The following is a 57,671-nucleotide window of genomic DNA, read 5'->3' as shown; positions in this document are numbered from 1 at the left end:
ATTTTCGGGGTCTTGTAGAAGCCGGTGCTCGACAGCGAAACCTGAGCGAAGTACGCCTGTTGCACCAAGGCGTCGAAGGTCAGGATTTCATCGCGTACGCGCACATGGCCGTTGCGGAATACGACGTCTTCTTCGCTGACCTTGTACTGCCGCGCGGCAAATTCGATCAGGCGTTGTTTCAGGGTTTCAGCAGCGTTCTGCGCGGCCTTGCCATTCAGGTCGGCGCCGCTGGACGCGGCGGTCGGCGAGGTGTTGGGCACCTTGTCGGTGTTGGTTGCGGTGATCTGGATGCGTGAGATATCGACCTGGAACACCTCGGCCACCACCTGGGCAACCTTGGTGTTCAAGCCCTGGCCCATCTCGGTGCCGCCGTGGTTCAAGTGGATACTGCCGTCGGTGTAGAGATGGATCAGCGCACCGGCCTGGTTGAGGAAGCTTGCGGTGAACGAAATACCGAACTTCACCGGCGTCAGGGCCAGGCCTTTCTTCAATATCGGGCTGTTGGCGTTGTAGCGGCGAATCGACTCGCGGCGCTCGGCGTAGTCGCTGCTGGCTTCCAGTTCTGCCGTGATCTCTTCGAGCATGTTGTGCTCGACGGTCTGGTGGTAGTGGGTGACGTTGCGTTCGGTCTTGCCGTAATAGTTGACCTTGCGCACCGCCAAGGGGTCGAGCACCAGATGGCGGGCGATACGGTCCATCACTTCCTCGATGGCGACCATCCCCTGTGGGCCGCCGAAGCCGCGGTAGGCGGTGTTCGAGGCGGTGTTGGTCTTGCAGCGGTGGCCGTTGATCGTGGCATCGCCCAGGTAGTAGGCGTTATCGGCGTGGAACATGGCGCGGTCGACGATGGACGCCGACAAGTCCGGCGAGCAGCCGCAGTTACCGGCCAGCTCGAAATGGATGCCCTGCAGCCGGCCACGGTCATCGAAGCCGACATCGTATTCCACATAAAACGGGTGGCGCTTGCCGGTCATGGTCATGTCTTCCATGCGTGGCAGGCGCATCTTGGTCGGCTGGCCGGTCAAGTGTGCGATCACCGCGCACAGGCAGGCCGGGCTCGCCGCCTGGGTTTCCTTGCCGCCAAAGCCACCGCCCATCCGGCGCATGTCGACCACTACCTTGTTCATCGGTACGTCGAGCACTTCGGCGACCAGCTTCTGTACCTCGGTTGGGTTCTGGGTCGAACAGTAGACGATCATGCCGCCGTCTTCGGTGGGCATGACCGAAGAGATCTGGGTTTCCAGGTAGAAATGCTCCTGGCCACCAATGTGCAGGGTGCCTTGCAGGCGATGGGGTGCATGGCTCAGGGCACTGGCCGAGTCCCCGCGCCGATGGGTGTGGCTGTCGAGGACAAAGTGCTTTTTGCGCAGCGCTTCGACCACGTCCAGTACCGGCTCCAGGTCTTCATAGGTGATGATCGCCGCCAGCGCGGCGCGGCGCGCGGTGTCGAGGTCGCGTGCGGCCACGGCCACCACCGGTTGGCCGACGAACTGCACGGTGTCGATAGCCAGCAAGGGATCGCCCGGCAGCAACGGGCCGATGTCTTTCAAGCCCGGTATGTCTTCATGGGTGATGGCAATGCGCACTCCCTCGAAGGCATAGCAGGGTGTCGTGTCGATACTGACAATGCGTGCATGGGCGCGGTCGGACAAGCGGGCATACACGTGCAACTGATTCGGGAATTCCAGACGATCATCGATATACACCGCTTCGCCGGACACATGCTTGTCGGCACTGTCATGCTTGACGCTGCGGCCGACACCGCTGGTCATGTCCTGGCTGAACAGGTCGGCCAGTTCTGCCTGGCTCTTGGCGACGTGAGGATGGTTAGACATAAGCGGTCACCCGGGTCTCGATGTGCGGTGTTTGCAGTTCGATGAAGTATTTGCGCAGCAGGTTCTGCGCACTGAGCAAGCGGTACTCCTTGCTCGCGCGAAAATCCGAAAGCGGCGTGAAGTCTTCCCCCAACGCCTGGCAGGCCTGTTCAATCAATGCCTGGCTCCAGGGTTTGCCCGTCAGCAGGGTTTCGCAGGCGTGGGCGCGTTTCGGGATGGCCGCCATGCCGCCGAAGGCGATGCGCGCTTCATGGATGACGCCGCCTTCTATGCGCAGGTTGATTGCGGCGCAGACTGCCGAGATATCGTCGTCCAGGCGCTTGGACAGCTTGTAGGCGCGGAACGCCCAGCCGGCCGAGGCCTTCGGCACGATGATCTTCTCGATGAACTCGCTCTCCTGGCGGGCCGTGATGCGGTAATCGATGAAGTAGTCTTCCAGGGCCAGGGTGCGCTGGCTGTCGCCTTTGCGCAGGACGATCTGTGCGCCGAGGGCGATCAGCAGGGGCGGGCCGTCGCCAATCGGTGATGCGTTGCCGATATTGCCGCCCAGGGTGCCCTGGTTACGGATCTGCAGCGAGGCGAAGCGGTGCAGCAGTTCACCAAAATCGGGGTACTCAGCGCTCAGCGCGTCATAGCAGTCGGTCAGCGGCGTGGCGGCACCGATCTCGATGCGGTCGTCGAAATGGTCGATGCGTTTCATCTCGGCAACGTTGCCGACGTAGATCATCACCGGCAGGGTCTTGTGGAACTGGGTCACCTCAAGCGCCAGGTCCGTACCACCGGCCAGCAGGCGCGCCTCCGGGTGCGAGCCATAGAGCTCGGCCAGGTCGGCCACGGTCAGTGGAACCAGGCAGCGTTTATCGCCGCTGTTGAGCTCGCCGGTCTCGTTGGGTGCAATCGCCTTGAGCCGGGCGAGGGTTTGCGCTTCGGCGGCCTCGAACGCGTCGGCCGCAGGCTGGCGGCAGGCGTGTTCGGCAGCCGCCAGGATCGGACGGTAGCCGGTGCAGCGACAGAGGTTGCCTGCCAGGGCTTCCTGAGCCTTGTGCAGGTCCGGGGCGTCACTGTTTTTCTGCAGGGCGAACAGCGACATCACCACGCCCGGCGTGCAGAAGCCGCATTGTGAGCCGTGGCAGTCGACCATCGCCTGCTGAACGCTGTGCAACTGCCCTTGGTGCTTGAGCCCTTCAACGCTGATCAATTGCTTGCCATGCAGCGCCGACACAAAGGTCAGGCACGCATTGAGGCTGCGATAGCGCAGGTGTTCGTGACCGTCCTGATCCACATGGCGCTCTGCAACCACGACGGTGCAGGCGCCGCAGTCGCCGCTGGCGCAGCCTTCCTTGGTACCGGGCTTGCCCAGATGTTCGCGCAGGTATTCAAGCACCGTCAGGTTGGGGTCCAGGGCGTGCTCACTGCGCAGCTCCTGGTTAAAGAGAAACTGGATCACGGAAGGCCTCACAAGCGAATTATTGTTGTTGAGCGGGGTTGTGCTGACTCTAAGCAGACCTGACTTCTCGGTCAATATCTTTCTGACCTTCGGGTCAAGAAAAGTGCAGTAATGATGCGTGGCGCGCTCTACAACTGACTTTTTAAGCATAGAACGGGCCGAGAGGCCCTGCGCGAGTGGGGGGCAAGTGCGCTACAATCCCGCCTTTGTGCATCGTTGAAAGAGTTTGAAGGAAAACCATGACGTTCAAGGCGCCGGACAGTCTCTCCGAGCAAATTGCCCATTACCTGGCCGAGCGGATCATTCGCGGCGAGCTCAAGCCCGCCGAACGCATCCAGGAGCTGAAGGTCACTCAGGCGCTGAATGTCAGCCGCGGCTCCGTGCGTGAGGCGCTGCTGATCCTCGAGCGCCGGCACCTGGTCACGATCCTGCCGCGTCGCGGGGCGCATGTGACCGAGCTTAACGAGCACAATGTACGCAGCCTCTGCATGCTGATGAGCGAGCTGTATATTCTGTTGGGCAATGCCGTTGCCACACATCTGCGCAGCGATGCCGAGCTTGCCCCTTTTCTGGCCATTCAGCAGCGTTTGCGCGTTGCCTGCGAGCGCAAGGACATCAAGGCATTCGTTGAAGACAGCTTCGCGGTGATGCGCGCGGCCTATCCGTTTGCCAACAACCCTTACCTGCAGGAAACCGTCGAGAACCTGCAGCCGGCCATGAGTCGCACGTATTACCTGGCGCTGGATCAGCGCAAGGCCGAAATGGATGACTTCCTGGTGTTGTTCGCGCAACTGCTCGACGCTGTGGTCGCACGTGACCTGCCGCGCATCCGCGCCGTACTGGTCGAATATTGTCAGCGCAGCTGCGACCTTGTGCTGATGGCGCTGGTGCCTGCCTGAGCATGCGCCTCAAGTGCATTCGCCTGGCCGGGTTCAAGTCCTTCGTCGACCCGACCACCGTCAACTTCCCCAGTAACATGGCGGCGGTTGTCGGGCCCAATGGCTGCGGCAAGTCCAACATCATCGACGCGGTGCGTTGGGTGATGGGCGAAAGCTCGGCCAAGAACCTGCGTGGCGAGTCGATGACCGATGTCATCTTCAATGGCTCGACCAGCCGCAAGCCGGTCAGCCAGGCGAGCATCGAGCTGGTCTTCGACAACAGCGACAACACCCTGGTGGGCGAATACGCTGCCTATGCGGAAATCTCCATTCGCCGCAAGGTGACCCGAGACGCACAGAACACCTATTTCCTCAATGGCACCAAATGCCGGCGCCGTGACATTACCGACATCTTTCTCGGCACCGGCCTGGGGCCGCGCAGCTACTCGATCATCGAGCAGGGCATGATCTCCAAGCTGATCGAAGCCAAGCCCGAAGAGCTGCGCAACTTCATCGAGGAAGCCGCTGGCATCTCCAAGTACAAGGAGCGTCGCCGCGAAACCGAGAACCGCATTCGTCGCACCCATGAAAACCTCGAGCGCCTGACCGACCTGCGCGAAGAGCTGGAACGCCAGCTCGAACGCTTGCACCGTCAGGCCCAGGCTGCCGAGAAGTACAAGGAATACAAAGCCGAGGAACGTCAGCTCAAGGCGCAGCTGGCAGCCTTGCGCTGGCGTGCGCTGAACGATCAGGTGGGCCAGCGTGAGGCGATCATCGGCGACCAGGAAGTGGCGTTCGAGGCATTGGTTGCCGAGCAGCGCAATGCCGATGCCAGCATCGAGCGCCTGCGCGACGGTCACCATGAACTGTCCGAGCGGTTCAACCTTGTTCAGGGGCGGTTCTACTCGGTGGGCGGTGATATCGCCCGGATCGAACAAAGCATTCAGCACGGCCAGCAGCGCCTGCGCCAATTGCAGGATGACCTCAAGGAGGCCGAGCGTTCGCGTCAGGAAACCGAGTCGCATCTTGGGCATGACCGCACCTTGCTGGCGACGCTGGCTGAAGAACTGGACATGCTCGAGCCCGAACAGGAAATGACCCTGGCCGCTGCCGAAGAGTCCGCAGCAACACTGGAAGAAGCCGAAGGCACCATGCACGGCTGGCAGGAACAATGGGACAGTTTCAATACCCGTTCTGCCGAGCCGCGACGTCAGGCAGAAGTGCAGCAGTCACGCATTCAGCAGCTGGAGCACAGCCTGGAACGCCTGTCGGAGCGTCAGCGCAAGCTGGGCGAAGAGCGCGACCAGCTCAGTGCCGACCCTGAAGATGCCGCAATACTGGAGTTGGGCGAGCAGTTGGCCAGCAGTGAGCTGCTGCTTGAAGACCTGCAGCAGGAAGAACAGCAGGTCGTCGAACAGCTTGAGGCCCTGCGCGAACAGTTGCAGCAGGCCGGCTCGGCTCAGCAGCAAGCCCAGGGCGAGTTGCAACGCCTGGGCGGTCGTCTGGCTTCGTTGGAGGCCTTGCAGCAGGCCGCGCTAGACCCGGGCAGTGGCACCGCCCGTTGGCTGCAGGCGCAGGGCCTGGCGCAACGTCCACGGCTGGCCGAGGGTTTGCGCGTCGAGCCGGGCTGGGAGTTGGCGGTCGAGACCGTGCTGGGCGCGGACCTGCAGGCGGTGCTGGTCGATGACTTTGCCGGCCTGGACCTGGCCCGCTTCGATCAGGGCGCACTGCGCCTGCTCGATGTCCGCGGTACTGCGGCGAGCCTGCCGGGCAGTGTGCTCGACAAGGTTCAAGGCCGGGTCGATCTGGCGCCTTGGCTGGGGCAGGTTCGCCCGGTGGAAAGCCTCGACGCAGCCTTGGCGTTGCGTGGCCAACTGGCCGAAGGGCAAAGCCTGGTCAGCCGTGACGGTTACTGGGTCGGGCGGCACTTCTTGCGGGTGTCGCGTGCCAGCGACGCTGAGGGTGGGGTGCTGGCCCGAGGGCAGGAGCTTGAGCAACTGCGCCTTGAGCGCGAAACCTTGCAGGGCGAGCTGGAATTGCTGGACGAGCAGTTGCTCAGCCTGCGGGAGCGGCAGCGCAGCCTGGAGGACGGTCGCGAGCAGGTGCGTCGTCGGGCGCAGGACGAAGCGCGTCAGCAGGGCGAACTCAAGGCGCAGTTGTCGGCGGGCAAGGCGCGTGCCGAGCAGTTGGCGCTTCGTCGCCGTCGCCTTGACGAAGAGCTGGGCGAGTTGCTCGAGCAGCGTGCCATCGAGCACGAAAGCCTCGGTGAGTCGCGCTTGCAGCTGCAGGACGCACTTGACCTGATGGCGCAGGATACCGAGCAACGTGAGTTGCTGCTGGCGCAGCGCGACCACCTGCGTGAGCGGCTTGATCGGGTGCGCCAGGAGGCGCGGCAGCACAAGGACCACGCCCACCAGTTGGCGGTGCGTTTGGGCTCGCTGCGTGCCCAGCATGACTCCACCCGTCAGGCGCTGGAGCGGCTTGAATTGCAGTCGGAGCGGCTGACCGAAAAACGTGAGCAGTTGACGCTGAACCTGGAGGAGGGCGAGGCGCCGCTGGAAGAACTGCGGCTCAAGCTTGAAGAGCTGCTGGAAAAACGCATGAGCGTCGATGACGAAATGCGTCAGGCGCGCTTGCACATGGACGAAGCCGACCGCGAGCTGCGCGAGGCCGAGAAGCGTCGCAGCCAGGCAGAGCAGCAGTCCCAGTTGCTGCGGGGGCAGCTTGAGCAACACCGGATGGAATGGCAAGGGCTGAGCGTTCAGCGCAAGGCCTTGCAGGAGCAGTTGCACACCGATGGCTATGACCTGCATGGCGTGCTCGAAACCCTGACCGAGCAGGCCAGTGAGCAGGAGGCAGCGCTTGAGCTGGAACGCATCGACGGGCGTATTCAACGCCTGGGTGCAATCAACCTGGCGGCCATCGATGAGTACCAGCAGCAGTCCGAACGCAAGCGTTATCTGGATGCCCAGAACGATGACCTGGTCGAGGCGCTGGAGACGTTGGAAAACGTCATCCGCAAAATCGACAAGGAAACCCGTAACCGCTTCAAGGATACCTTTGATCAGATAAATGCCGGTTTACAGGCGCTTTTCCCAAAAGTTTTCGGTGGCGGCAGCGCGTATCTGGAACTGACGGGCGAAGATTTACTCGATACAGGGGTGACGATCATGGCGCGCCCGCCCGGGAAGAAAAACAGCACCATCCACCTGTTGTCCGGTGGAGAAAAAGCGTTGACTGCCCTGGCGTTGGTGTTCGCGATCTTCAAGTTGAACCCGGCACCGTTCTGCATGCTCGACGAAGTCGATGCGCCACTGGACGATGCCAACGTGGGACGATATGCCCGGCTGGTAAAGGAAATGAGCCAGACGGTGCAATTCATCTATATCACCCACAACAAGATCGCCATGGAAATGGCCGATCAATTGATGGGGGTGACCATGCACGAGCCCGGTTGCTCGCGCCTGGTGGCGGTTGATGTGGAGGAGGCGATGGCCATGGTCGACGCCTGATCGGGAGCCCTGAAGCGTGAACTTGCGCTTAATGGTCCTGTCAGTTGCGACAGACGGTGTAAAGTTATCTTTGGTCGTGCTAGCTTAATGGCAATTTTTCTTACGCGTGGGCAAAACGCCTGTCAGAACATAGAGTTGGCGCCACGTTTTAAAGGGCTTTAAGCCCTTTATTTATCAGCATTTTTTACAGAGGCACGGGATTACATGGAAATCGGTCTGCGCGAGTGGCTGATCGTCATCGGCATTATTGTCATCGCCGGTATTCTTTTTGACGGCTGGCGTCGTATGCGTGGTGGCAAGGGCAAGCTGAAATTCCGTCTGGATCGCAGTTTCTCCAACCTGCCTGATGAGGAAAGCAGTCCTGATGTGTTGGGGCCTTCCCGCGTACTGGACAATCACAAGGAACCGGAGCTGGACGAGCATGACCTGCCGTCGATGAGTGCGCCGTTGCGTGAGCGTGAACGTGAGAGCAAGCCGAAGTCCTCCAAGCGCAAGCGCAACAGCGAGCCGCAACAGGGCGACCTGAACCTGGCCGCTGAGCCACGTGAGCCTGACTTGTTTGCCGATGCGTCCGATGATTTCCCGGACGAAACGCGCACCAAGAGCACCGGCTTTGGCGCCGCCAATGAAGGCAAGGAGCTGCCACCGGTAGAAGAAGTGCTGGTGATCAGCGTGATCTCCCGTGATGACGGCGGCTTCAAGGGCCCGGCACTGCTGCAGAACATTCTGGAAAGCGGTTTGCGTTTCGGCGAAATGGACATTTTCCACCGCCATGAAAGCATGGCCGGTAATGGCGAGGTGCTGTTCTCCATGGCCAACGCCGTCAAGCCGGGTGTATTTGACCTGGACGACATCGACCATTTCAGTACCCGTGCGGTGAGCTTCTTCCTGGGCCTGCCAGGCCCGCGTCATCCGAAACAGGCGTTCGACGTGATGGTGGCGGCTGCGCGCAAACTGGCCCACGAGCTCAATGGCGAGCTGAAGGATGACCAGCGTAGCGTCATGACCGCGCAGACCATCGAGCACTACCGCCAGCGTATCGTCGAGTTCGAGCGCCGGGCGCTGACTCAGAAGCGTTGATCCCCAAGCACCCTAAACACTCAAAGAGCAGCCTCGGCTGCTCAGGTTGTTGACAACCCCCTGTGTGATCTTCGTGGGAGCAGGCTTGCCTGCGAAGCTATCGATGGGGTGTCCGTGAATTCGCGGCGCCTGCATCGCAGGCAAGCCTGCTCCCACCGTGAGGAAGCCGTTGAACGGCGCGGGTGTGTCAGCAGTCTGGGCAATCAAGGCTGCTCTTTTGCATGGCAAGAGAACACGAACATGACCGTCGAAACCCGAATCCTCGCCCTGCGCGCCGAACTCCAGCAGCACAACCGGCGCTATTACGAGGAGGATGCCCCCAGTATCCCGGATGTCGAGTATGACCGCCTGTTCCGCGAGCTGCAGGCCCTGGAGGCAGAGCACCCCGAACTGGTGACGCCAGACTCGCCGACCCAGCGCGTCGGTGGTGCTGCCCTGTCGGCCTTCAGCCAGGTGCGCCATGAAGTGCCGATGCTGAGCCTGGGTAACGCCTTCGAGGAAGGCGACCTGCGTGATTTCGACCGGCGTGTGGTCGACGGGCTGGAATTGCCGGCGGGCGACCTGTTCGGCGGCGGTGCGGCCGTAGAGTACAGCTGCGAGCCGAAGCTCGATGGCCTGGCGGTCAGCCTGCTCTATCGCGACGGCCTGCTGGTGCAGGGGGCTACCCGTGGCGATGGCACCACCGGTGAAGACATCAGCGTCAACGTGCGTACCGTGCGCAACATCCCGCTCCGGCTGGAGGGCACGGGTTGGCCGGCTGTGCTCGAAGTGCGCGGTGAAGTGTTCATGTCCAAGGCCGGTTTCGACCGCCTGAACGCCAGCCAGATCGAAAGCGGCGGCAAGCCCTTCGCCAACCCACGTAACGCCGCCGCAGGCAGCCTGCGTCAGCTTGACTCGAAGGTCACCGCGAGTCGACCGCTGGAATTCTGCTGCTATGGCCTGGGGCAGGTGTCGGCAGACATCGCCGATACCCATGTCGGCATTTTGCAGCAACTCAAGGCCTGGGGCTTGCCGATCAGCCCTGAACTGAAGCTCGCCGTGGGCGTGGCGCAGTGCCTGGATTACTACCGTGACATTGGCAATCGCCGCAACGACCTGCCTTATGAAATCGATGGCGTGGTGTTCAAGGTCAACAGCCTGGCCTATCAGCGTGAGCTGGGCTTTCGCGCGCGTGAGCCGCGTTGGGCGATTGCACACAAATTTCCGGCCATGGAAGAGCTGACCGAAGTGCTCGACGTGGAGTTCCAGGTGGGCCGTACCGGTGCGGTGACGCCTGTGGCGCGCCTGAAACCGGTGAAGGTTGCCGGGGTCACGGTGGCCAACGCCACCTTGCACAACATGGACGAAGTGGACCGGCTGGGCTTGCGCATTGGTGACACGGTGATCATCCGCCGCGCTGGCGACGTGATCCCTCAGGTCATGCAGGTGGTGCTGGAGCGGCGCCCGGAGGATGCGCGCCCGGTTCATATTCCACAAACCTGCCCGGTGTGCGGTTCCCACGTGGAGCGTACGCAACTGGTCAAGCGCAGCAAGGGCAAGGAGACCGTCAGCGAGGGCGCCGTCTACCGCTGTGTGGGGCGTCTGGCCTGTGCGGCACAGGTCAAGCAGGCGATCATCCATTACGTCTCGCGCCGGGCCATGGACATTGATGGGCTGGGCGAGAAAAGCGTCGAGCTGTTGGTCGACGTGGGCCTGATCCGTTCGCCTGCCGATCTCTACAGCCTGACCTTCGAGCAGATCGTCGACCTGGAAGGGTTCGCCGAGTTGTCCAGCAAGAACCTGCTGGCGGCCATCGAGCACAGCAAGCGGCCAGCGTTGGCGCGGTTCATCTATGCCTTGGGTATTCCCGATGTGGGCGAAGAAACGGCCAAGGTGCTGGCGCGCTCCCTGGGCTCGCTGGCGCGGGTGAGCGTGGCGTTGCCTCAAGTGTTGACCTACCTGCCGGATATCGGCCTGGAAGTGGCCCATGAGATCCACAGCTTCTTTGGCGACAGCCACAACCAGGCGGTCATCAAGCAATTGCTGGGCGCGGGCATCGTCTTGCAGGATGAGGGCGAGGTGCATCCCGAGTTCGCAGCCAGCACCACCCTGGCAGGCCTCATCGAAAAACTGAACATCCCGGGCATCGCCGCGACCGGGGCCAGGAACCTGGCTGAAAAGGCCGGTGGCCTGGAGCAGGTGATCGCGCTGAGCCGCGACTGGCTCGAACTGAGCGTCATGAAAGGCCTTAATGAAAAGGCCAAGCAGGGCTTGCGTGAGTTTTTCGCCGTGCCGGACAACGTAGCGCAGGCGCTTGCCATTGAGGCTCAGTTGTCCGACTTCGGCATGCACTGGGCCAGTGAGAAGAAGGTCGCCGAAGGCTTGCCGCTGGCCGGTCAGACCTGGGTCCTCACCGGCACCCTGGAGCGCATGAGCCGCGACGTGGCCAAGGTCAAACTGGAAGGGCTGGGCGCCAAGGTGGCCGGCTCGGTCTCGGCCAAGACCCACTGCGTGGTCGCCGGCCCAGGTGCAGGTTCCAAGCTGGCCAAGGCCAATGAACTGGGCCTTCAGGTGATGGATGAGGACGCCTTTGTCGTCTTCCTCGCCACGCACGGCATCGAGGCATGAACCCAAGTCCTTGAGAAACGTTGGTTTTTTCTTGAGGCAGAGGTTGTAACTTGGCGCAAGACCGGTACAATGGCGCGGCTCGTCGCTTGATGAGCCGCGTAGTGGTGGCCCCATCGGTCCCCCCGCAACGATTACCCGTCAACCTGGTCAGGCCCGGAAGGGAGCAGCCATAGCGGGAACATCGTGTGCCGGGGTGTGGCTGGTGGGGCCGCCTCCATTTTGAAAGTCCCCCTCCCGTTATTTCCCCTCTCAGACAGCGTTTTTGCTGTGTGAGCCGTCGTCTATTTGACGATTGAGCCGCACCGCTGCCTGTCCTCTTGCACAGCGTAGACGACACCGGATGCAATTTTGCCCCCGCTCCGCTAGCATTAGCCCTCTTCAGCTTCTGGATCGCGACGGTTTTCGATGAGTTATCAGGTTCTTGCACGTAAATGGCGTCCGCGCTCGTTCCGCGAAATGGTCGGCCAGACCCATGTGCTCAAGGCCCTCATCAACGCGCTGGACAATCAGCGCCTGCACCACGCCTACCTGTTTACCGGTACCCGGGGTGTCGGCAAGACCACCATTGCGCGCATTATTGCCAAGTGCGTTAACTGCGAAACCGGTATCACCTCGACCCCGTGCGGCACCTGTTCGGTCTGCCGGGAAATCGACGAAGGCCGTTTTGTCGACCTGATCGAAATCGACGCCGCCAGCCGGACCAAGGTCGAGGACACCCGCGAACTGCTCGATAACGTGCAGTACGCGCCGAGCCGTGGGCGCTTCAAGGTCTACCTGATCGACGAAGTCCACATGCTTTCCAGCCACTCGTTCAACGCCTTGCTCAAGACGCTGGAAGAGCCGCCGCCCTACGTCAAATTCATTCTCGCCACCACCGATCCGCAGAAGCTGCCGGCCACGATTCTGTCGCGCTGCCTGCAGTTCTCGCTGAAAAACATGACCCCGGAGCGCGTCGTCGAGCACTTGAGCCATGTGCTGAGTGTCGAGAACGTACCGTTTGAAGACGATGCCCTGTGGTTGCTTGGGCGCGCCGCCGACGGTTCGATGCGCGATGCCATGAGCCTGACCGACCAGGCCATCGCCTTTGGCGAAGGCAAGGTGTTGGCTGCGGATGTCCGGGCGATGCTCGGTACCCTTGATCACGGCCAGGTCTATGGCGTGCTTCAGGCCCTGCTGGAGGGCGATGCCCGGGCATTGCTCGAGGCGGTTCGACAGCTGGCCGAACAAGGCCCGGACTGGAGTGGTGTGCTCGCAGAGATGCTCAATGTGCTGCACCGCGTGGCCATTGCCCAGGCGTTGCCCGAAGCGGTCGATAACGGCCAGGGTGACCGCGAACGCGTGCTGGCACTGGCCCAGGCGCTGCCAGCCGAAGATGTGCAGTTCTATTACCAGATGGGCCTGATCGGTCGTCGTGACCTGCCGCTGGCCCCCGATCCGCGCAGCGGCTTCGAAATGGTCCTGTTGCGGATGCTGGCCTTCCGTCCGGCCGATACCCCGGATGCACCCAGGTCGACACTAAAGCCAGTGGGGATCAGCCCGGCCACAGCTGATTCCACACGAGCAGTGGCTGCGGCCACCGCTATGCCGCCCGTGCAGGCGCCGGTGCAGGTGCCTGTAGTCGAAGCCCCCGCGCCCGTGGCTGAGCTGCCTGTTGCGCCCGCGCTTGAGCCGCAGCCCGAACCCGTCGTTGAACCCGCCCCCGTGGTCGTTGCCGAGGCCGAGATCGATCTGCCCTGGAACGATCCGCCGATGGCGCAGGCTGTAGTAGAGCCAAAACCAGAACCAGAACCAGTAGTTGAAGCCGAGCTGGTTGAGGCCGTGCAGCCTGAGGTGCCGGCGCCGGTTGCGGCTCCGGTGGTGGAGGCGCCACCGCTCGATGATGACGCCAGCTACAGCCCGGCCGGCATGGAGCGGGACGACGAGCCGCCGCTGGACGAGGATTACTACGAGCCCGAGCTGGACCCAATGGGCTACAGCTACCTGGATGAGTTGGCCAGCGAAACCGCCCCCATGGCCGCCGAACCTGAGCCTGTGCTCTTGCCGGCAGCCCAGCCGGCCACCGGGCTTGCGCTGCAATGGTTGGAAATGTTCCCTGCGTTGCCGGTTTCCGGCATGACCGGCAATATCGCCGCCAACTGCACCTTGATGGCCGCCGAGGGCGATAACTGGCTGCTGCACCTCGACCCGGGGCAGGGCGCCTTGTTCAACGCTACCCAGCAACGGCGCCTTAACGACGCGCTGAACCAGCACCTGGGGCGCAGCATCAACCTGGTCATCGAACTGATCCAGCCCGAACAGGAAACCCCGGCCCAGGCCGCCGCGCGTCGCCGTGCAGAGCGCCAGCGAGATGCAGAAGCATCGATTCATGCTGATCCGTTCATCCAGCAGATGATCCAGCAGTTCGGTGCCGTGGTGCGTGACGATACTATTGAACCTGTGGACGCTTTGGTTGGCCAAAGCGAGTAACTGAATGACACTGGCGGCCAGGAGCGTGCTCCCGGTCGTATTCCGTAATGTGATACTTGAGGTGATCCCCATGATGAAAGGTGGCATGGCCGGCCTGATGAAGCAGGCCCAGCAGATGCAGGAAAAAATGGCCAAGATGCAGGAAGAACTGGCCAATGCTGAAGTGACCGGTCAATCCGGTGCAGGCCTGGTCAGCGTGGTGATGACCGGGCGTCACGACGTCAAGCGCATCAGCATTGACGACAGCCTGATGCAGGAAGACAAGGAAGTGCTCGAAGACCTCATCGCCGCTGCCGTCAACGACGCCGTGCGCAAGGTCGAGCAGAACAGCCAGGACAAAATGGGCAGCATGACCGCCGGCATGCAATTGCCGCCGGGCTTCAAAATGCCGTTCTAAGGCATCAGTCGCTAAAAATGCCAGGCCAGTGCCTGGTGCTGGTCAGGTAAGCCTCTGCGCTTTACCTTCTGGCACACGTAACCGAAATCCGATGCCCGAACAGGCATCGGATTTTTTTTGTGCCCAGCATGACGGCCATCTTGCAGGTGAAAGCACCGTTATATGCTGATCCAGTGATCTGACCGCTATGCGTCAGGCTTGTTACTCCTGAAAGCATCAGCATTTGGGGCGGAGTATGGCTGTCAATACGTGGCGCATGGCGTGTGCTGTAGTATTTTTCCTACACAATCCTAGGGTTAGTCCGCTTTGCCCCGTTAGCACCTGAACCTAAAGTGTGCTCATTCGCTGCACGGCAAGATCAAGTGGTCAGTCCGTAATGCAGGAATGGGTAGAGATTTAAACTTCTCATCAACTTTACTGGGTGTACTTAAAATGACTTTCTTGAAAAAAACCGTCTTCATGCCTTTCGCTTTCGTCGCTGCAGCGTTCTCTGTGCAGGCTGTGGCCAGCCCTATCAATCACACTATTCAGTTGGAGGCCGTTGTGCCAACCGCTGATTTTTATGTGATTCCAAATGATTCAAGCTGGATCGGTAATACTCAGGTTCTTAGCTATAACCCGGTCAATGGGGAGCTTTCTTCGCTGGTAAAACAGTTTGATGTGCTGCATACCGCTGGCTCTATCGAAGGTGCATTGCTTGCGCCAGCGGTGCTTACAAGTGCCACCGACAATATTCAACTGACTGTTAAATTTAATAACAAGACGCTCACGACCACCGCGCAGGAAGTGGTCAGCGAAACGCAGGCTGCAGCCCCGAGCGTTGTTAATTTTGAAATTGCCCCGGTCAAACCAGCTGCGGGGGGCTATAAGCCAGGTGTCTACACCGGCAACGTACAGTTGACCTTTGATGCAAAAATTTAATGTTTAACGCTAGCTGTTTACTTGCTTGCTGAACCTTCGGTTGTAGTAAGCGTAGGATGGCGTAGTCAAAGTTCCAGAGCTTACTCGATCTTCCGATGGATACTTCGGTATCTGTCGGAAGAATCCTTTCGCCTGACATTCGGCGCCTTGTCATGTTTCGGCTTGCCTGCTTGCCCGTTGCGACTGCCTTGGCTGCCTGCATGGGGGTATCTGCTCCGTCAGGCGCAGCACCTTCAACGCATCCGAGTTTGCTGGCCCAGGCAGAAGGGCGACCCAAAGAATTCCATGAGCATTTCTTCGGCGTGCCATTGCCGTACGAGCAAGGCTAGATCGTCTTACGCCTGAAAAACCCAGCATGTGGGGTAGGGCATGGTGGCGAATATGTGGCGCATGGCGTAGCTGTAGTACTTTTCCTACAGGATCCTAGGGTTAGTCTGCTTTAACCATTTAGCGCCTGAACCTAAAGTGTGCTCATTCGCTGCACGGCACGATCAAGTGGTCAGCCCGTAATGCAGGAATATGTGGAGATTTAAACGTCTCATCAACTTTACTGGATGTCCTTAAAATGACTTTCTTGAAAAAATCTGTATTCATGCCTTTCGCATTCGTTGCTGCAGCGTTCTCTGTGCAGGCTGTGGCCAGCCCTATCAATCACATTGTTCAGTTGGAAGCCGTTGTACCAACCGCTGATTTTTATGTGCTGCCAAATGATTCAAGCTGGATCGGTAACACTCAAATTCTTAGCTATAACCCGGTCACTGGGGATCTTTCTTCGCTGCTCAAGCAGTTTGATGTGGTGCATTCCGCCGGTTCTATCAAGGGTGCATTGCTTGCGCCAGCGGTGCTTACAAGTGCTACTGACAGCATTCCGCTGACCGTTAAGTTCAATAACAAGACGCTCACGACCACGTCGCAGGAAGTGGTCGCTGCAGCACAAGCTGCAACCCCGAGCGTTGTTAATTTTGAAATTGCCGCGGTAAAACCAACAACGGGTGGCTATAAACCCGGTAACTACACCGGCAACGTTCAGTTGACCTTCGATGCAGTGACTCCATAACGTCATCTGTTTACGTGCTTGCTAACGTTTCAGCTGCAGTAAGCACGTTGTAGTTTGATCTAGGTTCTAGAACTTACTCACTCTTCCGATGGGTGCCCCGGTATCTATCGGAAGAATCCTTTCGCCTAAAATTCGGTGCCTTGTCATGTTTCGGTTTGCCTGCTTGCCCGTTGCGATTGCTTTAGCTGCCTGCATGGGAGCATCTGCCCAGTCCGTCGCAGCACCTTCAACGCATCTGAGTTTGCTGGCCCAGGCAGAAGGGCTACCCAAAGAATTCCATGAGCATTTCTTCGACGTGCCGTTGGCCGTACGAGTCATGCTTGATCGTCAAGTGCTGGGCGAGGCCATGGTTGTCCTCTCCCGGGACGAACGCGTTACGCTGCTTGAGTTCAGCGATACTCGCGACAGTGATATCGGGGCTGTGGAGCGTGAAGCCTGGCAAGCGCTGCTGCAAAAAGGTATTGCCCTGGGGCCGTGTGAACGTCAATGCGCCAACGGGTTGGTGGCGGTGCATTACAGCCTGGAAAACTCCGAACTGTCGTTGCTGAGTAACAACGCCGAACGCGATATCAATGCGACCGAACACTATGAGCAACCTGAGGGCGGAAGCACGGGGCTCATGTTGAAGAATCAATTGAACCTTTCGGGTGGGCAGGCGCAAGACCTTTCCGGTCGCTATGGTTTGCAAGCCATCGCCAGTCTGGGTAATTGGACTCAAACATTCAGTGGCCAGTTAACCAAAAGCGGCGGGCCGGGAGACGAGGTTCAGCATTCGGTCTACGAGCTGCACACACAGAAAGAATTGCAGAACAATTTTCTGCGCATCGGTTACTTCACCCCGGACTCCATTGGCTTAAGTCGCCAACCGCGCTCGTTCGGCAACAGTCCCGATACCGCCTTGGGTCTTATGCTGGGCAGTTCCGACAGTTTGGCCAAGGACGGGGCGAAGCCGTCTGTATACCCGATCTATGTCACTGCCAATCGTGACGCGACAGTAGAAATCTACCGTAACGGCACGCTGATCAACACCCAGCAGGTAAAGCCTGGGTTGCAGGCTCTGGATACCCGACCTTTGCCAGGGGGGATTTACGACATCGAAGTGCGGCTGATCGAGGATGGCACTGTCACCTCGCGTACCGACGAACTGGTGTACAAGCCCAACAATTGGAGCAATCCGAATCAGCGCTGGCGCTACAACGCGTTCCTTGGCCGTGAAAGCGCACTGTTGAGCAGTGTGGAAAATCCGGACGATGGCGCGCTCACGGCAGGTGCGGCTGTTAACTACTTGCTGCATCCGCGTGCGGTGGTGGGGCTGTCGGCGCGCCAGGTCAGGGACCAAAGCCAACTGGGCGCCTCGATGGATATTGGTCTCAGCAGTCAGTCGAGCCTGTATACCAGCGTTTATCAAGCGCAGGACCGTGGTGTTGGCATGGATGTGCAGGCCGTGCATAACTATGGTTCGGGAAGTGTGATCCTGAGCCATAACCGCAGCTGGCTGGATAACCGCGACACCTGGGAAACCCTGTCCGATGGTAGTCGTGTACGTCAACGCAGCCCTTACAACGGCAACATCAGTAATTCTTCGCTGGGCGTGTCTCATCGCTTGAGCACGCAAAACAGCCTTAATGCCCGCCTCTCTCATAGTGAAGGGCAAGTCGCAGGTGTGGGCCTGGATCTGGGTTGGATGCGTAACGCCAAGCTGTTTGGGCATGACACAAGCTGGCGTTTGTCCGTGTTCGACCGCCCGGGTTCTGCCAGCAGTGGAAATCAGCGCAATCGCGGTGTTGATTTGAGTCTGACCATGGCCCTGGGCAGCGAAGGCAAACGACTGACTGGCAGCGTTGGCTCTCGTGCCTCGCGTGACGGGCGGACAGATCGCAATGCCAGCCTGGGTTACCAGCAAGATATCAAATCCGGACCTGTACGCAGTGTAAACGCCGCGGTCCAGACCGATACCTATGGTGTAGGCCTCACCGGTTCTGCCCAATTTGAGACCGATCTGGCTACAGGGGATGTGCAGATGCAGCGTTCGTCCTACAACCAGGCACTGTCTGGCAGCTTGAATTTGAGCAGCAACCTGATGGTGGGCGGCAAAAAGATGGTACTGACAGGCCAGGATATGGGCAGCAACGCCGGAATGATCATCGACGTTGAGTCGGACCTCGATGAAATTGAATTGCGCGCGGATGATTTGAGCGGCAGCGGAGCAATACTCAGGCCAGGGCGAAATGTAGTACCTGTGGCTGCGTATAAAGGTGGCACCGTGCAGTTCGATTTTCAGGGCAACGACGCCCCGGCCGCAACGATTCAACCTGCACGCGCGCTCTATCATTTGAACAAGGGCGGTGTGGCCTACCAAAAAATACGCGTGATGAAGACATTGACCGTGCTCGGACGCTTGGTTGATGCGCAAGGCAACCCCATGAAGGGCCACCATGTGGTTAACCATGCCAGCCGTGGTGTGACTGAGGTGGATGGCTTCTTCTCTATGGAACTCAGTGCCAGCACTCCGACGCTGGAAGTTGTCCGCGATGAGAAGGTCATGTGCCGATTTGCCTTGGATACGAACATCCTGCCAACCGACGGCGATGTACTGATGGCCGGTGATTTGCGCTGTATCGAAGGTCGTGTCGCCGGGCAACTGGCTCAAGGATAAGGCACTAAAGCATGTTGAAACCGTGCGGTATGTCCTTGTACAGCACGGTATGAATCAGGTTCGTTCTGTAGCCGTATATCAAGCGTGCGATTACACCTACAGAAGTACCAGTGGCGGGTTAGGTTTTCCTACTGGCAGTTCTGATATGAAACGCCGCTTGCACGTGCGGCATTCTTTCCAACGAGGCCCCTTCTCATGAATAGATGGTTATCGGCACTGGTATTGGGCGTATGCTCAAGTCTTGCCCACGCTGGCCCCAGCATTAATATTGGCTCCGTTTATGATTATATGGACGGCGATAAAAGTACCTATCTCAAGCGTGTTTTCAATGGCGGTGATAGTACAGCCTTTGTTCGGGTCAGTATCTTTGAAATGACCTTTGACGAGAAAGGGGAAGCCACAGAAACCCCCTTGGATACTCAAGGCGCTGGTGCTTCAGAGCGCAAGGGGCTGGTGGCCAGCCCCGCGCGGCTGATTGTGCCCGCCAAGGGGATGCAGGCCACCCGCCTACTGTATATCGGAGACCGGGATCGGGAGCGTTACTACCGTGTGCGGTTTGTTCCTGTGGTGCCGGAAAAGGCCGATCAGTTCAACGTCTCCGACGCAGAGCGTGATGCGTACAAGCAGTCGATGTCTGCCGGTGTAAACATTTTGACCGGTTATGGCGCGATCTTTTTTGTACGGCCCGAAAACACCCGTTTCGATACAAAAATTCAGAATGGCCCCACTGAGTATCGTGTGGAAAATGCGGGGAACAGCACTGTTGTGCTGGATGACTTCAAGGATTGTTCGATTAAAAAAGAAAGTGATTGCCACGCTACCAAAAAGCACCATGTGAGACCCGGTGAGAGTTTTAGTTTTACCAAAGAAGCAGGGCGGGTTTATCGATTCCATTTGGTAGAAGCAAACGCCAAGAAACGTATTGAAGTGAAAAAATGAAGCCTGAACATAGAGCGGGGTGGCAGCTCCCTAAAAAAATCAAGCTGTATTTAAAATGTATAGTGGGGGGCTTGTCTGTCGTGGCCTCGGGTTTGGGGTTGGCGGCAAGTATTGATATTACGGCCAGTTTTTCGCCGGACCCTACAAATCCTTATAATAATATTTTTACAAATACAACGCCCGACGTAGGGTTTTGTATCAGGCAGCCTGCGTATTGCAAAGCTAATGACTTGCACAGTGTGTCTTTGGGGCACTTTAGCGCTACTGGGCAACGTCTGATTCTTCCAAATCATGTCGACGAACGGGAAGGTGTAATGCTCAAAGTACCGGTGCAGCCTAGAGTTGTATCGGTTACGTCGCCGAGCGGTGCTACACAAAATGTAACTTTCAAGTTTATTGGTATGGGCCTGTCGATGGAGACTTCAGATGTTACCATAAAGGCTGGCATACCTAACGTATATGAAGCTCATAATGCGCTATGGGCTGGCGGTAGTCTCGATAATGCACCTGACAACTGCTTCAGTACAACGCCAATTGGAGGGTATAGCGCCCGTGTATTCAGGTTTTTTTGGCTGTCTCGCAATGGCCAGGCCTGTGCTAAACAAGCGCTATTTGCTTTTGGTCGTATGTACTTTTATGGAATTATTGGGGCCTATCAGTTAACCACACCCAACCCCCTTGGCATGGAGCCGGGTACGTATACGGGTAGCGTAGTGTATACGCTTGGGCCTGGAATGGATTTTGATTTTGGCGACGTCATTATTCCGAGTGCGAGCACGTTGACTATAAATTTCACTCTTGAGGTTAACCATGTATTCGCGGTTCAATTTCCTCCGAATTCAGATCGCGTGGCCTTGATTCCGGAGGGCGGGTGGCAACAATGGCTGAACCGTGGTCGACGCCCCGAAAAATTATTTGCGAATCAGCATTTCAGGCTTTCGACTTCGGCTATGTTCAAGATGCAGATACAATGCCAATATCCGGTGGGGGATATGTGTGGCATCAGGAATGGAAGCGGTCACGTAGTCCCAGTGGATACGCTGGTGACATTACCCCATGGCATAACGTCAATGACGGGTAATGCAGTAAATCGCTATCGACTTAGCAATAGTGCTCCCAGCATTTTTTATCCCTCAAAATACGTGGTTAATGACCGCGCCATACTGAATTTTGAGGTGAACCGAGATGGCGTTGAGCAAATGATCGGCTATGCGGGGGAGCGTTATTTGGGAGATGTTACAGTGGTATGGGACAGTGAAATATGAAAATCCTTAGGGAAACGCCGGGCACGTTGTTCAGAAGCCGGCAATGACTGACCGAGCGAGCGACCGACCGTTGTAGCCCCGATGTCTCACGTCAATGACCATGATAACCAGCGCTGAGCGCTGGTTATCATGCCTTACAGATGCACGTCACCTGCAGCGTTCAACAAATGCTGCGCAGCCTTCACACATTCGACAGGGCAAACCGTGTGGTCGATTGTGCCGTGTTCCTGGCCACGCCACGGAAGCGAGTTTTCAGGTATCCAAACCGCCATGCAGTAGCTGAGTGACCTCTGTCACGTCAGCCACATTCGCAGCCGGGCGGGTCCCATACGTGAGTCCTTGGGCGTTGACCGCGAGCGCCATTTGGCCACGGCTTTTACGTTCAATCGGTAGTGGGCAGCACGCTTGCGATTCGATGCGTGGAGCTCGGCTCGAGTTCATGACGTTGCTCGGGCTGAGCCATGAAGACGTTCCTCCATGAGGCATCCTCTTGCTCGATAGTTAAGGGTGCAGCATGACGCTCCGAGGCTGAATACCTAGCAGAAATACCAGTGGCAGATCAGGTTTTTCCTACTAGCATTTCTGACATGAAACGCCGCTCGCATTTGCGGCATTCTTGTCGGAGAGGCCCCTGCTCATGAATAGATGGTTACTGGTATTGGGCCTGTGCTCAAGTTTCGCCCAGGCTGGCCCCAGCATTAATATTGGCGCCGTTTATGATTACATGGACGGTGATAAAAGTACGTATCTCAAGCGTGTCTTCAATGGTGGTGATGGTACCGCCTTTGTTCGAGTCAGTATCTTTGAAATGGCTTTTGACGCGAAAGGGAAAGCCACAGAAACCCCCTTGGATACTCAAGGCGCTGCTGCTTCGGAGCGCAAGGGGCTGGTGGCCAGCCCCGCGCGGCTGATTGTCCCCGCCAATGGGATGCAGGCCACCCGCCTGCTGTATATCGGAGACCGGGATCGGGAGCGTTACTACCGTGTGCGGTTTGTTCCTGTCGTGCCGGAGAAGGCCGATCAGTTCAACGTCTCCGACGCAGAGCGTGAAGCGTACAAACAGTCGATGTCTGCCGGTGTGAACATTTTGACTGGTTATGGCGCGATCTTTTTTGTACGGCCCAAAAATACCCGTTTCGATACGAAAATCCAGGATGGTCCCACTGAGTATCGTGTGGGCAATGCGGGTAACAGCACCATCGTGCTGGATGATTTCAAGGACTGTTCGATAAAAAAAGAAAGTGATTGCCAGGCTACCAAAAAGCACCACGTGAGGCCTGGGGAGAGTTTTAGCTTTACCAAGGAAGCAGGGCGGGTTTATCGATTCTATTTGGTAGAAGCAAACGCCAAGAAAAGTATCGAAGTGAAAAAATGAAACGTGAAAATAGAGCTGGGGGCCAGCGCCATAAAAAAATCAAGCGGCATTTGAAATATATGATAGGAGGCTTGTCGGCAATGGCCTCGAGTCTGGCGTTAGCGGTAAGTATTGATATTGCCGCCAGTTTTTCACCAGACCCTACAACCCCATATGGCAATACTTTTAAAAATACAACGCCCGACGTAGGGTTTTGTTTCAGGCAGCCTGAGTATTGCAAGACTAATAATTTGCATAGTATATCTTTGGGGCACTTTAGCGCTACTGGGCAACGTTTGATTCATCCAAATCATGCCGACGAACGTGAAGGTGTAATGCTAAAAGTGCCGGTACAATCTAAAGTTGTATCGGTTACGTCTTCGAGTGGTGTTACAAAAAATGTAGTTTTCAAGTTTATTGGTATGGGTCTGTCGATGGAAACTTCAGATGTTACCATAAAGGCCGGCATACCTAACGTATATAAGGCTCATGATGCACTATGGGCTGGCGGTAGTCTCGATAATGCGCCTAGCAACTGCTTCAGTACAACGCCAATTGGAGCTTATACCGCCCGTGTATTCAGGTTTTTTTGGCTGTCTCGTAATGGCCAGGCCTGTGCTAAACAAGCGCTATTTGCTTTTGATCGTATGTATTTTTATGGGATTACTGGGGCCTATCAGTTAACCACACCCAACCCCCTTGACATGGAGGCTGGCACGTATACGGGTAGTGTAGTGTATACCCTTGGGCCTGGAATGGATTTTGATTTTGGCGACGTCATTATTCCGAGTGAGAGCACGTTGACTGTAAACTTCATTCTTGAGGTCAACCATGTGCTCGGGGTTCGATTTCCTCCGAATTCAGATCGCTTGGCTTTGATTCCTGAGGGCGGCTGGCAACAATGGCTGAACCGTGGTCGACGCCCCGAAAAATTATTCGCAAATCAGTCCTTTCAGCTCTGGAACTCTGGTGTGTTCAAAATGCAGATACAATGCGAATACCCGGTGGGTGATAGGTGTGGCATCAGAAATGGGAGCGGTCACGTAGTGCCAGTTAATACGCTGGTGACATTACCCTCTGGTGTAACGTCAATGACGGGTAATGCAGTCAACCGCTATCAGCTCAGTAATAGTGTCCCCAGCTTTTTTTATCCCTCAATGTACGTGAATAATGGCCGTGCCATGCTGAGCTTTGAGGTGAGCCGAGATAGCGTTGAGCAAATGATCGGCTATGCGGGGAACCGTTATTTGGGAAATGTTACAGTGGTGTGGGACAGTGAAATATGAAAGCCCTTACGTGGGGGCTGGATTCTGAATGATTCAACGTAATGCGGGTTGTTCAGGGTATCTTTGGGTAGGTCTCATTTAAGGTGAAGAGGTATCGACGAAACCGGAGGCGATTCAGTATTGCCTTGGCGGGTTGGGGGTGAGGGTGTCGAATTTGACGCCACCCCCACAGCCGGGTATAAACCGCGTTTAGTCGCAGTCAGGCCTTTTTCCCATGAGCTTCAGCCCACTCATCCGACAGTTGATCGATGCCTTGCGTACGTTGCCAGGTGTCGGCCAGAAAACGGCGCAGCGCATGGCGCTGCACCTGCTGGAGCGTGACCGCAGTGGCGGCGCCCGCTTGGCCCAGGCGCTGAGCCAGGCCATGGATGGGGTTGGGCACTGTCGCCAATGCCGTACCTTGACCGAACAAGACCTGTGCCCACAGTGTGCAGACCCGCGCCGCGACGACAGCCTGTTGTGCGTGGTCGAAGGGCCGATGGATGTGTATGCCGTGGAGCAGACCGGTTACCGTGGTCGCTATTTCGTGCTCAAGGGGCACCTGTCGCCACTTGATGGCCTTGGGCCTGACGCCATTGGTATCCCGCAGTTGATGGCGCGTATTGCCGAGCAGAACAGCGTGCGTGAAGTGATCCTGGCCACCAACCCGACGGTGGAAGGGGAGGCGACGGCCCATTACATTGCCCAATTGCTGGCCGATAAGGGTGTGGTTGCGTCACGCATCGCCCATGGTGTGCCGCTGGGTGGCGAGTTGGAACTGGTCGACGGCGGTACCTTGGCGCATTCGTTCGCGGGGCGTAAACCTATCTCGCTTTAGTCGTATGACGAAGAGCATCGCAGGCAAGCCTGCTCCCACCCCTCTGGACTGCCCAAAGGGTTGGATTTGTGTCCAACTTCCTGGGGGCAGCCCTGAGCCAGCGCGGGCCCCTGTGGGAGCAGGCTTGCCTGCGATGGGGCCGGTACTATTGTTCGCTCAGGGAGAAGGTGGTCAGGCAGAACGTCGGGATGCCGGCAGCCTGCAGGCGCTGTGAGCCTCCCAGTTCGGGCAGGTCAATGATTGCCGCCGCTTCGAACACCTGGGCACCGGTGCGGCGTATCAGGTTGGCCGCAGCCAGCAGCGTACCGCCCGTGGCGATCAGGTCATCGAAGATCAGTACCGAATCACCTTCGCACAGGCTGTCGGCATGTACTTCCAGGAAGGCTTCGCCGTATTCAGTCTGGTAGCCTTCGGTCAGTACGTCGGCAGGCAGTTTGCCTTGTTTGCGGAACAGGATCAGCGGCTTGTTCAGTTCGTGGGCGATGATCGCGCCGATCAGAAAGCCACGTGCATCCATGGCGCCGATATGGCTGAATTCAGCTTCGACGTAGCGTTCGATAAAACTGTCGGTGACATGGCGCAAGCCCCGTGGCGACTGGAACAGCGGGGTAATGTCACGAAAGACGACGCCGGGCTTGGGAAAGTCCATTACCGGGCGGATCAAGGCCTTGAGGTTGAAAGTGTCGCTGGGCATGGTGCGGGTATCCTGAGGAACGAATGCTCGTCAGTATACCCGCTAATCCGCAGGGTTTAGCCTTCGAGGGCTCCGCCCGCGAGGGCGCACAGCTGGATCGGGTCAATGATGCGCACTTCCTTGCCTTCAGCCTCGATCAGGCCGTTTTGCTGGAAGCGGGTAAACACCCGTGACACGGTTTCCACGGCCAGGCCCAGGTAGTTGCCGATTTCGTTGCGCGACATGCTCAGGCGGAACTGGTTGGCCGAGTAGCCACGCGCACGGAAACGCGCTGACAGGTTGACCAGGAAGGTGGCAATACGCTCGTCGGCGGTTTTCTTCGACAACAGCAGCATCATTTGCTGGTCGTCACGGATTTCCCGGCTCATGACGCGCATCAATTGCCGACGCAACTGCGGCAGTTGTACCGAGAGTTCATCCAGGCGCTCGAAAGGGATTTCGCAGACCGAGGTGGTTTCCTGGGCCTGGGCCGATACCGGGTAGGCTTCGGTATCCATGCCGGAAAGCCCGACCAGCTCGCTCGGGAGGTGGAAGCCGGTAATCTGTTCTTCGCCGCTGTCGCTCAGGCTGAAGGTTTTCAGTGCGCCTGAACGTACTGCATAGACCGAGCCGAAGTTTTCGCCCTGCCGGAACAGAAACTCGCCTTTCTTCAACGGACGCCCGCGTTTGACGATGTCGTCCAGTGCGTCCATGTCTTCCAGATTGAGTGACAGGGGGAGACACAGGGGCGCCAGGCTGCAATCCTTGCAATGGGCTTGGTTGTGAGCGCGTTGTTTAACTGGCTCAGACATTTCATCAGTCCTTGTGGTAAAGCACACATAAGCCATAAGGGTAACTCAGCAAATTCCCTGAAGCCAGCGCGCTATACAGGCTGTTGGTCGATGTCTGTTCCCCCTCCGTGTCAAATGACCCGCGAAAAACGTTGCCGGTTGTGCAGGTCCAGATAGGCGTCGAAGACCATGCACACCGAGCGCACCAGCAGCCGACCGGCAGGTAGTACCGTGATGCCCTGGGCGTCGAGGCTGATCAGGCCGTCCTTGGCCATGCCTTCCAGTGCAGGCCACAGGTCGTTGAAGTAGCCGCGAAAGTCTAGGGTAAATGCGAGTTCGATGCTCTCGAACTTCAGCTCGAAATGGCAGATCAACTGCTGGATCACGGCGCGGCGTATGCGGTCGTCCTGGTTGCAGATCAACCCGCGGCTGGTGGCCAGTTGCGACAGGGTCAGGCTGTTCTGGTATTCGTTCAGGTCGCTGCTGTTCTGGCAGTACAGGTCACCGATCTGGCTGATTGCCGACACACCCAGGCCGATCAGGTCGCAGTGCCCGTGGGTGGTGTAGCCCTGGAAGTTGCGTTGCAGGGTCGACTCTTCCTGGGCGATGGCCAGTTCGTCGTCCGGCAGGGCGAAGTGGTCCATGCCGATGTAGCGGTAGCCGGCAGCGGTGAGTTGTTCGATGGTGTTGTGCAGCATCTCGAGCTTGGCGGCCGGCGCGGGTAGGTCGTTGGCGTCGATGCGCCGTTGCGGCATGAAGCGCTCGGGCAGGTGCGCGTAGTTGAACACCGAGAGCCGGTCCGGTTGCAGCTTGATCACTTCCTCGACCGTGCGGGCAAAGCCTTCCGGGGTCTGCTTGGGCAGGCCATAGATCAGGTCGAGGTTCACCGAACGGAACTGCAGGGTGCGTGCGGCTTCCATGATCGCCCGGGTTTGTTCCAGGCTCTGCAGTCGGTTGATGGCCCGCTGTACCTGCGGGTCGAGGTCTTGTACGCCAAGGCTGACCCGGTTGAAGCCCAGTTCCCGGAGCAGGCCCATGGTCGACCAGTCGGCCTCGCGGGGGTCGATTTCGATGCCGTAGTCGCCAGAGTCGTCGTCCAGCAGGTTGAAGTGCTGGCGCAGGTGAGCCATGAGCTGGCGCAGTTCTTCGTGGCTGAGGAAGGTCGGTGTGCCGCCGCCGAAGTGCAGTTGTTCGACCTGTTGGTTGGGGTCGAGGTGGCAGGCAATCAGTTGAATTTCCTGTTCCAGGCGCTGCAGGTAGGGCTGGGCGCGACCACGGTCTTTGGTGATGACCTTGTTGCAGGCGCAGTAGTAGCAAATGTTGGCGCAGAAGGGCACATGCACATACAGCGACAGCGGGCGCACTGCGCGGCGGCTGTCACGCAGGGCGTGCAACAGGTCGAACGCGCCAACCTGGCTGTGCAGTTGCACGGCGGTTGGGTAAGAGGTGTAGCGTGGGCCTGCCAGATCGTAACGGCGAATCAGGTCAGAGTCCCAACGAAGTACGTCGAGCATGGAGGCAGTCCCTAGAATTGCGGCAATGTCCGAAGTCTAGGGAGCGATGCGCAACAGGGTGTTGATTTGCATCAACGCTGCTTCAGTGGCCCATCAGCCAATGCTGGTGCGGGCCTGGCAGGGTCCAGAGGCCGAAAAGGATCACCAGCAGGCCGCCAGCGACACGCACGCCACGTTTGCGCAATACGGCGCGGGTGCGCTCGGCGGCAAGGCCGGTGGCAAGCAGGACCGGCCAGGTGCCGAGGCCGAAGGCGAGCATCAGCAGGGCGCTGTCGAGGGCATTGCCTTGGCTGGCAGCCCATAGCAGGGTGCTGTAGACCAGCCCGCAAGGCAGCCAGCCCCACAGTGCGCCCAGCAGCAAGGCGCGTGGCACGCTGGTGATCGGCAGCAGGCGGTTGGCAATTGGCTGGATATGCCGCCACAGGCCGCGCCCGAGGCCTTCGATGCGTGTCAGGCCGCTCCACCAGCCGGCCAGGTACAAGCCCATGGCAATCAGCAGCAACGCTGCCACGACACGCATGCCAGTGGCCACCGGGCTGTTGCCCAGTGCCCAGCCTGCCAGACCGAGCAGCAGGCCGGCGGTGGCATAGCTGAGGATGCGGCCCAGGTTGTAGGCCAGTAGCAGGCGCAGGCGGCGGCTGCGTTGTTCCTGCGGGATCGCCAGGGTCAGGGCGCCCATCAGGCCGCCACACATGCCCAGGCAATGGCCGCCGCCGAGCAACCCCAGAATCAGCGCTGAACTCAGCAGGGGCAGCAGGTCAGCCACGGGGCGGGACGCCGTGGTCGTCGGGCTTGGGGGCTGCTTGAGCGGCTTGCGTCGGGTCTACGGCGGCCTGGTGCTTGGGGTCCTGGTCGTCGAACAGGATGCTGTGGGCCGGGCCTTCGAGGTCGTCATACTGGCCGCTGTCGACCGCCCAGAAAAAAATGTACACGGCGATGGCAACGATCAGCAGCGCAGCGGGAATCATGACGTAGAGCGCGGGCATGGAAATCTCCTGGTCAAGCCGTCGCGTGGCGAGAGGTGGCGGGTGCGGCCTGGGCCGATTCACCGGCGACGCGTGTCAGGCGCAGTGCGTTGAGCACGACGATCAATGAACTGATCGACATGCCGACCGCCGCCCAGATCGGCGTGATCCAGCCCAGTGCAGCGAACGGCAGCATCAGGCCATTGTACAGGCTTGCCCAGAGCAGGTTCTCGATAATAATGCGCCGGGTGCGCCGGGCCAGGGCAAAGGCGTGCACCAACGCGTCCAGCCGGTTGGACAGCAATACGGCATCGGCGCTGGTCTTGGCCAGGTCGGTGGCAGAGCCCATGGCAATACTGATGTCGGCCGCTGCCAGCACGGGTACGTCGTTGACGCCGTCGCCGAGCATCAGCACCTTGTGCCCCTCGCGTTGCAGGGCCTTGAGTTTTTCCAGTTTGTCGTCCGGGCGCAGGCCGCCAATGGCCAGGTCGATGTTCAGTTCGGCCGCGACACTGGCGACCATCGGTGAGCTGTCCCCGGAAAGCAGCAAGGTCTGCCAGCCGCGGGCCTTGCACGCGGCTACCAGGTCGGTAGCGTCATGGCGCAGGCGGTCGTCCAGGCCAAACCAGGCCAGCGGGCCCTGGGTGTCGCCGAGCAGCAGCCATTGCCCGGCTTCGTCGGGCATGGATGGCGCGGCGCTGTCACTCAGGGCGCAGACAAAGGCAGGCTGGCCGATGCGCAGCCGCTGGCCGTCAACCTGACCCTCAAGGCCGAGGCCGGGTGAGGCCTGAACCTCGTCAGCGACCTGTTGGACGCGACCAAAGGCGCGGGCGATCGGGTGCTCGGAGCGGTTTTCAAGGGCGGCGGCGAGCTTCAGGCAGTGATCGGCATCGGCGTTGCCGAGTGGGCGAATGGTGCGCAGGGTCAGGCGGCCTTCGGTGAGGGTGCCGGTCTTGTCGAAGATCACCGTGTCGATCTGGTTCAGGCCTTCCAGCACATGACCGCGGGTGAGCAGCAGGCCAAGTTTATGCAGGGTGCCGGTGGCCGCAGTGAGTGCAGTGGGGGTGGCCAGCGACAAGGCGCAGGGGCAGGTGGCGACCAGCATGGCCAGGACGATCCAGAAGGCCCGCTCGGCATCCAGTTGCCACCAGAGCAGGCCGATGGCAACCGAAGCGAGCAGTGTGAACAGCAGGAACCACTGTGAGGCGCGGTCGGCGATCACCGCCAGCCGGGGCTTTTCCGACTGCGCCCGTTCCAGCAGGCGGACAATGGCTGACAGCCGGGTGTCGTGGCCCAGCGCCTGCACCTCGACGGTGAGCACGCTTTCCACGTTCAGGGTGCCGGCAGTCACGGTATCGCCGGGTTGGCGCGGTTGTGGAAGGTACTCGCCGGTCAGCAGCGACTCATCAACGCTGGACTGGCCATCCAGGATGCGCCCGTCGGCCGGAAGCACGGCGCCGGGGTGGACCAGGACGCGGTCACCCAATTGCAGTTCGCTGAGCAGAATACGTTCACTGTTGCCTTGAGCATCCAGGCGCAGGCAGGAAGCCGGCAGCAGGTTGACCAGTTGTGCCGTGGCGGCGGCAGTTCGTTCGCGTGCCCGGCGCTCCAGGTAGCGACCAGCCAGCAGGAACAGGGCGAACATGCCGACTGCGTCGAAGTACAGCTCGCCACTGCCGGTGATGGCCGTCCAGATGCCGGCACCGTAGGCCAGGCCAATAGCCAGTGACACCGAGACATCCATGGTCAGGTGTCTGGTGCGCAGGTCACGGGCGGCGCCGCGGAAGAACGGCGCGCAGCTGTAGAAGACGATCGGGGTCGTCAGGAACATCGCCACCCAGCGCAGGATGGTGTGCAGTTCCGGGCTGAGGTCGATATTGAACTCCGGCCAGGTGGCCATGGTCGCCATCATCGCCTGGAACCACAGTAATCCGGCGACACCCAGTTGGCGCAGGGCTGTACGGTTCTCGTTGGCCAGTTGTTCGGCGGCGCGGTCGGCCTGGTACGGGTGTGCGGCGTAGCCGATCTGGCGCAGCTCGGCGAGCAGTTTTGACAGCGGGAGTTGGCGGTCGCTCCAGTGCACCTGCAGGCGGTGGTTCGACAGGTTCAGCCGTGCCTCGGCCACACCGGGCAGGTTGCGCAGGTGCTTTTCGATCAGCCAGCCACAGGCGGCGCAACTGATGCCTTCGATCAGCAGAGTGGTCTCTGCCTGTTCGCCGGTGTGGCGCACGAAGGGCTTCTGCACGTCGGGACGGTCGTACAGGGCCAGTTCATCGACCAGTTGCAGGGGCAGTGCATCAGGGTTGGCGCTGGCTTCGCTGCGGTGCTGGTAGTAGCTTTCCAGGTTGCCGGCGACGATGGCTTCGGCCACCGCCTGACAGCCCGGGCAGCAGAACTGGCGGGTTTCACCCAGTACCACGGCGGTGAATTGGCTGCCGCCAGGGACGGGCAGGGCGCAGTGGTAGCAGGGGGTGGGGCTGGTCATGGTGTCTATCGCAGGCAGTTCAGGACGGGCACGGCCGGCCCCCGCAGAGGGCGACCGTACCAGCGATGATGGCGAAACTCATTGTTCCAGGTGTTCAGCACCCTGAAGGGCTTCATCGCCCAGTACCAGGGTCTTGTCGTGGCCCACCTGTTCTTCCTCGAACAGGCGCCAGACATGCTCGTCCTGGCTGCCCAGCAACTCCACGAAACGCCGACCTTCTACCTTGTCATTGAGCTGGCCAAGGTAGCGGCCGGCTTCACTGGCACTGCGCACCAGCTCGATCTTGCGGTCTTTCTCGGGCTGGGTTGGCGAGATCAGGTTCAGTTCCAGGCGTTGTGGCTGGCTGTCGCCTTTCAGGCGCAGGTCCACTTCACCGGTGAGCTCGTCCAGGTGCACGGTGGCCTTGAGTTTGAGCGTCTGCGCCAGCAACTCGCGGTCGAGTGAGCGGTTGATGCCCTTGCCGGCCTCGTAGTAGTTGTCGTTGACCAGGTTGTCCGGGTTGTTTACCGCGATGCCGACCATGGTCAGGCTGAGGGTCACCGAGGTGGCCAGAATGCCAATGATGATCCAGGGCCAGAGGTGCTTGTACCAGGGGCTTGCGGCAGTTGCTGAACGCATTGGCAGACTCTCTTATCGAATTTGCGGGCCGATGAATCGGCTCTTGGCTTCAACCTGAACGCTGCTGTCATCGGCGTCGCGCAGGATGAAGGTGACTTCGTTGGTGGTCGACGGCAGTTGTTCCGGGGCCATCGACAATTGCACGGGCAGGCTGACGATATCGCCGGCAGCGACGCTGACTTCCCGCACGGCTTCAAGCTTGAGGCCTGGCAGGCCGGCGGCATCGAGCACATACACGTGATCGCGCTGGTCCTTGTTCATGACTTTCAGGCTGTAGACGTTCTCGATCCGGCCCTGGGCGTTTTCACGGTACAGGACGCGGTCTTTACTGACGTCGAAGCCGACCAGCGACCGCATGACGAAGGCGCTGGTGAGCAGGCCGATCATGGTCAGCAGCACGATGGCGTAGCCGATCAGGCGTGGGCGCACCATGTGGGTTTTCTGCCCCGACAGGTTGTGCTCGGTGGTGTAGCTGATCAGCCCGCGTGGGTAGTTCATCTTGTCCATGATGGTGTCGCAGGCATCGATACAGGCGGCACAGCCGATGCACTCGATCTGCAGGCCATCACGGATATCGATGCCGGTCGGGCACACCTGGACGCACATGGTGCAGTCGATGCAGTCACCCAGGCCCTTGGCCTTGTAGTCGATGTCTTTTTTGCGCGGGCCACGGGCTTCGCCACGGCGCGGGTCGTAGGAGACGATCAGGGTGTCCTTGTCGAACATGACACTCTGGAAGCGCGCGTAGGGGCACATGTAGATGCACACCTGCTCACGCAGCCAGCCGGCGTTGCCGTAGGTGGCCAGGGTGAAGAAGCCCACCCAGAAGTAGGCCCAGCCATCGGCCTGGCCGGTGAAGAACTCCACCACCAGGTCGCGGATCGGCGAGAAGTAGCCGACGAAGGTCATCCCGGTCACAAAGCCGATCAGCAACCACAGGCTGTGTTTGGCCAGTTTGCGCAGGAACTTGTTGCCGCTCATCGGTGCCTTGTCGAGCTTCATGCGCTGGTTGCGGTCGCCTTCGGTGACCTTTTCACACCACATGAAGACCCAGGTCCAGACGCTCTGTGGACAGGTATAGCCACACCAGACCCGCCCGGCGAACACCGTGATGAAGAACAGGCCGAAGGCGGCAACGATCAGCAGGCCCGAGAGCAGGATGAAATCCTGCGGCCAGATGGTGGCGCCAAAGATGTAGAACTTGCGCTCCGGCAGGTTCCACCAGACAGCCTGGTGACTGCCCCAGTTCAGCCAGACAGTGCCGAAATAGAGCACGAACAGTACGGCGCCACCCACCATCCGCAGGTTGCGGAACAGGCCGGTGAAGGCGCGGGTATAGATTTTGTCCCGAGAGGCATAGAGGTCGACGCTGTTGTCGGCTTTCTTGGCAGGCGGTGTGACGTCGTGTACCGGAATCTGGTTGCTCATCATTGAGTCCCACGGCAGTGGAAAGGTGCCGCGACCCATACATGCAGGCCGCAGTCGAAAGCTTGATGCTCTAGGGCGCATGATACGCCTGTACTGGCAGTACGGGGGAGGGGTGCGACTTTTGGCCGCGTTGGGTAATGCCTGGCAATAGTGTAATGGCGTGTGTCAATTGACGCAGGTCACGAAGCCAGTGATCGCGGAATCCGTCAGGGCCATGCGGGTGTAAAAAAGCCCCGGCAGCGCAGGCTGGCGGGGCTTTTTCCAGTCGATCGAATTACTTCGCTTCGGTCGCTTTGTCGCCTTGATGTGACAGGCTGTAGACGTAGGCCGCCAGCAGGTGAACCTTGTCGTTACCCTGCATTTCCTGCTGGGCAGGCATCTGGCCCTGACGACCATAACGAATGGTCTGCTGCAGCTGAGCGAAGCTCGAGCCGTAGATGAACGCCTGTGGGTGAGTCAGGTTCGGGGCGCCCATGGCTGGGGTACCTTTGCCTTCAGGTCCGTGGCAGGCCACGCAGTTGGTCGCGAAGAGTTTCTGGCCATTGGCCGGATCGGCTTTTGTGCCTTCTGGCAGGGTGCGGCCATCGAGGTTGGTCAGGACAAAGGCGGCCACGTCGGCCACGCCTTGTTCGCCAATCACTTCAGCCCAGGCAGGCATCACGCCATGACGACCGGCCATGATGGTGGTCTTGATGGTTTCCGGCTCGCCGCCCCAGCGCCAGTCGTTGTCGGTCAGGTTCGGGAAGCCGTAGGAGCCCTTGGCGTCAGAACCGTGGCACACCGAGCAGTTGGAGGCGAACAGGCGGCCACCCATCTTCAGTGCTTGCGGGTCTTTGGCGACTTCTTCAATCGGCATGGCAGCAAACTTGGCGAAAATCGGACCGAACTTGGCATCCGAACGCGCCATTTCCTTTTCCCACTCGTGAACGCCGGTCCAGCCAGGCTGGCCGTTGGCGAACTCGGTTTTCTTGTCGTTATCCAGGTACTGATAACCTGGCAACATGCCTTTCCAGTTACCCAGGCCCGGGTACAGCACCAGGTAGCCCAAGGCGAAGATGATGGTGCCGACGAACAGCATGAACCACCATTTCGGCAGTGGGTTGTCGTACTCCTCGATACCATCGAAGGAGTGGCCCACGGTTTCATCGGTGGCTTCGCTGCGCTGGCCCTTGCGGGTGGACAGCAGCAGCCAGGTCAGGGCGAAGATGGTGCCCAGACTCAAAACGGTGACGTACAGACTCCAGAAGGTAGTCATTCGTTGTTACTCCTAGAAGCTCTCGCTTGCGCTTGCTCGACGTGCTTGATGGCCTCGGGATCATCCGCGAAAGGCAGCAAGGTCGCTTCGTCGAACTCGGACTTGCGCCGAGAACTGAATACCCACAAGGCCAGGCCGATGAAGGCCACCATCACCACGACGGTGCCCAGGCCACGAATCATCCCGATATCCATCAAGGTCACCGTTTGCTTTTGATGATGGTACCCAGCCCTTGCAGGTAGGCAACCAGGGCGTCCATTTCAGTCTTGCCCTTGACCGCGTCGCGGGCACCGGCGATATCTTCGTCGGTGTACGGCACGCCCAGGGTGCGCAGGACTTCCATCTTCTTGGCGGTTTCCTTGCCGTCGAGCTTGTTCTCTACCAGCCATGGGTAGGAAGGCATCTTCGACTCAGGCACGACGTTGCGCGGGTTGTACAGGTGCGCACGGTGCCAGTCATCGGAGTAACGAGCGCCGACACGGGCCAGGTCCGGGCCGGTACGTTTGGAGCCCCACAGGAACGGGTGATCCCAGACGCTCTCACCGGCAACCGAGTAGTGGCCGTAGCGCTCGGTTTCAGCACGGAACGGGCGGATCATCTGCGAGTGGCAGCCGACACAGCCGTTGGCGATGTACACGTCACGGCCTTCCAGTTCAAGCGCGGTGCGTGGCTTCATGCCTTCGACCGGCTTGTTGGTGACGTCCTGGAAGAACAGCGGGACGATCTGGGTCAGGCCGCCGATACTGACGGCGATGACCATGAAGAAGGCCAGCAGGCCGATATTCTTCTCGACTACTTCGTGCTTCATCAGTGAGCTCCAACTACGATCTGAGCGGCGGCTTCAGCTTCTGCCGGCTTCGAGGCGCGCACGGTACGGTAGACGTTGTACGCCATCAGCAGCATGCCGGAGGCGAAGAACGCACCGCCCAGGGCACGAACGATAAAGCCAGGGTGGCTAGCTTGCAGCGCTTCGACGAAGGAGTAGGTGAGGGTGCCGTCGTCGTTGATTGCACGCCACATCAGACCTTGGGTGATGCCGTTGACCCACATCGAAGCGATGTACAGCACGGTACCGATGGTAGCCAGCCAGAAGTGGGCGTTGATCAGGCCGATGCTGTGCATCTGCTGACGACCGTAGACCTTCGGAATCAGGTGGTACAGGGCGCCGATGGAGATCATCGCTACCCAGCCCAGGGCACCGGCGTGTACGTGGCCGATGGTCCAGTCGGTGTAGTGCGACAGCGAGTTGACGGTCTTGATGGCCATCATCGGGCCTTCGAAGGTCGACATGCCGTAGAACGCCAGCGATACCACCAGGAAGCGCAGGATCGGGTCGGTGCGCAGTTTATGCCAGGCGCCCGAGAGGGTCATCATGCCGTTGATCATGCCGCCCCAGCTTGGTGCCAGCAGGATGATCGACATGGCCATGCCCAGCGACTGGGCCCAGTCTGGCAGTGCGGTGTAGTGCAGGTGGTGCGGACCGGCCCAGATGTACAGGGTGATCAGCGCCCAGAAGTGCACGATCGACAGGCGATAGGAGTAGATCGGACGCTCGGCCTGCTTGGGTACGAAGTAGTACATCATGCCCAGGAAGCCGGTGGTCAGGAAGAAGCCTACGGCGTTGTGGCCGTACCACCACTGGATCATCGCATCGGTGGCGCCGGAATAAGCCGAGTAGGACTTGAACAGGCTGACCGGCAACGACATGTGGTTGACGATGTGCAGCATCGCGGTAACCACGATGAAGGCACCGTAGAACCAGTTACCGACATAGATGTGCTTGGTCTTGCGCTTGACGATGGTGCCAAAGAACACAATGCCGTAGGTCACCCAGACAATGGCCAGCAGAATGGCGATTGGCCACTCCAGCTCTGCGTATTCCTTGGTCGTGGTGTAGCCCATCGGCAAGGTGATGAGTGCACCGACGATCACGGCTTGCCAACCCCAGAAGGTGAAGGCCGCGAGGCTGTCGGAGATCAGTCGCGTCTGGCAGGTACGCTGCACGACGTAATAGGAGGTGGCAAACAGTGCACAACCACCGAAGGCGAAAATCACCAGGTTGGTGTGCAGCGGGCGAAGGCGTCCAAAGGTCGTCCAGGGCAGGTCCAGGTTCAGCTGGGGCCATACCAATTGCGAGGCAATGAAGACACCAAGCCCCATGCCAAGGATCCCCCAGACCACCGTCATGATGGCGAACTGGCGGACTACCTTATAGTTATAAGCAGTCGGACTGATTGCTGTGCTCATTCTAAGGTTCCACGGTTTGGGTGTTTTTGTAGGGTAAAAATCGGCGCAAGTATGTATAAACCGTGTGGTTATTGCAACGCGATGGCATCCGCGCCGATCCTTGCCAGAGCGGGTGCTGCGGCCTTTTCAGGCCTTTCTGGCGCGCAAATTGTACACAGTTAGTTCTTGTTTATGTGTACGATTTTTCGGTTTTTATCGCCGGTCAATTGCGCTCACTTGCCGTTCGTCGAAACGGGCATCGGGCCGAGGATAGCTGACATGAGCCGCCCTATCAGCCTTTGCGCCGGATCGTTGACGGTGAGTGCCCCAGAAAAGTGCAGCCGGACCGCTCATTCCAGCCACTGTGGCAACAAGCTTAGTTCCGATTAGTCGGGGTGCAAGGCGGGGGTGTGCCTGGCTGCGACACTTGGTCGCAAGGCGGGGGAGGGAGGAGGGTGGAGCCGCCGCACCCCTGAAGGTGCGGCGTTTTTAGTCAAGCATCAGTTACACATTCATTTCACTTGGCAGAAACCTGTTCACCACCCTGAGACAGGCTGTACACATAGGCAGCCAGCAGGTGAACCTTGTCGTTGCCCTGCATTTCCTGTTGGGCAGGCATCTGGCCTTGGCGACCATAACGAATGGTCTGCTGCAGTTGAGCAAAGCTCGAACCGTAGATGAACGCCTGTGGGTGAGTCAGGTTCGGGGCGCCCATGGCTGGGGTACCTTTACCTTCAGGCCCGTGGCAGGCCACGCAGTTGGTCGCGAAGAGTTTCTGGCCATTGGCCGGATCGGCTTTTGTGCCTTCTGGCAGGGTGCGGCCATCGAGGTTGGTCAGGACAAAGGCGGCCACGTCGGCCACGCCTTGTTCGCCAATCACTTCAGCCCAGGCAGGCATCACGCCATGACGACCGGCCATGATGGTGGTCTTGATGGTTTCCGGCTCGCCGCCCCAACGCCAGTCGTTGTCGGTCAGGTTGGGGAAACCATAGGCGCCCTTGGCATCGGAACCGTGGCACACCGAGCAGTTGGAGGCGAACAGACGGCCACCCATTTTCAGTGCTTGAGGGTCCTTGGCCACTTCCTCGACCGGCATGGCGGCGAATTTGGCGAAGATCGGTCCGAACTTGGCGTCTGCCTTGTCCATCTCTTTCTGCCACTCGTTGACGCCCGTCCAGCCGTCTTTATAGCCAGGCAGTACACCTTTCCAATTGCCCAGGCCCGGGTAGAGGATCAGGTAGCCGACCGAGAACACCAGGGTGCCGACGAACAGCCAGAACCACCACTTGGGCAGCGGATTGTCGTACTCCTCGATGCCGTCGAAGCTGTGGCCCATGGTCTGGTCGGTGGAACCTTTGGTTTCACCCTTGCGAGTGGCCAGCAGCAGCCAGGTCAGGCCAACCAGGCTACCGATTGTCAGTACGCAGACATACGTACTCCAGAAGGTGGTCATTGCCGGGTACTCCTCAAGGCGGATTCATTGGCAGTAGGGGGCAGGCGGTCATCGGCGAATGGCAGCAGGCGTGCTTCGGCGAAATCACGGTCGCGGCGGGCGTTGAACACCCAGAAGGCCAGGCCGATGAACGCGATCATCACCAGCAGTGTGCCCAGGCCACGTAGCTGGCCGATATCCAGTGTGAAGTCCATGGGGCTTACCTCTTGTTCTTGATCGCGGTGCCAAGCACCTGCAGGTAGGCGACCAGGGCATCCATCTCGGTCTTGCCCTTGAGCGATTCGGCTGCACCGGCGATGTCGGCGTCGCTGTACGGCACGCCAAGGGTGCGCATGGTGCGCAGTTTGGCCTCGGTGTGCGTGCTGTCGACCTGGTTGGCCACCAGCCATGGGTAGGCAGGCATTTTCGACTCAGGCACGACGTTGCGCGGGTTGTACAGGTGCGCACGGTGCCAGTCATCGGAGTAACGAGCGCCGACACGGGCCAGGTCCGGGCCGGTACGTTTGGAGCCCCACAGGAACGGGTGATCCCAGACGCTCTCACCGGCAACCGAGTAGTGGCCGTAGCGCTCGGTTTCAGCACGGAACGGGCGGATCATCTGCGAGTGGCAACCGACGCAGCCTTCGCGGATGTAGATGTCGCGGCCTTCCAGTTGCAGCGCGGTGTAAGGCTTCATGCCCTCGACCGGCTTGTTGGTGACGTCCTGGAAGAACAGCGGGACGATCTGGGTCAGGCCACCGATGCTCACGGCGACCACCATCAACAGCACCAGCAGGAAGACGTTTTTCTCAATAGTTTCGTGTTTCATTTCGCTTTCCTCAGGCCAGCTGGGTGGCGGCGTCGGCTTCGGTCTTGGCCGGAGCGGCGGCAGTCACGGTGCGCCAGGTGTTCCACGCCATCAGCAGCATGCCGGTCAGGAAGATGGCACCGCCGACGAAGCGCACGATGAAGCCTGGGTGGCTGGCCACCAGGGTCTCGACGAAGGAGTAGGTCAGGGTGCCGTCGGCGTTGACTGCGCGCCACATCAGGCCTTGGGCGATACCGTTGACCCACATCGAGGCGATGTAGAGCACGGTGCCGATGGTAGCCAGCCAGAAGTGGGCGTTGATCAGGCCGATGCTGTGCATCTGCTCGCGACCGAAGACTTTCGGGATCATGTGGTACAGCGCGCCGATGGAGATCATCGCGACCCAACCCAGCGCACCGGCGTGTACGTGGCCGATGGTCCAGTCGGTGTAGTGCGACAGGGCGTTGACGGTCTTGATGGCCATCATCGGGCCTTCGAAGGTCGACATGCCGTAGAACGCCAGCGATACCACCAGGAAACGCAGGATCGGGTCGCTGCGCAATTTATGCCAGGCGCCCGAGAGGGTCATCATGCCGTTGATCATGCCACCCCAGCTTGGGGCCAGCAGGATCAGCGACATCACCATGCCCAGCGACTGAGCCCAGTCGGGCAGGGCGGTATAGTGCAGGTGGTGCGGGCCGGCCCAGATGTACAGGGTGATCAATGCCCAGAAGTGCACGATCGACAGGCGATAGGAGTACACCGGACGTTCGGCTTGCTTGGGCACGAAGTAGTACATCATGCCGAGGAAGCCCGCGGTCAGGAAGAAGCCTACGGCGTTGTGGCCGTACCACCACTGGACCATGGCGTCGGTTGCGCCGCCGTACAGTGAGTAGGACTTGGTCAGGCTGACCGGTATTTCCATGTTGTTGACGATGTGCAGGATGGCCACGGTAATGATGAACGCACCGAAGAACCAGTTGCCCACATAGATGTGCTTGGTGGTGCGCTTCATCAGCGTGCCGAAGAACACCACGGCGTAGGCGACCCAGACGACGGTGATCAGCAGGTCGATTGGCCATTCCAGCTCAGCGTATTCCTTGGAGCTGGTAAAGCCCAGCGGCAGGGATACGGCAGCCAGGACGATGACCAGTTGCCAGGCCCAGAAGGTGAATGCCGCCAGACGTGGCGAAAACAGCGTGGTCTGGCAGGTGCGTTGCACCGAGTAGTAGGAGCTGGCGAACAGTGCACAACCACCGAAGGCGAAGATCACCGCGTTGGTGTGCAGCGGGCGCAGGCGCCCGAAGCTGGTCCAGGGGAGGTCGAAATTGAGCGAAGGCCAGACGAGTTGCGCGGCAAGAAAAACGCCGAGTCCCATCCCGACTATCCCCCACACCACCGTCATAATGGCGAATTGGCGGACCACCTTGTAGTTGTAGGCGGTACTGCTGGTTGTGTTCATGTATGGGTTCCCATCCACGGTTATAGGCAGACTGATTAGCGAGGCAAGCATGAGTAATGGGCAAATGGCCGGTATTGACGGGGATCAATGGGCGCAACGGCTGGAAGCGCGTGGCTGGCGCTGGAATGCCCCGCAAAATCAGGGGGATAAACCCTGTCGCGACGTGTTGATTCTGGCCCACGGTGCAGGTGCACCCATGGACAGCGATTTCATGGAGGACATGGCGCAAAGGCTTGCAGCGCAAGGGTTGGGCGTGCTGCGTTTCGAGTTTCCCTACATGGCTCAGCGGCGCCTGGATGGCAGTAAAAGGCCACCCAATCCACAGGCGGTACTGCTTGAATGCTGGCGCGAGGTGTACTGTCAAGTGCGACCATCGGTCGCTGGGGTGTTGGCCATTGGCGGCAAGTCCATGGGCGGGCGCATGGCCAGCCTGTTGGCCGATGAACTGGGCGCGGATGCACTGGTCTGCCTGGGCTATCCGTTCTATGCAACGGGCAAGCCGGAAAAGCCGCGGGTGGCGCATCTGGCAGCGCTGAAGACGCCAACCATGATCATTCAGGGGGAACGCGACGCGTTGGGCAATCGCCAGACGGTGGAGGGGTACGCCTTGTCGTCAGCCATCGAGCTGTGCTGGCTGGATGCTGCCGACCATGATCTGAAGCCGCTCAAGGCATCAGGGTTCAGCCATGCCGATCATCTGCAGACGGCGGCAAACCGGATTGTGCACTTCATTGAAGACGTGAGTGCCGGGGTCAGGGCAACCCCGGCAGGCCTTGCTTAACCGCGGTATTCGCAGAGGTAGGCGGTGTCGACGGCAACTTTCAGCTGGAACTTGCTGTTGGCCGGTACATTGAACTGGCTGCCAGCGCTGAAGGTTTCCCAGTTCTCGCTGTCTGGCAGCTTGACGGTCAGGGCACCGGAGACCACATGCATGATTTCACGCTGGCTGGTACCGAACTCGTATTCGCCCGGAGCCATCACGCCGACCGTGGCCGGACCTTCGGCAGTACCGAATGCGATGGACTTGACAGTGCCATCAAAGTACTCGTTGACTTTAAACATGGGCGACTCCTGAAAAGGGGGGAAAAAGGCTGGCCAGTATGCCCAAGCGCCCGGTTGTCGTCATCCGCTTTCAAATGCCGCTGGCAGGGAGGGTCAACGGCAGCAGGCGAGCCGTGTTGCGGGCGTCTTCCAGGGCCCGATGCTGCTGCCCGCAGAACTGCAGGCCGGCCAGTTGCAACGCACCATTCAGGCCGAGAGGGCGTTGCAGGTGTCGGGCCTTGGCGAAGCGCTGCTTGAGGTTGATGTGGGGGACGTTGGCCAACAGGCTGTCGATCTCATGCTGCTGCCATTCCTGGAGCAACTGTTTACGATCGTAGTCACCCCAGCTCACCCAGCCCTGCAGGTGGGGTTGATGGTGACTGAGCCAGCGTTCGAACTGTGCCCAGACCTCGATAAACGATGCTGCAGTATCGACATTGCTCTGGCTGATATGGGTCAGCTCGCGGCAAAATGCAGTCAGCTGTGGTCGCCGCCGTGGTCGTATAAACCGCTGGAAGTGGTCAACCTCCCGGCCATCGCGGTTGACCAGGCTGGCACCGATTTCAATGATTTCCATTTCTGCGACTGGCCAGCCACCGTCATCAGTGGTGGCCTCCAGGTCGATTACCAGCCAATGCCCCATCGTCCGCTTCCCATCCAATATGCTGGCTAGAGCGTAGCCAATGCGCGGCATTTAGGATATCCCCTGTTTTGGCAGCAGTGACGTCCCTTGTGACCTACGCTGTGGTTGTGAAAACGTGGTAAAACACCTAGCTTAAAGGGCGCGTCCCGTCCGTCGAGAGTGTGTAGCCTTGAAGTCAGTGCCACTGCCGCAGCTGTTGTCCGCTCTGCTCTTGTTCGCCATGGCGTGGCTCGCTCCGTCGGCAAGTGCCTTTGAGGATGTCGAAGTCCGGATTGGTGCTGCGCATTTCCCTCCTTATACCGTGCGTCCCGAGCAGGGCGCGGACACAGGCTTGTTGCCGCAGTTGGTCGTGGCCCTCAACCAGTTGCAGCACCAGTACCGCTTTGTGTTGGTGCCCACCTCGATCCCGCGGCGCTTTCGCGATTTTCAGCATGGCCGCATTGACATGGCGATCTTCGAGAACCCTGAGTGGGGCTGGCAGCAGATCCCCCACACGAGCGTCGACCTGGGGCTCGAAGATGCCGAGGTGTTTGTCACTCACCGCCTGCCTGGCCGTGGGCAAACGTACTTTGCCGACCTTCAGGGCAAGCGTCTGGCACTGTTCAGCGGTTACCACTATGCCTTTGCCGAGTTCAACTCAACCCCGCGTTACCTGGCAGAAAATTTCAACGCCACCCTGACCTATTCCCACGACAGCAACCTGCTGATGGTTCAGCGCGATCGGGCGGATATCGCCTTGATCACCCGTTCGTACCTGTCCGATTACCAGGTGCGCAACCCTGGCAGCGCCGAGCAACTGCTGGCCTCTGAGCGGGTTGATCAGATCTACCATCACTTTGCCCTGCTGCGCCCGGGTGCACCGATTACCAGCGAAGCTTTTCAGCGGTTGCTGCAGCAGCTACGCGAAAATGGTGAACTGGAGCGTATTTTCACGCCGTACCAAATTCGCGTCGCCAAGACCCACTGACACCTTCGCAGGCACGCCTGCCAATGGCTGCTCAGTGCTCAGTCCGTACGGAAACGCCCCACCAATGTGTTCAACTCGCTGGATATCTGCGTCAGGGAGTGCGTGGTGATCTTGGAGACGCTGGACACTTCACTGATACGACCCGCATCGCTGTGAATGTCAGCGATGTGGCGATTGATGTCTTCGGCCACAGCATGCTGTTCTTCGGCAGCAGTGGCGATCTGGGTGTTCATGTCCTTGATCGTCGTCACCGCTTCATGCACGCCGGCAAATGCCTCTTCCACCTGAGCGGTGAACGCCACAGATTCGTTTGACTGAATCAGGCTGTGATGCATTTCCATGGCCACACTCTGGCTGCTGGTGACCAGTTTGCCGAGCAAGCCGTTGATCTGTTCGGTCGAGTCGGAGGTGCGTTTGGCCAGTGCGCGCACTTCGTCGGCCACCACCGCAAAACCGCGTCCCTGATCACCAGCGCGCGCGGCCTCAATGGCAGCATTGAGCGCCAACAGGTTGGTCTGCTCGGCAATGCCGCGGATGGTGTCGAGAATGGCGGTGATGCCTTGGGTATTGTGCTCCAGTTGGCTGATCGACTCCGCCGCCTGACGAATACGGTCACCCAGGTTGCTCACCTGGTTGACCATCAGGCCGATGACCTGCTGGCCTTTGTGCGCCTGATCCTGGCCGTGCTGAGCCGCTTGCGCGGCGCGATTGCAGTTGATCGCCACTTCATTGGCGGTGGCGACCATTTCATGGAAGGCAGTGGACACCATGTCCACCGCCATCGACTGGCGTTGTGCCGTATCGTCGAGCTGGTCGGCCTGGGCACCGATATCCGCTGCGCCTTGCTCGACCTGCAAGCTGGACGCGCGAATCTCCTTGATCAGGTTCTGGATACTGTCGACAAAGCCATTGAAGCCCTTGGCCATTTGCGCTGTTTCATCATTGCCCTTGATCTGCAGGCGGCGCGTCAAGTCGGCCTCGCCGCTGGCAATATCGTGCAAGCCTGCCGAGGTCTTGTTGATCGGTGCAATGACCACGTGGGACAGGGCTACACCGCACAGTCCGAAAATCGTCACCAGAACGCCGGCCAGCAGTGTGATCACCCACACCAGATGCCAGGCGCCAGCGCTTATTTCGCTGCTCTCGATCAGGGCGATGTAGGTCCAGCCCAGGGCTTTCGATTTATAGATACTGGCGTTGTAGTCTTTGCCCTCCAGTTGCACGTTATAAAAGCCTGCGGGTTGGCGGGCGAGGAAACTGTACCCATCACCCAGGCTCGCCAAGGCTTTGAAATTGTTTGTGGGGTGCATCGGGTCGGCCAGCACATTGCCGTCACTTTCCACTAACAACAGATAACCGTTGTTGCCAAAACGGATCTTGCCGGCCACTTCGGTCAACTGGTTCAGTGAGACGTCCAGCGAGATAACACCGGTGCCGCCATCGGCATCGATAAAGGTTTGTGCGGTGGACACAATAACGGCGTTATCCTCGGCAAACGTGTAGGCCTGAGTACGCACCGGCTTTCCATTGCCCGTAAGGGCGGCCTTGAACCAAGGGCGCTCGCGGGGATCGTAGCCCGCGCGGATATCCGACGCTGGCCATTGCAGATAATGCCCTTGGCTAGTTGCCGCATAGACATAGGCGTAACTGGGGTGCGACGTGCCCATCTGCTCGAACAGCTCATGGATCGCAGCACCCACTCCGCTGGCAGGCGCGTGCATTTTTGTCACCTGCGAGGTTTCGATATAACGAGGAAGGGTGTTGTCGGCAGACTTTAAAAGTCGGGTCTGACTCAATAGCGTGACATTGTCTGCGACGTTCTCAAGGAAAAAAGAAAATGCATTATCTACTTCATTAATCTGTTTAACGCTGCTCTGGTTAAACTGCTCGCGTTCCCTGTTCATCGCTTGCGTAGTAACAAACAGCGTAATCATCAACATGGGAATTAACGTCACACCGATAAACGCGGCTATCAGTTTGAAGCGAATAGTCATACAACCCTCTACTTTTTTTATTTGTGTCGTTCGGGGGAGTTGCCTGTTTCAGAAAACGTAGCGGTCATGGAAAAAGCGCCACGAGTGATGCCGCTGTTGTAGATATGGACTGTAGATAGGCGCTTGGCCAATCCACTGAGCAACGGCGCTCATGTAGTCCATCCCGTCCCTTCGCGTTATTCGAGATACGCAAAAAGCCACTCATCGAGTCAGGTGCGTTATCAGTCTGACACGCTTGAGCCAGATAAAAACAATGAGGGCGGATCTGACCAACTGCAGGTCGGGCGCGTACAAAAAAGGCTCGTGGGTATCTGCTGCAATGCTTCCTGAGAATCCACCCGTGCCGCGTTGCATCAGGGGATTCCATTCACTGTTCATGGCGTTGCGACGGGGTGTGTGCGGAAGGGGGAATTGGCCGTGTTCATCTTCCGTTCGCGTGCCAGGACAGGGACAAGCAATAGGCGAGGCCAGAAGGACAGAAGCAACTTTCCATTACCGAGGAGAGACAATAATGAAAAAAAGCATCGACCTTTCACGCCGTACGTTCATCAAGACCAGCAGTATCCTGGCGGGCACCGCCGCGCTTTCCAGCTTCCTCCCCATGAGAAGCTTTGCAGCTGCAGAAAAAGAACTGGTTATCCTGGCGTGGGCTGGGCACGCCGAGCCGGACATCGTCGCCGATTTCGAACGCCAGTACGGGGTCAAGGTCCGGGCCAAGTACTACACCGGCGGGGACAATATGCTCGGGTTGATTTCGCAGTCCCCGCCCGGCACCTTCGATTTGATCCTGTCCGACGCTGAATACGTACAGCAACTCAATGCCGCCGAATACATTGAACGGCTCGATCCCGCCGACTATCCCTTCGATGATTTCTACCCCGAGTTCCAGCACTTCCCCGGGCACTGGAAGGGTGATGAGCTCTATTCGGTCCTGATCCGCTTCGGCTTCCTTGGCATCGCCTACAACACCCTGCTTGTTCCCGAAACCAAGGTGCGCAGCTACAGCGCGTTCTGGGACGAAAGCCTCAAGGGCAAGGTCGGGCACTTCGACTGGCACTTGCCGAACTTGGGGCAGATCAGTCTGGCCAATGGCAATACACGCCCCTACGACATCGACGCCTCGCACTGGCAAAGCGTCAAGCAGAAGATGATGACCCTGCGTCCGCAGATCGGTGGATTCTTCGATTATGGCGGCACCTTCTCGTCGCTCAAGAACGGTCAGATCCATGCAATGTGCGGCATCGGCGACTGGATCACGGGTGTGTTGCAGCGCTCCGGCGCGCCACTGAAAACCGTGGTGCCAGAGGAGGGTGGGTTGCAATGGACAGAGTCCTATTGCATTGCCAAGAACGCCCACAGCCCGGAACTGGCGAAGAAGTTCATCCAATACATCACCTCGCCGGAAGGTCAGGTCAAGTCGGCGAAGATGGCCGCCTATCCCGCACTCATCCCCAACAAGCGCGGTTGGGAGCTGCTGAACAAGACCGATCCCGCCGAAGCCAAGCGCCAAGGCATGGTGCTCGGTCAGCACAACGTCATGGATGACATCCGTGCGGGTCGCATCAAGTACCGCGAGCTTCCGGTCCAGCAGAGCCTGGAGGACTGGAACGACTTCTGGTCCGAATACAAGGGTGCTTGACGAGGCGTGCGGAGGTGGTCGCAATGATGTCAAACAAGTTAAAGGTTTCCCCGCCTGTCGTTACCGACGGCAGCGCGGCGCAACTGCGTGGTGGCAGAAGAGGCTTGCGCTTGCCCTGGTACGGCTTCAGCTTTTCGATGCCGATCCTGATCTGGCAGTTGGTCTTCTTCGTTTTTCCGCTGGCGTTTCTGGTGGCGATCAGTTTCTGGGTCGTGCGCAACTTCCGGATGGTGCCGGCGTTCGAGTGGCTGAACTGGAACTACATGCTCAGTCGCGGGTTTTTCTGGGATGCCTATGCCCACACCCTGGCGATGGCTGCCGGGGCCGCAGTGCTGATCAGCGTGGTGGCGTTGCCCTGTGCTTACACCATCGCGTTCAAGTTTCGTGAGTCGGTAAAGCAGTTGATCGTGCTGTTGCTGATCACACCGTTCTTCACCAGCTACCTCGTGCGTACCTATTCATGGCAGGTGTTCCTCAGCGATAACGGCATTCTCAACGCCGCGCTGGGCCAGTTCGGGCTGGAACCGCTGGCAATGCTGAATACCGCGTTTGCGACCTATGTCGGTTACTTCACGTTGTGCCTGCCGCTGGTGGTGCTGTTGCAACTGTTCAGCCTGATGTACATCGATCGTTCGCTGATCGAGGCGGCGCACAACCTGGGTTGCGGGCGGATGCGCACGGTGTTTCTGGTGGTGGTGCCGTCGGCACGAATCGGTATCGTCGTCGCGGCGCTGTTCTGCTTCATCCTGACGTTCGGTGACTTTGTCAGCCCGCTCTATCTGGGGGGTGGCCAGCCGCCGACCTTGAGCACCCTGATCACCGACACCACCAAGTCCGGCCAGCAATGGCCACGCGCAGCGGTGATCGCAACGATGATGATCGTGACGTTGTTGATCACGGCTTTCGCGGCGGTTCGCTTCGCTTATCGGAGGCGCGCATGAACGAGCATCGCCTGATTAACCTGGTACTGCGCAGTTACGTGGTGTTGGTGTTTGTTTTCATCTTCACGCCGATTGCTGGCAGCGTCGTGTTTTCATTCAACATCGACCGTTTCCCGTCCTTGCCGCTGGGTGGTTTCAGCCTGCACTGGTACGAGACGATCGCCGCTGACCCCGCGGTGTGGCAGGCATTCAAGAACAGCCTGATGGTGGGTGTGGTGGTGTCCCTGGTGTCGACCGTGCTGGGCTTCACCGCGGCCTATACCGACTTCCGCTATCAGTTCTTTGGCAAGTCGATCTACATGGCGCTGGCGCTGCTGCCGCCGACCATTCCGGTGGTGATCATGGGGTTGGCGATGCTGGCTTTCCTGTCGCGGGTCGGGCTTTCCGGCGAGATCTACGCGGTGATGATCAGTCACGTGGTGATGTGTGCACCGTTTGCGATGGCGGTGATCCGGATGCGCCTTGCGCAGATGGACCCGAATATCGAGGCGGCAGCATGGAACCTCGGTGCCAACCAATGGAAGGCCATGCGCTTTGTGATCCTGCCGTTTACGGCGCCGAGCATCTTCGCTGCGCTGTTCGTGACCATGGCCGTTTCATTTGACGAGTTCGCTGTCGCGTGGTTCGTGTCCGGGCTCAATGAAACGGTTCCCGTGCGCATCCTGAACACCTTGCAGGGGCAGGTGAGCCCCACCATCAATGCGATCGGCACGATTGTCTTCATCACGACGATGACCTTGGTGATCCTCGCACAACTGTTGCTGATGCGGCGTCACAAGCCTGCAACGGCTTGATGCCACCCTGACAAACAACTGAACCCGAAGGATTTCAGCCATGACTCAACCGTTGGTGGTGTTTGATAACGTGGTCAAGCATTTCGGCAGTTACCATGCTGTCGAACGCATGAACCTTGAGATTTACAAGGGCGAATTTGTCGCGATCATGGGGTCGAGCGGCTGCGGCAAGACCACGACGCTACGCATGCTCGCCGGCCTCGACAAGCCGAGTGAAGGCGAGATACGCCTTAACGGCGAGCGGATCAACGACCTTTATTCCTGGGAGCGGGAGACACCGCTGGTTTGGCAGAACCTGGCACTGTTCCCGTTTCTCAATGTGGTCGAGAACGTCGAGTTCGGTCTGCGGATGCGCGGCATGGCCAAGGCCGAGCGGCGCAAGAAGTCGCTGCAATGGCTTGAGCGGCTGGGCTTGGAAGAGTTTGCGATGCGCGACATCAGCCTGCTCTCCGGCGGCCAGCGTCAACGTGTGGCGCTGGCCCGTTCGCTGGTCACCGAGCCATCGATCCTGTTGCTCGACGAGCCGCTGAGTGCGCTCGATGCTCATCTGAGTGTGCGTATGCAGGGCGTGTTGACCGGGCTGCAGAAGGACCTCGGCATCACCTTCGTCTACGTCACGCACAGTCAGTCCGAAGCCTTCGCCATGGCCGATCGTGTGGTGATCATGAGCCGGGGCAGGGTAGAGCAGATAGGCTCGCCGAAGGAGGTTTTCCTCGAGCCGCACAACCGTTTTGTCGCCGAGTTCATCGGCGGCAAGAATATCCTCTGCGGCACAGTCATAGGCTTTGACGATAGGGGGCTGGTTCGTGTCGGCTCCGAGCACGGCGAGTTCCTGGCGCGGCGGCCAGAGGGCAAATCGACCACACCCGGCGAGCGGGTCACTGTCTGCCTGAGCGCCGAGCATATCGACTTGACCGAGCACCCCCGCCAACGCAACCGACTGACCTGCACCGTGGTCGGCGAAGAGTTCATCGGCTCAATGGTAAATATCTACCTTGATGCCGGCGATGGGCTGGAACTGCAGGTGCAGAAACCGCATGCCGATTACAACCGACTCGGCTTGCGCAACGGGCAAAAAATCGTCGCCGAATGGGATGGCGCGTGTGCGCTGATCCTGCGTGGCGATTGAGCATCGTGGCGCGCACGGATTGCGTTTGCCGCAAGGCCTCAGAGCCATGATGGCCAACAGATAACTGCAAAAACAAGGCTACCGCTGTACCACGGCTGTAACTATAGTGGCGCACGATTTGGCGCTTGAAAAACATGAAGAAAATAAGACACTTACAGAGGGTGTGTGCATGAATAACAGCGTATCGATCGGCGAACTCACCTGGCAGGAGTACGCGCAGAAGGTGGCCGGTGGTTGCCCTATATTCCTGCCCGTCGGCGCGTTGGAGCAGCACGGTCATCACATGTGCATGGAGGTTGATGTCCTGCTACCGACAGCCGTGTGCAAGGCGGTGGCCTTCAATGTCGATGGACTGGTTTTGCCTGCGCTGGCGTATGGGTACAAATCTCAGCAGAAATCGGGAGGCGGTAACCACTTTCCCGGCACGACGAGCCTTGATGGCGCCACACTGACCCATACCGTTCAGGACATCATCAGAGAGCTGGCACGTCATGGTGCGCGCAAGCTGGTGCTGATGAATGGGCATTTCGAAAACTCGATGTTCATTGTCGAAGGCATTGACCTTGCCCTTCGCGAACTGCGCTACGGCGGCATCAACGATTTCAAAGTGGTGGTGCTTTCCTACTGGGACTTCATTAACGACCCCGCGGTGATTGAACAGCTTTATCCCGAAGGATTTCTCGGTTGGGATATCGAGCATGGTGGCGTCTTCGAGACGTCGCTGATGTTGGCCCTGCACCCAGACAAGGTCGACTTGAGTCGCGCAGTCGACCATCCACCGGCCACCTTCCCGCCGTATGACGTCTTTCCCATCATTCCAGAGCGCACCCCGGCATGTGGAACACTGTCATCGCCTAAAGGCTCCAGTCGCGAGAAAGGTGAACTGATTCTGAGCGTCTGTGTTTCCGGTATTAGCGCCGCAGTGCGGGAGGCGTTCGATTTAACCACCTAACGAGCACCCGTGAGAGCCGAAACAACAACCTGCAACTGATCCTTCACCCTCCTAAGTAGAATAAAAAGGGTAAATATCATGTCAAACAGCTCCACTTTGGCCCCAGGCCTCAAGCAGCGTCATGTCACCATGCTCTCCATTGCCGGTGCCATCGGTGCCGGCCTGTTTATCGGTTCAGGGCATGCCATTGCATCTGCCGGTCCTGCGGCGATCCTGGCTTACATCTTTTCCGGCACGCTGGTCGTCCTGGTCATGCGCATGCTGGGAGAAATGGCGGTAGCCTCACCCGATACCGGATCATTTTCGACCTATGCCGAGCGGGCGATGGGACGCAGCGCGGGCTTTACCATCGGCTGGCTGTACTGGTGGTTCTGGGTGTTGGTGATTCCTATCGAAGCCATTGCTGCCGCCGCTATTCTGCACGCCTGGTTCCCTGCCGTGCAGACGTGGGAGTTTGCAATCGCAGTCACGGGTCTGTTGACGCTAACCAACCTCTTCAGCGTGGCGCGTTACGGTGAGTTCGAGTTCTGGTTCGCCATGCTCAAAGTCATTGCCGTACTGGGCTTTATCGCGGTCGGTGGGCTTGCCCTGGCAGGCGCATTGCCGGGCAGGGAAGTGAGTGGCGTCATGGAACTGAGCAAGACGTTTGGTGGCTTCATGCCCAATGGCATGACGGCGGTCATCGGTGCGATGCTCACCACGGTCTTCAGTTTCATGGGCACGGAAATCGTCACGATTGCAGCGGCTGAGTCCCAGAACCCAGCCAAGCAGATCACCCGGGCGACAAACTCGGTCGTCTGGCGAATGGGGATTTTCTACATTGTCTCGGTATTCCTCATCATCTCCATTGTTCCCTGGAATGACCCCATGCTTCGGGAGGTGGGTTCCTATCAGCGAGCGCTTGAGCTGATGAACGTTCCGCAGGCGAAGATGATCGTCGATATCGTGGTACTGATAGCGGTGGCCAGTTGCCTCAACTCAGCCATCTATACGGCTTCGCGCATGGTCTACTCCCTGAGCAAGCGCGGTGATGGCCCTCAAGTGCTGCAGAAGACCTCGTCGTCGGGCGTGCCCTATGTGGCGGTACTGACGAGCACAGCCGTCGGCTTTCTGACTACAGCGCTCAATTACTTCGCGCCTGATGAAGTGTTCTCCTTCCTGCTTGCCAGTTCGGGCGCCGTTGCACTGCTGGTGTACCTCGTCATTGCGCTTTCCCAGCTCAAGCTTCGCAAGAAGCTGAATGAATCGGGACAGCACATTGCATTCAAGATGTGGTTTTACCCGTGGCTCAGCTATGTGGTCATTTTCTGCATCCTGAGCATCCTGATCGTTATGCTGATGCTGCCAGAGCATCGTATGGAAGTGATTGCTACCGGTGCGCTCACGCTGTGCATCGTCTGCATGGGTTCAATCTTCAATGCCAAGAAGCCTACCGTGCAAACCATTGAGGTCGCTTCAACGAAAAGCGTTTGACACCAGCCCCACCGGCGCCTTCTGGCGCCGACCTCTATGACGGCCTGCTCCTGGAGCAGGCCGGTTTTTTCTTCCCCGCTGTCAGTGCATCGGTTCCCCCTTCGAAAGGGCACGGCACCGCGCCAGGTGGGCGCCGAATGCAAACAATCGAGGGTCGAATTCAGACAATGTTGGCTGTGTTGGAGATCTGATAATCCACCCAGGCGCGCTTAACTCTTGCGCAGAGGTGGCAGGTTTTGATGACAAATACCGCTATGGCAATCGACGATAAACAGCACGGTCCGCATGAGCGCGTACTGGAGTCGGTGGGCTTTTTGCTGATAAACAACTTTTCCCTGATGGCCATGTCCTGCGCCGTTGAACCGCTGCGTCTGGCCAATCAGTTGTCAGGGCAGGAGCTCTATCGCTGGCACACCTTGACCCTGGATGGTCGCCCGGTATGGGCCAGCAACGGCCTGCAGATATCTCCCAATACGTCTGCCAGCAATGCGCCGGCGATGGATGCGCTGTTTGTGTGTGGTGGCAAAGGCATCGAGCGCAGTTGTACGGCTGAGCAGGCATCCTGGCTCAAGTCACAGGCCGAACAGGGGCTGCATCTGGGTGGCCTGTGCTCTGGAAGCTGGGCCTTGGCCGCTGCCGGTCTGCTCGATGGCTACGATTGCAGTGTCGACTGGCCCTACCTGATGGACATGCAGGAGGGCTTTCCAGGTGTGACCTTAAGTGCGCAATTATTCGTGATTGACCGCGACCGTTACACGGCCTCGGGAGGGACTGCGCCTCTGGACATGATGTTGCGCTTGATTGGCACGGGGCACGGGACTGAACTGGTGGCGCAGATCTGCGAGACCCTGGCCTTCGATCATCGACGTAACGAGCAGGGCCATCAGCGCTTGCCACTCCAGCACATACTGGGGCATGCGCAGCCGAAACTGCAGGAAGTCGTGGCACTGATGGAAAGCAACCTGCGCGAGCCTCTGAGCCTCGACGAACTGGCCAACTACCTGAGTGTTTCCAGGCGCCAGTTGGAGCGGTTGTTTCTCAAGTATCTGTACAGCACGCCCATGCGCTATTACCAGAAGTTGAGGCTTATACGGGCACGGCAACTGCTCAGGCAGACGGCACTGCCGGTGACGCAGGTCGCGACGGAGTGCGGTTTCATTTCAACCCAGCATTTCTCCAAGCGCTACCGTGAACACTATGGCGTACCGCCCAAAGATGAGCGCGCGCATCGGCGCCGCATGAGTTCCTCGCCGCTGCATTGACAGCACTGCTGACGCGACACCCGTCCGGCCCCGAGATTTCTCGGGGCCGTTTTTTTGGGGGGGCGTGGTGTCCTCTATTCGGATCTAACCAATTTCGGGTCGGGCACGTACAAAAGATGCCCCGGGGTATCTGCTGCAATGCTTCTCACGGACCCGGCCAAAAGCGGTGTACCGAATCGCTAACAATGACAAGGAACACAGACGATGCAAATGCCAAAAACAATCCAGATCCGCAACGGCGATAAAGTCCAATCGACCTTTTCCGCTCAGGAATATGCCGATCGCCAGGCCAAGCTGCGCGCCTACATGGCGGCCCAGGATATCGATGCGGCGGTGTTCACTTCCTACCACAACGTCAACTACTACAGCGATTTCATTTACTGCTCCTTCGGCCGCCCATATGCATTGGTCGTAACCCAGGACAAGGTGGTGTCGATCAGCGCCAACATCGACGGCGGCCAGCCATGGCGCCGTACCGTGGGTACCGACAACATCGTCTACACCGACTGGCAGCGCGACAACTTCTTCGTCGCCATCGAGCAGGCGCTTCCCAAAGCGGGCCGCATCGGTATCGAATTCGACCATCTGAACCTGCAGAACCACGCCAAGCTCGCTGCCCGTTATCCGCAGGCACAATTGGTCGACATCGCCGCGCCCTGCATGCGCATGCGTATGATCAAGTCAGCAGAAGAACACGTCATGATTCGTCATGGCGCACGCATCGCCGACATCGGCGGCGCGGCGGTCGTCGAGGCTTTGCGTGACCAGGTGCCGGAATACGAAGTGGCATTGCACGCCACCCAGGCGATGGTGCGCGAGATCGCCCGCAGCTTCCCAGAAGGTGAGCTGATGGACACCTGGACCTGGTTCCAGTCGGGCATCAACACCGATGGCGCCCACAACCCGGTGACCAGCCGCAAGGTCAACAAGGGTGACATTCTGAGCCTCAACTGCTTCCCGATGATCGCCGGTTACTACACCGCCCTTGAACGTACCCTGTTCCTCGATCATTGCTCCGACGAGCACCTGCGCTTGTGGAACGTCAACGTCCAGGTGCATGAGGCGGGCCTGAAACTGATCAAGCCCGGCATGCGTTGCAGCGACATCGCTCGCGAGCTGAACGAGATCTACCTCCAGCACGACCTGTTGCAGTACCGCACCTTCGGTTATGGCCACTCGTTCGGTACCCTCAGCCACTACTACGGCCGCGAGGCAGGTCTGGAGCTGCGTGAAGACATCGATACAGTGCTCGAGCCGGGCATGGTGGTGTCGATCGAACCGATGATCATGCTGCCCGAAGGCATGCCAGGTGCGGGTGGCTACCGTGAGCACGACATCCTGATCGTCAACGAGCACGGCTCGGAAAACATCACCAAGTTCCCTTACGGGCCAGAGAAAAACATCATCAAGAAGTAAACGTGATACGCCGCACAGGGATGTGCGGCTTTTTTTCCCTGGTCAATGTTGTCAGGGGAGAAGCGAGCCAGCCCTACATTTCGCCAGAAATAACAATAAAAAGGGTACTTGTCATGTCTACCACCTCCACACTGACGTCAACCCGGTTTCATTCCCGCGAGCAAGACGCTGAACGGCAAGCGCTGCGCAAGGCTGCACGTGCCAGTTTCATGGGTAACTTCGTCGAATGGTTCGATTACGCCGCCTACGGCTATCTGGCCACGGTCATCGCCGCCACTTTTTTCCCGCAAACCGATAAGGCCACTGGTTTGCTGGCAACCTTTGCCGTATTCGCCTTGTCCTTTATCGTTCGCCCCTTGGGTGGATTGGTGTGGGGACATTTCGGCGATAAGTATGGGCGTCGCAATGCGTTGTCCTTTTCCATCCTGATCATGTCCATTTCGACCTTCTGCATCGGCATTCTGCCCACCTATGGGCACATCGGCTTGTGGGCACCGGCGTTGCTATTGCTCATCCGACTGGTTCAGGGTTTTTCGGCTTCCGGTGAATACGCCGGTGCTTCGGCATTTCTTGCGGAGTACGCACCACACGGCAAGCGAGGGCTGTACACCAGCATCGTGCCGGCGAGTACCGCAGCAGGTTTACTGTTCGGCGCCGCCTTCGTTGCGGGGCTGCATGGATTGTTGAGCAGCGAAGACATGCAAAGCTGGGGCTGGCGCGTGCCGTTCTTGTTGGCGGCACCCTTTGGCCTGGTCGGTCGCTACATCCGCATGAGCCTGCAGGACACCCCCAAGTTTCTGGAAATGGAACAGCGTCTGGAGAGCAAGGAGTGTGCTACCGCAGCACCGATCCGCGAACTGCTGACCGTGCATCGTCGCAGCGTCATCATCGGTATCGGCGTCACCTGCCTCAACGCAGTAGCCTTCTACCTGTTACTCAGCTACATGCCGACCTACCTGTCGACGGAAATGGGGATGAGCGAGAGCGACTCCTTCATTGCCTCGACCGTGTCGCTTGCGACCTACATCGGTCTGATTTTCCTGATGGGCAAACTGTCCGACCTCTTGGGTCGAAAGACCATGTTGGTCATGGCATCGGTGTTGTTCCTGTTACTGACCTTCCCGTTGTTCAGCATGCTGGATCATCAGCCGCTGGTGGCCATTCTGATGATTCAGATCATCTTCGGCGCCATGCTTGCCATGAACGACGGCACCTTGCCGAGTTTTCTCGCAGAGATTTTCCCGACCCGGGTACGCTTCAGCGGCTTTGCCTTCAGTTTCAATATCGCCAACGCCTTGTTTGGCGGAACTGCGCCGTTTATCGCGACGTGGTTGATCCAGCTGACAGGCAACAAGATGGCGCCAGCCTGGTACTTGCTGGCGGCAGCCTTGGTCGCGCTGGTGGCGATGCTCTCGGTGCGTGAAACCGCGCATACAGCCCTGCGGGACTGATTGATTCGGCAGGCGTGCCTGCGATACAAACACCGCGAACGTACTGGCACCACACCGATACCCTCGCGGGCAAGCACGCTCCCACAAGATGAACTGCAGCCCTGTGGGAGCAGGCTTGCCTGCGATACAAACACCGCGAACTCACTGGCACTACACCGATTCCATCGCGGGCAAGCGCGCCCCCACAAGATGAACTGCAGCCCTGTGGGAGCAGGCTTGCCTGCGATACAAACACCGCGAACTCACTGGCACTACACCGATTCCATCGCGGGCAAGCGCGCCCCCACAAGATGAACTGCAGCCCTGTGGGAGCAGGCTTGCCTGCGATACAAACACCGCGAACTCACTGACACCACACCGATTCCATCGCGGGCAAGCACGCTCCGACAAGATGAATTGCAGCCCTTTAGGAGCAGGCTTGCCTGCATGCCACAGACGTTACTGCAACGCGCCTTGTTTGCGTTCGCCCATCGGTGACAGGCCAAAGAACCGGCTGTAGCACTTGGAGAAATGCGCAGGCGAGGCGAAACCGCAGGCCAGGGCGATGTCGCGCACCTGGGATTCACTGCGCAGCAGCAACTGACGCGCCCGCGACAGGCGCAATTCCAGGTAGTACTGGCTCGGGGTGCGTTGCAGGTACTTGCTGAACAAGCGCTCCAGTTGTCGTACCGACACATCGTTCAAGGAGGCCAGTTCATCCAGCCCCACTGGCTCCTCAAGATTGGCTTCCATGATGGCCACCACCTGGCTGAGTTTGGGTTGAGACGTGCCCAGTTTGCTGCGCAACGGTACCCGTTGCTGCTCCCGCGCTCCACGCACCCGATCACACAACAGCAGCTCGGCAGCCCGCGCGGCGATCTCTGCGCCGTTGGGCTCGCGGGCGACCAGTTGCAGGATCATGTCCATGGCAGCGACGCCGCCTGAGCAGGTGTAGCGGTCGCGGTCCAGTTCGAACAACTGATTGGAAATGATGATCCCCGGGAAACGATCCTTGAGTGCTTCGATGTCTTCCCAGTGAATGGTGCAGCGATAGCCCTTGAGCAGGTCGGCTCGGGCCAGCAGGTGGCTTCCGGTGCAGATCCCTCCCAATGGGATGTGTTGATGGGCCAGCTTGCGCAGCCAGTTGAGCAGTGGTCGGCTGCTGTGGTCGGACACGATGGGGTTGGCGCCTACGACGAAGAGAATGTCGAGGTCAGGTGCGTCTTCGATGGCATAGTCTGGCAGCACGCGCATGCCGTTACTGGCGGTCACGGGGTCGTGATTGGCGGCAATGATGACGGTCCGATACAAGGTTTGATGCGCGGCCATGTTGGCGATTCGCAGGGTCTCCACGGCCGAGGCGAAGCCGATGGTAGTGAAGTTCGGCAGCACCAGGAAACCGATGGTCTTAACCGGCTTCTGCGCCTTGGCCAAATGATCCGCGGCGGCTGTGCCCTTCAATGTCTGGGCCATGTTCTTTCCTCTTCTGCATCGGTAATGCGTTCTCCGGCATTAGCATCGAGACATCGCAGTACGGGTTGTTTTTCTTGTTGTTCCTGCCTGCTTCCAGGCGTTCGGATAGTACACCTTGTGCAGGCTTGGTGCCTGGCCCTTGGCGGGATTGCCGGGCATTTGGATGTCGATATCAGACAAACATGACGCTTGTCGTTTTTGCACAATCGGCTCAACAAAAAAAACAGCGACGGAAGGTCTCCGTCATGAGGAGAGAACATGTTCAGTAAAAACGATCAACTCCAGGGTTATGACGATGCACTGCTGGCGGCGATGAATGCCGAAGAGCAGCGTCAGGAAGATC

The 57,671-nt window shown here is 59.0% G+C and carries 47 protein-coding genes, 1 other RNA gene and 3 pseudogenes (1 of these 51 running past the window's edge); 27 read left to right on the top strand and 24 right to left on the bottom strand.

The genetic code is table 11. The annotated features are described in order from the left end of the window. Together xdhB and xdhA are read right to left on the bottom strand one after the other, a co-directional pair. Positions 1 to 1,835, bottom strand: partial view of a xanthine dehydrogenase molybdopterin binding subunit gene (xdhB, locus tag IE038_RS11195; RefSeq protein WP_189395636.1) — the 5' portion only. Its footprint begins 562 nt before the window's first position; 1,835 of the gene's 2,397 nt are visible here — the first part of the coding sequence; the start codon lies at positions 1,833 to 1,835; the stop codon falls past the left edge of the window. Then, the gene (gene xdhA, locus IE038_RS11190; RefSeq protein ID WP_189395635.1) at positions 1,828 to 3,282 is read right to left on the bottom strand and encodes a xanthine dehydrogenase small subunit; all 1,455 of its coding nucleotides are present in this window, start codon (positions 3,280 to 3,282) and stop codon (positions 1,828 to 1,830) included. Before xdhA ends, xdhB begins: the two co-directional genes overlap by 8 nt. Positions 3,283 to 3,521: 239 nt before the next feature. On the opposite strand from xdhA, the gene IE038_RS11185 reads away from it, so the two are divergent. The 12 genes from IE038_RS11185 (at position 3,522) to IE038_RS11130 (ending at position 21,060) form a co-directional block, all read left to right on the top strand. Further along, positions 3,522 to 4,181 (top strand): GntR family transcriptional regulator, encoded by a 660-nt coding sequence (locus IE038_RS11185; protein ID WP_163935628.1) that lies wholly within the window; start codon positions 3,522 to 3,524, stop codon positions 4,179 to 4,181. A gap of 2 nt (positions 4,182 to 4,183) precedes the next feature. Further along, on the top strand, positions 4,184 to 7,672 hold the full coding sequence (gene smc, locus IE038_RS11180; RefSeq protein ID WP_189395634.1) for a chromosome segregation protein SMC: 3,489 nt from the start codon (positions 4,184 to 4,186) through the stop codon (positions 7,670 to 7,672). 204 nt (positions 7,673 to 7,876) lie between these two features. After that, the gene (gene zipA, locus IE038_RS11175; RefSeq protein ID WP_163935631.1) at positions 7,877 to 8,752 is read left to right on the top strand and encodes a cell division protein ZipA; all 876 of its coding nucleotides are present in this window, start codon (positions 7,877 to 7,879) and stop codon (positions 8,750 to 8,752) included. A gap of 240 nt (positions 8,753 to 8,992) precedes the next feature. Next, entirely contained in the window at positions 8,993 to 11,359 is a 2,367-nt protein-coding gene (gene ligA, locus IE038_RS11170; RefSeq protein ID WP_189395633.1) for an NAD-dependent DNA ligase LigA, read from the top strand. Between the two features lie 111 nt (positions 11,360 to 11,470). Continuing rightward, positions 11,471 to 11,567: signal recognition particle sRNA small type (ffs, locus tag IE038_RS11165), an RNA gene on the top strand. Positions 11,568 to 11,764: 197 nt separating this feature from the next. Further along, the gene (gene dnaX / locus IE038_RS11160) at positions 11,765 to 13,825 is read left to right on the top strand and encodes a DNA polymerase III subunit gamma/tau (RefSeq protein WP_163935633.1); all 2,061 of its coding nucleotides are present in this window, start codon (positions 11,765 to 11,767) and stop codon (positions 13,823 to 13,825) included. Between the two features lie 70 nt (positions 13,826 to 13,895). Beyond that, positions 13,896 to 14,222 (top strand): YbaB/EbfC family nucleoid-associated protein, encoded by a 327-nt coding sequence (locus IE038_RS11155; RefSeq protein WP_065760970.1) that lies wholly within the window; start codon positions 13,896 to 13,898, stop codon positions 14,220 to 14,222. 432 nt (positions 14,223 to 14,654) lie between these two features. Then, positions 14,655 to 15,143, top strand: a complete 489-nt coding sequence (locus tag IE038_RS11150; protein WP_163935635.1) for a CS1 type fimbrial major subunit — start codon at positions 14,655 to 14,657, stop codon at positions 15,141 to 15,143. Between the two features lie 565 nt (positions 15,144 to 15,708). Beyond that, the gene (locus IE038_RS11145; protein WP_163935638.1) at positions 15,709 to 16,200 is read left to right on the top strand and encodes a CS1 type fimbrial major subunit; all 492 of its coding nucleotides are present in this window, start codon (positions 15,709 to 15,711) and stop codon (positions 16,198 to 16,200) included. Positions 16,201 to 16,345: 145 nt separating this feature from the next. Continuing rightward, on the top strand, positions 16,346 to 18,856 hold the full coding sequence (locus IE038_RS11140; RefSeq protein WP_189395632.1) for a TcfC E-set like domain-containing protein: 2,511 nt from the start codon (positions 16,346 to 16,348) through the stop codon (positions 18,854 to 18,856). 195 nt (positions 18,857 to 19,051) lie between these two features. After that, the gene (locus IE038_RS11135; protein ID WP_189395631.1) at positions 19,052 to 19,795 is read left to right on the top strand and encodes a molecular chaperone; all 744 of its coding nucleotides are present in this window, start codon (positions 19,052 to 19,054) and stop codon (positions 19,793 to 19,795) included. Continuing rightward, the gene (locus IE038_RS11130; RefSeq protein WP_189395630.1) at positions 19,792 to 21,060 is read left to right on the top strand and encodes a hypothetical protein; all 1,269 of its coding nucleotides are present in this window, start codon (positions 19,792 to 19,794) and stop codon (positions 21,058 to 21,060) included. Before IE038_RS11135 ends, IE038_RS11130 begins: the two co-directional genes overlap by 4 nt. A 134-nt stretch (positions 21,061 to 21,194) precedes the next feature. Here IE038_RS11130 and IE038_RS24490 read toward each other — a convergent pair. Continuing rightward, a pseudogene (locus tag IE038_RS24490) lies at positions 21,195 to 21,328 on the bottom strand (IS5/IS1182 family transposase); the annotation flags it as partial. A gap of 369 nt (positions 21,329 to 21,697) precedes the next feature. Between IE038_RS24490 and IE038_RS11125 the strand changes: the two are divergent. The 3 genes from IE038_RS11125 to recR all read left to right on the top strand — a co-directional run bounded on the left by IE038_RS11125 (position 21,698) and on the right by recR (position 24,517). Next, the gene (locus tag IE038_RS11125; RefSeq protein ID WP_189395629.1) at positions 21,698 to 22,435 is read left to right on the top strand and encodes a molecular chaperone; all 738 of its coding nucleotides are present in this window, start codon (positions 21,698 to 21,700) and stop codon (positions 22,433 to 22,435) included. After that, positions 22,432 to 23,700, top strand: a complete 1,269-nt coding sequence (locus tag IE038_RS11120) for a hypothetical protein (RefSeq protein WP_189395628.1) — start codon at positions 22,432 to 22,434, stop codon at positions 23,698 to 23,700. The genes IE038_RS11125 and IE038_RS11120 overlap by 4 nt, the downstream gene beginning before the upstream one ends. 214 nt (positions 23,701 to 23,914) lie before the next feature. Continuing rightward, a complete protein-coding gene (gene recR, locus IE038_RS11115; RefSeq protein ID WP_163939909.1) occupies positions 23,915 to 24,517 on the top strand; it encodes a recombination mediator RecR in 603 nt (200 codons plus the stop codon). 145 nt (positions 24,518 to 24,662) lie between these two features. Here the strand turns inward: recR and IE038_RS11110 are convergent, their stop codons facing one another. The 16 genes from IE038_RS11110 to ccoN (IE038_RS11035) all read right to left on the bottom strand — a co-directional run bounded on the left by IE038_RS11110 (position 24,663) and on the right by ccoN (IE038_RS11035) (position 40,174). Beyond that, positions 24,663 to 25,211 (bottom strand): adenine phosphoribosyltransferase, encoded by a 549-nt coding sequence (locus IE038_RS11110; protein ID WP_189395627.1) that lies wholly within the window; start codon positions 25,209 to 25,211, stop codon positions 24,663 to 24,665. Between the two features lie 56 nt (positions 25,212 to 25,267). Continuing rightward, the gene (fnrA, locus tag IE038_RS11105; RefSeq protein ID WP_163938029.1) at positions 25,268 to 26,002 is read right to left on the bottom strand and encodes a Crp/Fnr family transcriptional regulator FnrA; all 735 of its coding nucleotides are present in this window, start codon (positions 26,000 to 26,002) and stop codon (positions 25,268 to 25,270) included. A 110-nt stretch (positions 26,003 to 26,112) separates the two neighbouring features. Further along, entirely contained in the window at positions 26,113 to 27,495 is a 1,383-nt protein-coding gene (gene hemN, locus IE038_RS11100; RefSeq protein WP_189395626.1) for an oxygen-independent coproporphyrinogen III oxidase, read from the bottom strand. Positions 27,496 to 27,577: 82 nt separating this feature from the next. Further along, positions 27,578 to 28,261, bottom strand: coding sequence for a sulfite exporter TauE/SafE family protein (locus IE038_RS11095; RefSeq protein WP_163938026.1), 684 nt, complete (start codon positions 28,259 to 28,261; stop codon positions 27,578 to 27,580). Next, positions 28,254 to 28,481, bottom strand: coding sequence for a cbb3-type cytochrome oxidase assembly protein CcoS (gene ccoS / locus IE038_RS11090; RefSeq protein ID WP_163938022.1), 228 nt, complete (start codon positions 28,479 to 28,481; stop codon positions 28,254 to 28,256). Before ccoS ends, IE038_RS11095 begins: the two co-directional genes overlap by 8 nt. Before the next feature lie 13 nt (positions 28,482 to 28,494). After that, complete coding sequence (locus IE038_RS11085) at positions 28,495 to 30,945, bottom strand: heavy metal translocating P-type ATPase (protein WP_189395625.1); 2,451 nt, start codon at positions 30,943 to 30,945, stop codon at positions 28,495 to 28,497. 78 nt (positions 30,946 to 31,023) lie between these two features. Beyond that, positions 31,024 to 31,563, bottom strand: coding sequence for a FixH family protein (locus IE038_RS11080; protein ID WP_189395624.1), 540 nt, complete (start codon positions 31,561 to 31,563; stop codon positions 31,024 to 31,026). Between the two features lie 12 nt (positions 31,564 to 31,575). After that, positions 31,576 to 32,991 (bottom strand): cytochrome c oxidase accessory protein CcoG, encoded by a 1,416-nt coding sequence (ccoG, locus tag IE038_RS11075; RefSeq protein WP_189395623.1) that lies wholly within the window; start codon positions 32,989 to 32,991, stop codon positions 31,576 to 31,578. Positions 32,992 to 33,265: 274 nt separating this feature from the next. After that, positions 33,266 to 34,246: a cytochrome-c oxidase, cbb3-type subunit III gene (gene ccoP / locus IE038_RS11070; protein ID WP_189395622.1), complete on the bottom strand. Its 981-nt coding sequence runs from the start codon at positions 34,244 to 34,246 to the stop codon at positions 33,266 to 33,268. Beyond that, on the bottom strand, positions 34,243 to 34,440 hold the full coding sequence (locus tag IE038_RS11065) for a CcoQ/FixQ family Cbb3-type cytochrome c oxidase assembly chaperone (protein WP_065761563.1): 198 nt from the start codon (positions 34,438 to 34,440) through the stop codon (positions 34,243 to 34,245). The genes ccoP (IE038_RS11070) and IE038_RS11065 overlap by 4 nt, the downstream gene beginning before the upstream one ends. A gap of 5 nt (positions 34,441 to 34,445) precedes the next feature. Continuing rightward, a complete protein-coding gene (gene ccoO / locus IE038_RS11060) occupies positions 34,446 to 35,054 on the bottom strand; it encodes a cytochrome-c oxidase, cbb3-type subunit II (RefSeq protein ID WP_189395621.1) in 609 nt (202 codons plus the stop codon). Further along, on the bottom strand, positions 35,054 to 36,493 hold the full coding sequence (ccoN, locus tag IE038_RS11055) for a cytochrome-c oxidase, cbb3-type subunit I (RefSeq protein WP_189395620.1): 1,440 nt from the start codon (positions 36,491 to 36,493) through the stop codon (positions 35,054 to 35,056). The genes ccoO (IE038_RS11060) and ccoN (IE038_RS11055) overlap by 1 nt, the downstream gene beginning before the upstream one ends. Positions 36,494 to 36,989: 496 nt before the next feature. After that, positions 36,990 to 37,925, bottom strand: coding sequence for a cytochrome-c oxidase, cbb3-type subunit III (ccoP, locus tag IE038_RS11050; protein ID WP_189395619.1), 936 nt, complete (start codon positions 37,923 to 37,925; stop codon positions 36,990 to 36,992). Next, positions 37,922 to 38,119 (bottom strand): cbb3-type cytochrome oxidase subunit 3, encoded by a 198-nt coding sequence (locus tag IE038_RS11045; protein WP_065761968.1) that lies wholly within the window; start codon positions 38,117 to 38,119, stop codon positions 37,922 to 37,924. The genes ccoP (IE038_RS11050) and IE038_RS11045 overlap by 4 nt, the downstream gene beginning before the upstream one ends. Positions 38,120 to 38,124: 5 nt before the next feature. Then, positions 38,125 to 38,733, bottom strand: a complete 609-nt coding sequence (gene ccoO / locus IE038_RS11040; RefSeq protein WP_163939857.1) for a cytochrome-c oxidase, cbb3-type subunit II — start codon at positions 38,731 to 38,733, stop codon at positions 38,125 to 38,127. Positions 38,734 to 38,743: 10 nt separating this feature from the next. Further along, complete coding sequence (ccoN, locus tag IE038_RS11035) at positions 38,744 to 40,174, bottom strand: cytochrome-c oxidase, cbb3-type subunit I (RefSeq protein WP_189395618.1); 1,431 nt, start codon at positions 40,172 to 40,174, stop codon at positions 38,744 to 38,746. A gap of 49 nt (positions 40,175 to 40,223) precedes the next feature. Between ccoN (IE038_RS11035) and IE038_RS11030 the strand changes: the two genes are divergently transcribed. Beyond that, positions 40,224 to 40,955, top strand: coding sequence for an alpha/beta family hydrolase (locus IE038_RS11030; protein ID WP_189395617.1), 732 nt, complete (start codon positions 40,224 to 40,226; stop codon positions 40,953 to 40,955). Here the strand turns inward: IE038_RS11030 and ppnP are convergent. Together ppnP and IE038_RS11020 are read right to left on the bottom strand one after the other, a co-directional pair. Beyond that, on the bottom strand, positions 40,952 to 41,236 hold the full coding sequence (gene ppnP, locus IE038_RS11025; protein ID WP_163939523.1) for a pyrimidine/purine nucleoside phosphorylase: 285 nt from the start codon (positions 41,234 to 41,236) through the stop codon (positions 40,952 to 40,954). The two genes, IE038_RS11030 and ppnP, sit on opposite strands and share 4 nt — an antisense overlap. Before the next feature lie 70 nt (positions 41,237 to 41,306). After that, positions 41,307 to 41,858, bottom strand: a complete 552-nt coding sequence (locus tag IE038_RS11020; protein ID WP_163939521.1) for a 3'-5' exonuclease — start codon at positions 41,856 to 41,858, stop codon at positions 41,307 to 41,309. Between the two features lie 220 nt (positions 41,859 to 42,078). On the opposite strand from IE038_RS11020, the gene IE038_RS11015 reads away from it, so the two are divergent. Then, a complete protein-coding gene (locus tag IE038_RS11015; RefSeq protein ID WP_163939531.1) occupies positions 42,079 to 42,825 on the top strand; it encodes a substrate-binding periplasmic protein in 747 nt (248 codons plus the stop codon). 38 nt (positions 42,826 to 42,863) lie between these two features. Here the strand turns inward: IE038_RS11015 and IE038_RS25280 are convergent, their stop codons facing one another. Further along, a complete protein-coding gene (locus IE038_RS25280; RefSeq protein ID WP_438810765.1) occupies positions 42,864 to 43,595 on the bottom strand; it encodes a methyl-accepting chemotaxis protein in 732 nt (243 codons plus the stop codon). 129 nt (positions 43,596 to 43,724) lie between these two features. Then, positions 43,725 to 44,729 (bottom strand): annotated as a pseudogene (locus IE038_RS25275) (cache domain-containing sensor histidine kinase); the annotation flags it as partial. A gap of 601 nt (positions 44,730 to 45,330) precedes the next feature. On the opposite strand from IE038_RS25275, the gene IE038_RS11005 reads away from it, so the two are divergent. From IE038_RS11005 to IE038_RS10965, 9 genes and pseudogenes are all read left to right on the top strand, one after another. Continuing rightward, on the top strand, positions 45,331 to 46,458 hold the full coding sequence (locus IE038_RS11005) for an extracellular solute-binding protein (protein WP_189395616.1): 1,128 nt from the start codon (positions 45,331 to 45,333) through the stop codon (positions 46,456 to 46,458). A gap of 23 nt (positions 46,459 to 46,481) precedes the next feature. Further along, the gene (locus IE038_RS11000) at positions 46,482 to 47,399 is read left to right on the top strand and encodes an ABC transporter permease (protein WP_189395615.1); all 918 of its coding nucleotides are present in this window, start codon (positions 46,482 to 46,484) and stop codon (positions 47,397 to 47,399) included. Next, complete coding sequence (locus tag IE038_RS10995; protein WP_163939529.1) at positions 47,396 to 48,193, top strand: ABC transporter permease; 798 nt, start codon at positions 47,396 to 47,398, stop codon at positions 48,191 to 48,193. Before IE038_RS11000 ends, IE038_RS10995 begins: the two co-directional genes overlap by 4 nt. A gap of 40 nt (positions 48,194 to 48,233) precedes the next feature. After that, complete coding sequence (locus IE038_RS10990; RefSeq protein WP_163939517.1) at positions 48,234 to 49,322, top strand: ABC transporter ATP-binding protein; 1,089 nt, start codon at positions 48,234 to 48,236, stop codon at positions 49,320 to 49,322. A 169-nt stretch (positions 49,323 to 49,491) separates the two neighbouring features. Next, positions 49,492 to 50,274, top strand: a complete 783-nt coding sequence (locus tag IE038_RS10985) for a creatininase (protein ID WP_163939527.1) — start codon at positions 49,492 to 49,494, stop codon at positions 50,272 to 50,274. A gap of 78 nt (positions 50,275 to 50,352) precedes the next feature. Continuing rightward, positions 50,353 to 51,747, top strand: coding sequence for a GABA permease (gene gabP, locus IE038_RS10980; RefSeq protein ID WP_163939515.1), 1,395 nt, complete (start codon positions 50,353 to 50,355; stop codon positions 51,745 to 51,747). Positions 51,748 to 52,001: 254 nt separating this feature from the next. Beyond that, a pseudogene (locus tag IE038_RS10975) lies at positions 52,002 to 52,970 on the top strand (GlxA family transcriptional regulator); the annotation flags it as partial. Between the two features lie 243 nt (positions 52,971 to 53,213). Continuing rightward, positions 53,214 to 54,425, top strand: coding sequence for a creatinase (gene creA, locus IE038_RS10970; RefSeq protein WP_163939513.1), 1,212 nt, complete (start codon positions 53,214 to 53,216; stop codon positions 54,423 to 54,425). A gap of 113 nt (positions 54,426 to 54,538) precedes the next feature. After that, entirely contained in the window at positions 54,539 to 55,876 is a 1,338-nt protein-coding gene (locus tag IE038_RS10965) for an MFS transporter (RefSeq protein ID WP_163939510.1), read from the top strand. Positions 55,877 to 56,314: 438 nt separating this feature from the next. Here the strand turns inward: IE038_RS10965 and cahR are convergent, their stop codons facing one another. After that, positions 56,315 to 57,328, bottom strand: coding sequence for a transcriptional regulator CahA (cahR, locus tag IE038_RS10960; protein WP_189395614.1), 1,014 nt, complete (start codon positions 57,326 to 57,328; stop codon positions 56,315 to 56,317). 258 nt (positions 57,329 to 57,586) lie between these two features. Here cahR and IE038_RS24485 point away from each other — a divergent pair. Next, positions 57,587 to 57,671, top strand: an 85-nt coding sequence (locus IE038_RS24485) for a hypothetical protein (RefSeq protein ID WP_229775654.1), incomplete at its 3' end; no start/stop codon positions are given.

Origin of the sequence: Pseudomonas laurentiana, assembly GCF_014648275.1 — a bacterium.
GTDB lineage: Bacteria > Pseudomonadota > Gammaproteobacteria > Pseudomonadales > Pseudomonadaceae > Aquipseudomonas > Aquipseudomonas laurentiana.
Note: the sequence above shows the minus strand (reverse complement) of the source record. Positions and strands in the feature narration are given on the sequence as shown.

Coding starts and splice junctions, on each gene's coding strand:
- IE038_RS11185 (WP_163935628.1), top strand. CDS start 3,522: ATGACGTTCAAGGCGCCGGACAGTCTCTCCGAGCAAATTGCCCATTAC.
- smc (WP_189395634.1), top strand. CDS start 4,184: ATGCGCCTCAAGTGCATTCGCCTGGCCGGGTTCAAGTCCTTCGTCGAC.
- zipA (WP_163935631.1), top strand. CDS start 7,877: ATGGAAATCGGTCTGCGCGAGTGGCTGATCGTCATCGGCATTATTGTC.
- ligA (WP_189395633.1), top strand. CDS start 8,993: ATGACCGTCGAAACCCGAATCCTCGCCCTGCGCGCCGAACTCCAGCAG.
- dnaX (WP_163935633.1), top strand. CDS start 11,765: ATGAGTTATCAGGTTCTTGCACGTAAATGGCGTCCGCGCTCGTTCCGC.
- IE038_RS11155 (WP_065760970.1), top strand. CDS start 13,896: ATGATGAAAGGTGGCATGGCCGGCCTGATGAAGCAGGCCCAGCAGATG.
- IE038_RS11150 (WP_163935635.1), top strand. CDS start 14,655: ATGACTTTCTTGAAAAAAACCGTCTTCATGCCTTTCGCTTTCGTCGCT.
- IE038_RS11145 (WP_163935638.1), top strand. CDS start 15,709: ATGACTTTCTTGAAAAAATCTGTATTCATGCCTTTCGCATTCGTTGCT.
- IE038_RS11140 (WP_189395632.1), top strand. CDS start 16,346: ATGTTTCGGTTTGCCTGCTTGCCCGTTGCGATTGCTTTAGCTGCCTGC.
- IE038_RS11135 (WP_189395631.1), top strand. CDS start 19,052: ATGAATAGATGGTTATCGGCACTGGTATTGGGCGTATGCTCAAGTCTT.
- IE038_RS11130 (WP_189395630.1), top strand. CDS start 19,792: ATGAAGCCTGAACATAGAGCGGGGTGGCAGCTCCCTAAAAAAATCAAG.
- IE038_RS11125 (WP_189395629.1), top strand. CDS start 21,698: ATGAATAGATGGTTACTGGTATTGGGCCTGTGCTCAAGTTTCGCCCAG.
- IE038_RS11120 (WP_189395628.1), top strand. CDS start 22,432: ATGAAACGTGAAAATAGAGCTGGGGGCCAGCGCCATAAAAAAATCAAG.
- recR (WP_163939909.1), top strand. CDS start 23,915: ATGAGCTTCAGCCCACTCATCCGACAGTTGATCGATGCCTTGCGTACG.
- IE038_RS11110 (WP_189395627.1), bottom strand. CDS start 25,211: ATGCCCAGCGACACTTTCAACCTCAAGGCCTTGATCCGCCCGGTAATG.
- fnrA (WP_163938029.1), bottom strand. CDS start 26,002: ATGTCTGAGCCAGTTAAACAACGCGCTCACAACCAAGCCCATTGCAAG.
- hemN (WP_189395626.1), bottom strand. CDS start 27,495: ATGCTCGACGTACTTCGTTGGGACTCTGACCTGATTCGCCGTTACGAT.
- ccoS (WP_163938022.1), bottom strand. CDS start 28,481: ATGCCCGCGCTCTACGTCATGATTCCCGCTGCGCTGCTGATCGTTGCC.
- IE038_RS11085 (WP_189395625.1), bottom strand. CDS start 30,945: ATGACCAGCCCCACCCCCTGCTACCACTGCGCCCTGCCCGTCCCTGGC.
- IE038_RS11080 (WP_189395624.1), bottom strand. CDS start 31,563: ATGCGTTCAGCAACTGCCGCAAGCCCCTGGTACAAGCACCTCTGGCCC.
- ccoG (WP_189395623.1), bottom strand. CDS start 32,991: ATGAGCAACCAGATTCCGGTACACGACGTCACACCGCCTGCCAAGAAA.
- ccoP (WP_189395622.1), bottom strand. CDS start 34,246: ATGACTACCTTCTGGAGTCTGTACGTCACCGTTTTGAGTCTGGGCACC.
- IE038_RS11065 (WP_065761563.1), bottom strand. CDS start 34,440: ATGGATATCGGGATGATTCGTGGCCTGGGCACCGTCGTGGTGATGGTG.
- ccoO (WP_189395621.1), bottom strand. CDS start 35,054: ATGAAGCACGAAGTAGTCGAGAAGAATATCGGCCTGCTGGCCTTCTTC.
- ccoN (WP_189395620.1), bottom strand. CDS start 36,493: ATGAGCACAGCAATCAGTCCGACTGCTTATAACTATAAGGTAGTCCGC.
- ccoP (WP_189395619.1), bottom strand. CDS start 37,925: ATGACCACCTTCTGGAGTACGTATGTCTGCGTACTGACAATCGGTAGC.
- IE038_RS11045 (WP_065761968.1), bottom strand. CDS start 38,119: ATGGACTTCACACTGGATATCGGCCAGCTACGTGGCCTGGGCACACTG.
- ccoO (WP_163939857.1), bottom strand. CDS start 38,733: ATGAAACACGAAACTATTGAGAAAAACGTCTTCCTGCTGGTGCTGTTG.
- ccoN (WP_189395618.1), bottom strand. CDS start 40,174: ATGAACACAACCAGCAGTACCGCCTACAACTACAAGGTGGTCCGCCAA.
- IE038_RS11030 (WP_189395617.1), top strand. CDS start 40,224: ATGAGTAATGGGCAAATGGCCGGTATTGACGGGGATCAATGGGCGCAA.
- ppnP (WP_163939523.1), bottom strand. CDS start 41,236: ATGTTTAAAGTCAACGAGTACTTTGATGGCACTGTCAAGTCCATCGCA.
- IE038_RS11020 (WP_163939521.1), bottom strand. CDS start 41,858: ATGGGGCATTGGCTGGTAATCGACCTGGAGGCCACCACTGATGACGGT.
- IE038_RS11015 (WP_163939531.1), top strand. CDS start 42,079: ATGGCGTGGCTCGCTCCGTCGGCAAGTGCCTTTGAGGATGTCGAAGTC.
- IE038_RS25280 (WP_438810765.1), bottom strand. CDS start 43,595: ATGGTGTCCACTGCCTTCCATGAAATGGTCGCCACCGCCAATGAAGTG.
- IE038_RS11005 (WP_189395616.1), top strand. CDS start 45,331: ATGAAAAAAAGCATCGACCTTTCACGCCGTACGTTCATCAAGACCAGC.
- IE038_RS11000 (WP_189395615.1), top strand. CDS start 46,482: ATGATGTCAAACAAGTTAAAGGTTTCCCCGCCTGTCGTTACCGACGGC.
- IE038_RS10995 (WP_163939529.1), top strand. CDS start 47,396: ATGAACGAGCATCGCCTGATTAACCTGGTACTGCGCAGTTACGTGGTG.
- IE038_RS10990 (WP_163939517.1), top strand. CDS start 48,234: ATGACTCAACCGTTGGTGGTGTTTGATAACGTGGTCAAGCATTTCGGC.
- IE038_RS10985 (WP_163939527.1), top strand. CDS start 49,492: ATGAATAACAGCGTATCGATCGGCGAACTCACCTGGCAGGAGTACGCG.
- gabP (WP_163939515.1), top strand. CDS start 50,353: ATGTCAAACAGCTCCACTTTGGCCCCAGGCCTCAAGCAGCGTCATGTC.
- creA (WP_163939513.1), top strand. CDS start 53,214: ATGCAAATGCCAAAAACAATCCAGATCCGCAACGGCGATAAAGTCCAA.
- IE038_RS10965 (WP_163939510.1), top strand. CDS start 54,539: ATGTCTACCACCTCCACACTGACGTCAACCCGGTTTCATTCCCGCGAG.
- cahR (WP_189395614.1), bottom strand. CDS start 57,328: ATGGCCCAGACATTGAAGGGCACAGCCGCCGCGGATCATTTGGCCAAG.